Consider the following 57671-nt stretch of genomic DNA (forward strand, 5'->3'; position numbering starts at 1 on the left):
GCACGATGTGCCTTGGTGTGCCAGCGTGCGACCCCGACGTCAGCCCGTTCCATGTCGGCGGCGGTTGCGGGCACGGGCAATGGATGCCGCTGTCGCCGCGACGGTCCGATCGGCGTCGGAGGCCAGATCGTCCAGGGCCGCTCTGGCCGCGTTGCCCGGAATCTCGGCCAGCGCCTGCGTGATTCGCAGACGCGCCGCGGGGTCCGCGGTGCTGTCGAGTTCGGCCCGCATGGCCCGGACGAGATCCGCGTCGCGGGACGTGGCCTGTGCGAGTGATCCCAACACCTCGGCGGCCTCGACATCGGAACGGCCCGCGACGACCATCGCGAGCAGCACCGGAACCGCCTCGCTCACCTGCCGCGAACCCAGTGCCAGGGCGGCCCGTTCGCGGACGACCGGGTCGGCGTCGTCGAGAACTCGCCGCAGCAACGTGGTCGCCTCGGCGGTGGGCACCGCCGCGATCGCCAGCACCGCGCGGCGGCGGATCTGGGTCTGCTCCGCAGCCAAACCGGCCGACAGCTCGCCCAACCCGGCGCCGGCCGCTCGGGCCAGCGACCAGCGCAGCGCCCCGGCGACATTCGGGTCCTCCTCCGACAACGCCGCCTGCGCCACCGCGGCCATCGGCAGCGCCGCATTCGTGTGCTGGGACAGCACGGCCTGCTGGCGGTGGTTGCCGGATTCGGATTCCAGTCCGCGCAGCAGCGCGACGATGGTGGTGACCTGGTCCCACTGTGCTGGGGCCGCGGCATCGACGCGCTCGAGGTTGCGCAGCAGCTCCTGTTCGGCCGCGATCCGGGCCCGAGTGTGCTCGATCAGTTCGCCGACCAGCGCGGTCGGCGCGAAATCGGGATCGTCCAGTGCGCGCTTGGCCTCGTGCAGCGACAGTCCGAGCGTGCGCAGACATTCGACGTGGAAGAGGCGACGCAGGTCCTCGGCGGAGTATTCGCGGTAACCGCCGATGGTACGGCCGGTCGGGCTCACCAAACCCAGTGCGTCGTAATGACGCAGCATGCGCGGGCTGATGCCCGATTGCCGCGACACCTCACCGATCAACATCCCGTCACCTCCTCTCGATTGTCGAAACCCTATGTGTCCGAACCGGTTACGGCTACCCGCCTGGCCAGTTCCAGCGCGGGCTCGAATCCGCTGTCGGGATCGCGGCGCAACCGCTCGGCGGCCTGCGCGTGCGCGCGAACCCGGGGATCGGGGTGTCGTGCGGCAGTGGCCAGAACCGGAGCCGCGGCCTCCCCGAGTGCGGCAAGCGCGCGGCTCAGACCCAATTGCACCGGCTGCTCGCCCCGTCCCAGCGCCGTGGCCAGATCCGCGGCGAGCACGCCCTCGTCACCGGGCGGAACGAGAGCCACCGCCGCGCGCCATGCGCTCAGGGCGACCTCGTCGTCCGCGTCGTGCAGCCGACCCGACACCGCGGGCCAGGCGCCGCGGTCCCCGATTTTGGACAGGGTGTGCAGCGCCTGACTGCGGGCCTGAGCCGTGGCGGACTCCAGCTCCGCGATCAGTCCCGGCAGGGTGACCTCGGCCGGCAACCGGCACAATGCCCAGGTCAGCATGTCTCGGACGAAGAAATCCGATTCGATCGCGCACCGCGCGATCAGAATCTCCACCAGCCGCGGATCACCCGGCGTACCCGCGGCCAGCGCCGCGCGCAGTCGCACCGAGGACTCGGTATGGGCGAGAGCGGCGATGAGACGAGCATCCGGCTCGCCGTGAATCGTCGTAGTCACGACAACCACCTCCTTCGCCGACCATTGGAGCCCTTGTCACTGTGTGAAGGTCAAGCCGTCGAGGGTGAGATAGGCGTCGAGCTGAGCCGCACCGGCCAGCAGCGCGCGGGCACGAGAGGTCAGCCGATCCTGCCAGGAATCGAGGAATGCGCGTAGCGGCTCGGCGCCACCGGCCTCACGCAGCGAGTCCAGGAACCGGGCGACCTGCGGCAGCGGATGGCCGCCGCGGCGCAGTTCGCGTGCGATCTGCGCATCACGCACAGAATCCGAACCGTAACGCCGATACCCCGTCGCCGGATCGCGGTCGGGACGCACGATGCCGTGGGACTCCCAGGTACGCAGCGTGGCCGGGTGCAGGCCGAGTCGGCGAGCGAGTTCGCCGACGGTCAGCGGCTGTCCGCGCAGCGGAGCCGGCGCCGCGCCGGACAGGGCGGTCAGGGCCGACGCGACCTCGGTGCGGGTCTGGCGTTCGGCGACCAGCGCCGCATGCGTGGCATCGATGAGCCGGTAGGCGGATTCGAGCCGCCCCTCGTTGATCGCGCACATGATCTCCGTCGCCTGCTGATGTCCGTGACCGCGGCGCAAAGCCAGAAATGCGCGCAGCGCCTGCGCGTGTGTCGAGGTGTAGCGGCGGTGGCCCGCCGGGCTGCGTTCGGCCACCGGCAGGATGCCCGCCTCGTCGTAATTGCGGATCGCCTGTGCGGACAATCCGTGCTCACGGGCCAGATCGACGGGTCGCAGCGTGCACCTCCGATTGAAGATTTTTCTCGAAAACACCAGGTGGAATTCACTGAAGTCTCACTCGATTCTTCAACGATATCGTCACATGGGAAAGCTTCCGGAAAGGGGATTGCCATGTCCATACCCGCAGCACTGCACACGATCGGCCGCCCACTGGACGATCCGCCAAGCCTGGGCCGCGTCCTGGACGAGCTGCTCAGCGCACGAGCCGAACCGCCCGCGATATTCGCCCTGGGCGAGCCGGTACATGGCATAGCGGCGTTTCCGTTGCTGCGCAACGACATCCTCGCGCACCTGGTCGACCGCGGATACCGCTCGATCGCGCTGGAGACCGACGCGCTGGCCGCCTCGATGGTCGAGGATTACGTGAACGGCGCGAACATCGATATCGATACCGTTCTGGCGACCGGATTCAGCCACGGTTTCGGCGGCATCCCCGGTAATCGCGAACTGCTGCACTGGCTTCGAGCGCACAATGGCACTCGCGAGGCACCCGATCGGGTGCGATTCCACGGCTTCGACGCGCCGGTGGAATTCTCCGCCGCACCGAGCCCGCGCCGTGCGCTGTGCGTGGTCCGCGACCATCTGCCCGAGGCGCTGTGGCCCGTCTCGGTGCAGCGGCTCGACGAGTTGGCCGGCGAGGACGCCGACTGGTCCGATGAAGCGGCCATGTTCGATCCGGCCGCATCGGTCGGCGATTCCGTGCGGGCCCGCGCCCTTCGCGTCGTCGCGGACGACCTGGTCAGCGCCCTGCGGCGGGCCGCGCCGAGCCTGCGTGCCGCCGATCCGCGACATCACCAGCGGGTCGTGGCGCACGCCCGCGCCGCGCTGGGGCTGCTGCGTTATCACGCGGTGATGGCCACTCCCGCACCCGATCGCATCGCGAACCTGGGCAGCATGCGCGCGGAGATGATGGCCGAGAATCTCGTCGCGATCCTCGCCGAGGAGCACCGTCGCGGCCCGAGCCTGGTCTTCGCACACAATGCGCACCTGCAGCGGGCACGGTCCCTGATGTCCCCGGAGGGGGCCGGGGTGGGCTGGGGCAGCGCCGGCGCCCTGGTCGGATCGGTGCTCGGCGACCGCTACCTGGTGGTGACCACCGATGCCGCTCGCCCCGGCGAACCGGACACTCTGCAGGGCGTGCTGGCCGAGGCCGCCACCCGGCGCACCCTGTTCCCGGCACCGGCCCTGCGCGCCGCGCTCCCCGACCCGCTCGCAGCCACTGAACCCCTTGTGCCCGGCCATATTCCGCTGCGTCCGGATGATATCGAGTCCGCCGACGCAGTGCTGCTGCTCGCCGACACCGGCGAAGAACAATATCGATACTGGTAGCCCAGCGGGTCCGGATCAGGTCATGGTCAGATGCCGCAGCCGCGGCCACAACTGGGACCACGACTCGTGCGGGCCCGTGCACCACCACACTTTCTGACTCGAATCGTCTCCGATCATCGTGCGGCACTGGTCGAAACGACCACGCAGCTCGTCGATGTCCGAACCGACGTACAGCACACTGCGCGCGGAATCCGGTGGGGCGGCGAAATATCCGTACGCTCGATTACTGCTGTACGCGGGAGGAAGCCCGGCGCCGGCGTACACATCGATGTACGCGGCGTCGATGTACGACTGACCCATGACGATCGTGCCGCGACGGTCCTGCTCGGGCAGATCGTAGTAGGACTTCGCGGCTCGCTGCGCAATCGTTTGTGCCGCACCGGGGTCGGCCGCCGAGCCGGAGATCACCACGATGCCCGCGGCCGCGGCGGCGCTGAGCGCGTACGCGGGCCACACCACCCAGCCCCAGCGGCCGCCGGCCAGTCTGCGCTGCTGGAATCCGAGCGCGCCCGCCGCGCACAGCGGCGCGTAGATGCCGTCGAGGTAGTAGGGCCGCCCGACCGTGACGACGAAGAAGATGAACAGCGCGATCGCACCGACCCCCACGAAGCGATACGGACGCTGTTCCGGAGCCCGCAGCAGCCGCCACAAGCCGTACAGCGACAACGCCGTTCCGGCCACACCGCCCACCGTGATCAGCGATAACGTCACTCCCGCGCGTCCCCCGTACAGCGCCGCGGCCTCCGAGGCGACCACCGACCCCATCCGCAGCTGCGGCCACCCGTTGTGAGCCTGCCACAGCAGCGTCGGCGCGGCGAGCAGCAGGCCGATTCCCGCCCCGGCCCACAACAGCGGACGGCGGAGCAGCTCCCGCGGCCCGAACACCGCCGCCGCGGCCAGCAGCACGGCGCACAACAGCAGCACCTGGAACTTCGTCTCCGCGGCCACTCCGGCGACCACGCCGATCGCGAGCAGCAACCGATCCTGGCGAATCCGCACCCACCGCACCAGCAGCCAGACCAGCGTCAGCCACTGCACCGGTTCGAGCGTGTACGGGGTGAGCCAATGCCCGACCAGATTCGCCCATAGCGCGGTCGCCTGCGCCCCGGCGGTGAGCAGCTGCGCGCGCCGATCGCCGCCCAACTCCCGCGCGATCAAGGCCGCCAGCAGCACCGCCGCCGCGGTCGCCAACACAGCCGGAATGCGCAGCAGCACAAGCGAACCCGGGGCAAGCCAAGCCAGCGCACCCGCCAGGGCCGGAACCAGCGGCGGCTGATCGGCCGACCCCCACGCCAGATGGGACCGGCCGATCGCCACCATGTACGCCTCGTCGAACCAGTAACCGCCGCGCAGACCGCACACCAGATGAACCACACCCACAACCCCCGCGACCGCGCCCACCGCCCATCCGGCGAACGCGGGCACCGCCGGGCCACGGGTTTCCGATCGCACCGTGAGCTGCACCGCCGAACCTCCTAGCGCAAACCTGTCGGGTCCTCGATCCTGCCCGGCTCGAACATTCGGGCACATCACCCGGCACACGCATTGGTGATGCGACCGCAGGACCACGCCAGGGTGAGCGCCTCATCCTCGGGGATGAGAGGCGACACCGGTATCCGCCCCTGCTGACAGCCCGACGCCCGAACGTGGTCACCGAGACGAAGTACTGGCGATCGAGCGAGCACGTCCCGGCTGAACGCGGAACAGACTGTTACGCAAGAGTTTTCCTGCACCGGTCCGGGTGCGGTCGGTGACAGGAACGGAGTGGCGCGAGTGGGCGATCCATCGGCGGACGAGAGGTATTACGGTGCGGCACCCGGGGAAGAATGCGGTACTTCGCCTGCGCCACAACCGCCCGCACTCTCGTGCGGGATCGGTGAGCTCATGAATTATTCCGCGCGGTACCGGAGTCGCCGCAGGACCCGGCCGTGCGGTCCAGAGACGGGCAAGTCGCGCTCAGCGGCGTCCGACCTGGTCGGGGCTTGTCGGTGGCGAGTGGGCAGACTGTGGTCATGGCGGATGGGATCGAGTGGCTGTTGCTGGTGTACCGGGTGCCGACGGAGCCGACACGGCACCGAGCGGCAGTGTGGCGGCGGCTGAAAGCGCTGGGCGCGGTGTATCTGCAGAACTCGGTCGCGGCACTGCCCGCGTCGACGGAGTCGGAGCGGGCATTGCGGGTGCTGCGCAATGACATTCGCGAGATGCGCGGCACCGCGCAGCTGCTGCGCGCGGACGCCCTGGCGGGGCAGGAGGAGATCGTCGCGGCCGTGAATGCGGCCCGTGATGAGGAATACGCGGAAGTCTTCTCGCGGTGCCGGGACTTTCTGGCCGAGATCGCGAAGGAGACCGCGGCGGAGAAGTTCACCTACGCCGAGCTCGAGGAGAACGACGAGGATCTGACCAAGCTGCGGGCCTGGTTCGACAAGATCCGAGCCCGTGACCGGCTCGCTGCCGCCGGACAGGCCGGGGCCCAGAAGGCGCTCGATGAGTGCGCTACGGCACTGGAGGGGTTCGCCGAACGGGTCTACGCGGCCGAGCTGGGCCAGCCTTGACCATCAGTTTGTAACGACCGTTATGCTCCCGGAATGACGACAGATAAGCACACCGAGATGCGGTCGGGCGAACGGGCGGGACCGAATCGGTTGTCGCCGCTGCGGTTCGTGATGGCCTTCGGCGTGGTGAGCATGCTCGCCGACTTCGTCTACGAAGGCGCGCGCGCGATCGCCGGCCCGTATCTGGCGACCCTGGGAGCATCAGCGGCGCTGGTCGGGTTCGTCACCGGCGCGGGTGAAGCCGTCGCACTGATATTCCGGCTGTTCACCGGGCCGTTGTCGGACCGCACCGGCCGGCGGTGGGCGCTGTCGATCACCGGTTACGCGCTGACGGTGGTGTCGGTGCCGTTGATCGCGCTGACCACATGGCTGTGGGCTGCTGCGGGCCTGGTGATCGTCGAACGCTTCGGTAAGGCGGTACGCACCCCGGCCCGGGATACCATGCTGGCCCAGGCGAGCATGGCCGGACTGGGCCGCGGTAAGACGTTCGCGGTACACCAGTCGCTGGACCAGTCCGGAGCTCTATTGGGGCCACTGCTGGTCGCGGCTATGATCGCGATCTCCGGGTACCGGGCCGGATTCGCCGTCCTCGCCATTCCCGGCGCGCTGGCCCTGCTCACCCTGGCGTGGTTACGCCGCGCCGTCCCCCGGCCGGCCGCCTACGAACCCACCCACCACCGCAGCGCCACCGCACCGGCCGTCGATGGCCGGTTGCCGGGGCGGTTCTGGTTGTATGCGGCGTTCACCGCGGTCTCGATGGCGGGGTTCGCCACGTTCGGGGTGATCTCGTTCCACATGCACGCCCGTCACGTGCTGCCCGACGGGTTGATCCCGGTCACCTACGCCGCCGCGATGGGCGCCGCGGCGCTGGCCGCCCTCGGATCGGGTTGGCTCTACGACCGGATCGGGTTGCGGGGGCTGGTGATCGCGCTGCCGCTGTCGGCGGTGGTGCCGCTGCTGTCGTTCTCCGCTACACCGGCGTTGGTGTGGGTGGGCGCGGCCGTGTGGGGCGCGGCGATGGGCATCCACGAATCCACCCTGCGCGCCGCGGTCGCCGATCTGGTACCCGTTCACCGGCGCGGTACCGGGTACGGGGTGTTCACCGCCGTCTACGGGCTCGCATGGCTGGCCGGCTCCACCGTGATCGGCGTCCTCTACGGCCACTCGGTCACCGCGGTTGTCGTGTTCACCCTCGCTACCCAGGCGATCGCGTTGGCACTTTTCGTGCCCTTGGCGCTCGGCCGTACCCGCGGCTGACTCGAAAGACGCTGCGCGGCAACGCGCCCGAGGGGGTATTCCAAGAAGGGGTAGCGGGTGCCCGAATACCGAGCGGAGACATCGGTTCAGGCTGATGGCTCCCCGCGTGGTCCGATGCCCGCCATCAGGGTGGTGACCACCGATTCCGCTGAGCTCGGTAATGTCTCGGCGCGGGCCCGGGGCAGGAGCGCCGAGAGCGCTTCGTCGTGGCAGATCCCGACCAGGATGGCAACGGCGGCGCCGAGGTCTGCGGCGGGGTCGAGGCGGCCGAGGTCGTGTTCGGCGTGCAGGTAGTCCGAGAGCCGGTCCCGCCAGTCGAGTTCGCTGCCCGGCCATTCGGCGAACCGCGACAGCACCGCGGGCTGGGTGAGCAGGCTCGTGAAGACCGGGATGATGGCCCGGTGCAGAGCCAGTCCCTGTTCCAGGTAGGTGGCCAGGTTCGCCGCCACCGACGCGGTGCCTGGTTCGGGCAGTGGCGCGAGTGCGCCCTGCACGCTGTCCACGTGTGCGCGCAACGCCGCGCCCAGCAGCTCCTGCTTGTCGGCGAAGTGGTTGTAGAGCACGCCATCCGCGACACCCGCTGCCCGCGCGATCGCCCGCACCGTCAGACCCGCGCCGCCCTGCTCGGCGAGCAGTTGCGCGGCCGTCGCGATCAGATGCTGACGCAGGTCGCGGTCGTCACGATCGCGCAGTGCGGCTGCCTTTCTCGGGGACATACGGCATTACGGTAGCGGCCTGGTCGCGGTGACCAACCAGGCGGCTGCGCCCAGATGCACCCCGTCGGGGCGGGCGAACCCCTCCATCGCGTCGGCGATCGCGGCGCGGACCTGCTCGTCGGTGGCGAAATCGTGCACGCTTCGGTGATATCGCACCGGCCCCCAGTCCATGATGAATCGGGTGGCAGCAGCGATGTCGGGGCCCCAGATGCTGTCCGCGTCGATGCGGCGCACCTGGACACCGACCAAGCCCGCGGCGGTGAGCAGCCGTCGCACAGTGCCGGGATCGGCGAAGTCGTCGAGGCTGGGGCCGATTTCGAAGCCGGGTAGATGCGTCGCGGCCGCTGCAAACACGCGGCCGATATCGGAGTCGGTCAGCGCGGGCATGGACACGAAGGCGAGTCGCCCGCCGGGCCCTAGCGCACGGGCACGGGCGATGTTGCCGAACGCCGCCACCGGATCGGCGAAGAACATGATGCCGAAGCGGCTGAGCGCGACGTCGAACGCGGCATCCGGGACCGGATGCACCTGTGCGTCGCCCTGAATGAAAGACACATTGTCCACCCCTTCGGCCTGCGCCTGTCGCATGGCGCGGGTCAGCATCGGGCCGGACAGATCCAGGCCTGTCGCCGCAGCCGCACGCCGCGCCGCCAGCCGGGTCAATTGGCCGTTGCCACAACCGATGTCCAAGACACGGTCGCCGCTTCCCACCCGCGCGGCATCAAGCAGCGGCTCGTTGAATCCGCTGTTGACCGCGTCGTAGCGGTCGTAATTCGCGGCCCAATGCTCGCCCTCGTAGCCGTTCCAGGCTTGCGACTGGGCGAGGTTGACGATCTCGGTCATGACATCCAACTCATTTATGAACAAGCATTCATGAACATGTGTTCATAATGCTCGCGAGCGGCTCCCCGGTCAAGGGCGAGGTGTCGATTCGATCAGCTGCGACGGAATCGCCACGCGACCGCTTGCCGATCCGTCTTGCTCTCCAACCGTTTTCGGGCATAGAACTGTTCGGACTCCACGCTCCAGCGGGTGCTGCACTTTTTGTCGAATCACGCGGTACGGGAGCCACTCCCGCCGACGCGGAGAGCCGGCCCGGCGACCGACTGCGCGCGATCAGCGGCCGTGATCGCGAGGAGCTCCGCACCCAGCCTCACGCCGATCCCGGGCAGGCTCATGATCACATCGGCGCTCGGGCGGCGGTGGAGGCCTCTCGAGCGCGCAGCGCCCGGTGCGGTAGCTGTGGCGGAGAGAGACATATCCGCGCCTCGGGCCCGTCCTGTGTGTTGTCGCCCCGGGCGAACCCGATCCGGTGGAGCGCGCAGGTGCCTCGCGGATCAGTGAACGTGGGTCCCCTGCTGCATCCGAGCCGACTGCCGAACTATCTGTGCGACAACATATTCGGCAGCGGGTCGGATGGAAATCACTGCGCCGGCGGTTGCTGCTGGAACCCGGACGCGGGCGGCGGTGTGGGCGTGGAAGTCCCGGATTGCCCCGGCCCCGCCTGGGTCGGTTGCTGGTTCGTCGAGGGCGCGTCCGGGGCGCTGCCCGGCTGTGGTGCGGCGGGGGACTGGGCGGCCGAGTCCGGTTGCGGCGAGACGGTCGGTGGCGTCTCGGAGCTCGGGGGTGTGCCGAATCCACCGGGGCGCTGCAGGACCGTGGCATGACCTCCGGAATCCTGGAGCTGCCCGAATGGGTTGGGCGGCTGGGGGATCGGACTCTGGTTCTCGGCCGGGCCGGAGGGCGGTCGCAGTACGGTCGGGTCGGCACCCGAGATCTGGGGCGCTCCGAACGCGGGCTGCGGTGCGGGCGGCGAGGAGTACAGCGGCTGCTGGGGTACCGACGGCTGCTGCTTCGGTTGCGGCGCGAACCCGGGCTGAGAATAACCGGCGGGCTGGTGGTATACGGGCGGCGGGGCATATCCGGCAGGAGGCTGCGGTGCGGGAAATCCGATGGGAGGCTGCGGGTTCTGCGCCGGGGGGTGCGGCCACTGTGGTACTTGGCCCGGAGCGTGCTGTTGCTGCGGTGGCCATCCCGGCTGCGCGGGAACGGCAGGCCGGGACGGCGACTGCGCAGCCGTCGAGCGAGAAGCCAGGTACAGCAGGACGATCGCGGTCAGTGCGAACAGTGTGGCGGGGATCGCGAGCCAGAAGTGGTACGCGTCGCCGCGGTATCCGGAAGGGCCGACCGTGAGAGTGCTGAATGGACCGATGAACGCCATACCGGCCGAGAGTGCGACGGTGAGGTTCGCTGCGGCCGGATTGCGGTTGATCAGCGCCAGCACCGCACCACATACCGCCGTTGCGACGAGGACGACCCAAGTCAGTACGTACCAGTCGGTCAACCAGTCGGCGCTCTCGCCGAGGGACATGCTGATGATTCCGACGACCAGAGTCAGCATCACCAGGCCCGCGGCCACCAGCGTCAGCACATTGCGCGAGCCAGCCGGACGCTGCGCCGGAAACGGCGAATTCGGTTGCCCCACAGGCATACCCGGCTGAGCGGGCCACCCGTAACCCTGGGACGGTGGCGACGGCATCGGCGCCGGGCCGGGTTGATACGGGTTGGCCATCGCTGAAACTCCCTGCTGTCGTGCACAAATGCCGAAATCAGATGTCGATCAGCCTAGAGGTTTCGCGCACGTCCGGCAGCACTACCGAGCGTCGCGCGGCAGAGCGGCGCCCGCGGGAGAGCGCCGGGTTACTGTTCCTGCGCCCACGGCGGGGGCGCCAGGCGTTTGGGTGGTGACTGCCGATGATCGAGATACGCCGGCGGTTGTGCCTCCTGCTCGGCGTGCGGTGGCTGCGGATCGCGCGAGCCCGGGTGTTCGGAGGCCGAAACGTCGTGCAGTTGCGGACGTCCGCCGTCCGGATGCGGCTGCCCTGAACCCGGCGGCGACCACCCGGGCGCCGGCTCCGGCTCGACCGGCGGCGGGGCCAGGAAGCCGCCGGGCCGCCGCAGCACCGGCTGAGCCGGTGCGGCTCGGTTCGGGATGGCCTCGGTACCCGGCAGCCGAAGTGAGTTCTGCGGCGCGCCGCCGAGCGCGTACGGCGTGTTCTGCGGCGGTCCGAACGGCTGATGCAACGGGCCACTGCCCTGCGGTGGATTCCCCTGCTGGGGATTGCCCTGATACGGGGCAGGTGAGTCACCGAATCCATTGCGGGGCGGCCCGGACGGGACCTCGGAGCGCGGTGGTCCGGCTGGCGGTTGTGGTGTGCCCGGACGCCTCATGTTCAGCGGGGCGGTCTCGGGCGCGGGAACATTCGGCGCGATGACGTGGCCGGGCTGCTGCGGCTCGCCGCCGGGTGGCGGGAATGGCGGCGGCGTGCGGAACCCATCGTGCCGATCCGGTTCGGCGTTCGCGGACCCGGCGGGCGGCGCCCCGATGACCGGACCGGGCTGTTGCGGTTCGGCTACCGGCGGCCGCGCTTGCTGTGGATTCGCTGTGAAGTCCGGTCGGGGCAGTACCGTCGTCGGCGGATCGATGTGCGGCACAGCGGGAATGCCATCGGTCGCCGCATGGAACAACGCCGGATCAGGCTGCGCGAACGGTTCCGTCGCCGGAGTCTGCGCCGCGACGCCCGGACCCTGCTGCGGGGGCACCGGACCGCCGGCGTCGGATTCGGCGGGTCGTGATGCGAGCCGTTCGGGCACATAGGGTTCCGGCGCCGCCGGACGCGGCGCACCGGCCGGTGCGGGCTGCTGCGGGTGCGGCGCGGATCCGGCTCCGGACGCGCCGAACCCGGATTCGCGGTCCCGCGGTGGTAGTGCGGATTCGGGCGCGAACGCCTCGACCGGACCCGGCTCGGGCAGTGACATCTCCGGCAGATTCAGCGCCGAATCCGCGGTCGTCGCGCGGTCACCGGAAGCCGAAAAATCCTGCGGTGCTTCGTCTCTCGGACGTTCAGGAGCCGGGAGTGCGGATATCGCGGGCCCGATCTGCTCGGATGGTTCGAGCGACGACGCTTCGGCGGCGACCGGCTCGCGCGGCGCCGGTGGCGCGCCGATCACACCGTCGGCCTGCTCGGCTACGGGTGCGGATCGAGACGGCAGCAGCGGCCGATCCTCGGAGCGGGCTTGTGCGGTGTAGTCGTTCTGATAACGCGGCGAGTCGAACTCGTTCTCGCGCTGGCGCGCGACGAATTCCTCGCCGCGGTCCCGCGGTGAGTCGGCCGCGACGATCCGCACCTCGGGCGACCACGAGGCCCGATACAGTGCGACGATCGCGATCGCGGTGGCCACCACGATCGGAATCGCCGCCCACGTACCGTATTTGCCGATCACGTCGTCGACCGAGCCTCCGGTCAGGTTCACCGCGTTGAACAGCAGCATCGCTCCGGCACCCAGGGCGCCGGTGAGACGGCCCACGGCGGGTTTCATCCCGGTCACCAGCAGCACGCCGGCGGGAATCGCGATGATCGCGGCCAGCAGCGAACCGAAATCGCGGGCCTGGATCTCGTAACCGGGCTGCGAGAGACCCCACACCAACCTGCCCAGATAGGTCAGCGTCGCGAGCAACAACATGACCGCCGCCAGCACATCCGCGAGCGAATATCGCCGTCCCCGGGGCGCATCCGGTTCCGGCGTCCGGCCCCGACCAGGGTCCGGCGCCACCGACATGGGCCGATTTCCGGGCGGGTGCGGGTTGTCCATCGGTGAAACTCCCTCGTAGCTACGCGAACACTCGGTAGCCTATTGGATGCTGTCGCCTCTGGCATATCGCTGTATCCCCAGAACCTCGATCACCCACGCGGTGAATTCGTTCGTGTGGGTGCGTGCGCCGTTGTGCATGCCCGGGAATTCGACGACCTCGATGCCGAGCCGCTCGGCGATCCGCGCGGCCGGTCGCGAGGGCAGCAGTTGGCGCGATTGCGCGCCCACGCCGAGAACGAGTCGATCGGCCACTGCGCCGAGCGTCGCGAAATCGGGTATGTACGAAGTGAATTCACACAACTCGTACTGCATCATGACAGGCGCGTTGGCGGCCAGTCGCGCCCACATAGCGGCCTGGTTCGGCGTGAGGTCGCCCGGGTCGGGCGAGGGCGCCATCGCGCCGCCGATGCCGTCGAGGAATCGCTGCGACGCGGCGGCCGTGCCGTCGGTGCGCGCCAGGTGGGCGACTTCGGTCACGAAGGCGCGGAGTTCGGCGGCGTCGGGCAGGACCGCGAAACACGGCGGATCGTGGGCGAGGAGTCCGCGAACCACCTCGGGATGGCGAGTGACCAGATCCAACCCAACGATCGCGCCGTCGCTGCCACCGACGACATAGGCCGGTTCGTCGGTGAGGTGCCGCAACAGCAGGTACGCATCCTCGCTCTGCACCCGCACGTACTGCTGCTCGGCCCGCCCGCTGTCGAGCGTGCTCCGTGAATACCCACGCGCATCCATCGTGACGACGGTGACGTGCGGCGCGAGCAGCTCGGCCATCTCATCGGCCCCGTTGGCATCGCCCCCGCCACCGGGCAGCACCAGCAGCACCGGACCCGCACCGCGAATCTCGTGGTAGATGGTCGCGCCGGGCACGTGGAAGGTATCGGATCTCATTATGACTGTACGTCTTTCGTCAGGAATCAGCGGGTTCGTCGATCGGTGATCGGGCGCCGCCGACCGAGCGAATTACTTTTGGTCTTAGGATATCACCTAATATAATTAGGCCAACCCGGTCGCATAGGGCAGCCGCGGCGTCGGCACGCGAATTCGTCGCCGGCCATGAGTTCCGGTCCGCGTTGCGGGCCTACTGCGTCCGGCAGAGCGAAGCGGCCCGGGATATCCCGGGCCGCTGCATCGCAATTGGGAAGAACTCCGGCCGTCCAACCGTGTCGCACCGAGCCGGCCGTGTGGTTACGGCGCCGCCGAGTGGCCGCTACAAGCCGGACCGGGTGGCGCGCTCGATGAAGGGCTCGAGCATGGCCAGTGTCTTGCGCAGCTGTGGCCGGTCGCCGCGGGTGCTGGCGGTTTCCACGATGACCTCGCGGCAGTCGGCCTCGGCCAGTGCACCGATATCGGGACGACCACCCCGCCTACCTGGACGTCGACCGCAGAGAACGACGACGAATCGAGACGGCGATCAACGTCGCCCGCAAATGTTCGGACCGACCGACCCGGCTACCCGGCGCTTGCGGTCGCCGAATGAATTTGCCGATGAAGGCTGCCGCCGAACGTTCGAGTCACATTATGCCGCAGCGTATCCGGTGAATTCATGCGCGGTCACGGTGACCATGCGACCGCCCATCGCCCGCACCTGCGAGTGGACTCTGGGATCACCACTGGGCGGCAACAGCATCGACCACACGGGAGTTCCGTCGACACCATCGATCGCCTGCACGGTGACACCGTCGGTCAGGATGAGATGGGTTGCGTCGGTGATGCCGTCATAGCTTGTGAATTTCGTGGCGTGTTCGAACGGCGAGGGCCGCTTCCAGATTCGATGCCCGTCGGTGAGATCGAGCCCGGAAAGCGTTGTGCCATCGAGCGATCGGATGATCACGGTATCTCGCACCACACCCTCGATCGCGTCCTTGCGCCCGGCTGTGTCGTCGATGCCGATCTCGGGATTGGTCCACAGGACTCGGCCTGTCGTGCGCTCGTAGGCACTCTCGCCGGTCAGGATCGGCAGTGGCGACGCGGTGGCGACCGGGTACCACTCGAGCATGAAGCTCGCATTGGCGACCTCGGTGATGCGGTGTCCGTCGCGGCCGAGCAACGCGACCTTTCCCGCGGTGCCGTTGCGATCGATCACCTGCGAGGCGATCATGCCGCCGTCGAAGACATAGCCGACCGGTCCGGTGAAAAGCGGCTCGCCAGTGCGCAAATCGTAGACACGAATGTTGCCGTAGCGCCCGTACCGGAAGTAGTCCGGTGCGCTGATGACGGGTGTGACCGGCTCTCCGGGAACCACTGTCGGAAACGTCTTACGCCAGCTCGCGGCGATATCTGAGACGGTTCCTCGCGTGAAGACAGCGGTCTGCCAATCCGCGGTTCGCCCCGCCACCGTGACGACACCGTCGCGAGCATCGACCTGCTCCACCTCGAAATCGGTGATGTGGTCGGTGAGCACCGTGCCCGTCGCGCTGTCGACGATCAGGACCCGATGGGTGTCCCAACAGCTCAGCAGGCCCTGAAACACCTGTTCGGCGCAGCTGGTGATCGCGCCGACATCGATTGTCCAGTGCGGCTTTCCGGTATCGGGGTCGATACCGTGCAGTCGCACCGCGCTGACCGGCTGCCCGACCCCGCCACCCGCGCTGTCCGGCACCGCGGTGGCCGCCACGATCGTGGTCCCGGCATCCATCGGCGTGCCGTTTCCGTAGTAGACGTTCAGACTGTGCGGAGCGGACAGTAGAACCGCGCCGGGCTCGGTGGACAGATCGGCGGCGCGCACCGTCCAGCGACGAGTGGGTGCGGAGCCTAGTGTGGGCTCGATACGAAACTTGCCGCCCACCACCGGCGTTGCCTGCTGGGACTGCCGTGGTGATCGGTCCGCCCATACGACCGCAGCGACACCCACCACGACGGCCACGACCAGCACCACGATCCAACTTCGACGCCTGTTCGGACCGGTGAACCACTGTGCAGCCGTGTTCATGCGGAGAGGTCTCCTTCATACATCTATCTGGACCAGGCACTGGCCGAATGCGTCCGGGCGCGATCACTCGATTTCGTAGGCGATTTCGTGGGTCGGCTGATAGAGGCCGAGGGGCCCGGCTCCCGGGACGATGAGCGTGGTACGAAGGCCCCAGCGCTCCCGGGTGATGTCACCGGCGAATTCGACGCCCCTCGCGCGTAGTTCCTCGACGGTGGCGGCCAGGTCGTCGCACATCAGGTACAACTCGCAGCGCCCGCTGTCGGGTTCGTCGGCCGGATGAACCGCCAGTTCGGCCGGGGGCGAGCGGAAGATCAGCCAGCCGTGCCCGGCGTCCACGTGCGCCAGGCCGAGAACGTCACGGAAGAAATCGCGCGCGGCATCGGGGTCGGCCGCGTAGACGATGGTGTGCGCGCCGTTGATCATTCATGAAGGTTATCGCCGAATCCGGGAAATCACCGGACAGCGCGGCGGTGGCCGAGCTGCCGGACGACCATCGCGCCGAGCGTGCCGAGCGCGAGGGCCTCGTGGCGGTCGTCCGCGACGACGGGATGTCTTCCGGGACGCACCTCGGAACACCCGCGAGAGCACCGCTGCCCGTGACGGCGGCGCGGGTAGTTCGCACACCCTGCTGCGCGAGATCGACGAGAACTCACGTCGCAGCCGATCGCGTCCGAACCCGGCAGGAACATGACGGCCGGCCCGCCGCCGAATCCGAGCGGCGGGGCTGATCGCGTGGCCGATCCGCGCCGGCGTCGGCACGTGGGGTCCACGTTGAACGAAAACTGGCGTTACCGGGTGCTGGTCACCGAAATACCTTGCTACGTCGGTTGATTCGTGGGTTGTGTGGAGGCGTGCGCACTTCTGCGGAAATTGGCGCTGAGGAGCTGCCGCACATAGTGACTCACTGTGTGCGGTAGCTTCGGAGTCGTTTTGGCACGACATCCCTTTCGCGCGGGGGTGACTTGGGACACTATCTGCGTAGCGGTGAGAGTCGGTTGATGGGGCGGGTTCGGATGCTGTCAACGCCGGTGAGCGGTGTGCGATCGGCCGACGCGGTACGGATCTACCTGGCAACGATCACCGTGCCCAACGCCCGGAGGGCGAGTGCGGCCTTGACGATGGCGCCGATCTCCTCAGGGGCTCTCGCCAGCGGTCGGCGAGGATGGCGCAGCCGAGTCGGCCAACCACCACACGCTGGCCGGTACCGACAAATCCAGCGAATCAATGTCTACGGCAACAGTTCGGTCGTCAGCCTTCGCCGGCATCGGTTTCGGCTCAATGGACCCTCATGCCGCGGGCGCGAGGTCGGCCGCGGTTGGGCGAACGCAGCGGCTCAGTGCACGAAATCTGTTGCGCGATAAGCGATATCGAGAACGGGCTGTGGCAGGATGCCCAGCACCAGGGTTGCGGCGGCGGTGAGGGCGACCACCGTGCTGGTGATCGGTGGCGCCACGATCTGCGGGGCGTCCTCGGGTGGGTCGGTGAAGAACATCAGCACGATGACGCGGATGTAGAAGTAGGCGGCGATCGCGCTGCACACCACGCCAACGATGACCAGCCACGCATAGCCGCCGCTCGCCGCCGCCTGGAATACCGCGAACTTGCTGACGAATCCGCTGGTGAGCGGGATACCCGCGAACGAGAGCAGGAACAGCGCGAAAATCGAGGCCAGCCACGGGGATCGGCGGCCCAGCCCGGCCCACGCCGACATGGCGGTGGCCTCGTCGCCGACCTGGTCGCGCACGAGTGTCACCACGGCGAACGCGCCGGTTGTGCTGAGCCCGTAGGCGATCAGATAGAACAGCGCCGAGGACACGCCCTCGCTGTTCGCCGCGACGAGCGCGACCAGGATGAATCCGGCGTGCGCGACCGAGGAGTAGGCGAGCATGCGTTTGACGTCGGTCTGGGTGATCGCCATGACCGCGCCGACGGCCATGGTCGCCACCGCCACTGCGGCCAGGATCGGCCGCCACGTCGGGCCCAGTCCGGGTACCGCGACCATCAGCACGCGCAGCAGCGCACCGACGGCGGCGATCTTGGTGCCCGCGGCCATGAACGCGGTCACCGAGGTCGGCGCGCCCTGATACACATCGGGCACCCAGGACTGGAACGGCACCGCGCCGACCTTGAACAGCAGCCCCACCGTGAGCATCGCAAGGCCCAGCACCGCAAGGGTTTTCGAGCCGGTGTCGCGGCCCAGCGCGTCGGCGATGCCCGCGAACCGCACGGTTCCGGCGTAGCCGTACAGCAGCGCCATTCCGTACAGGAAGAAAGCGGAGGAGAACGCGCCCAGCAGGAAGTATTTCAGCGCCGCTTCCTGCGAGAGCAGCCTGCGGCGGCGGGCGAGCCCGCACAGCAGATACAGCGGCAGCGAAAGCACCTCGAGCGCAACGAAAGCGGTCAGCAGATCGTTGGACGCCGGAAACAGCATGAGCCCGCCGACGGCCAACAGTGCGAGCGGGAACACCTCGGTGGTGGTGATTCCCGCACGCGCGGCGGCGATCTCGTCCGAACTGCCCGGCGTCGCGGAAGCCTGCGGAGTGAACGCGTCGACCGGCACGCGGGCACCGGCGGCCAGGGCGGCGGTGCGGCTCCAGGTGCCCGGACCTTCGCGGCGGGCGTGGCCCAGGCGTGGTTCGATACCGCGTTCGGCCATCAGCGCCATGCCGAACAGGGCGGTCACCAGGATCGTGCCCTGCAGTACGAGAGTCACGTTGTCGATCGCCACGGCGCCGATCACCGCGGTGCTGTGCGTGCCCGCCAGCCCGATCACCAGGACCAGGGCGACCACGAGCCCGGCCGCGCCCAGCAGTAGTTGCAATCCGTAGCGCCAGGCGCGCGGCGCGAATGCCTCCACCAGCACCGCCACGACCGCGACGCCGAATACGACGAGCATCGGTGACAGGTCGCGATATTCGATCGAGGGTGCCGGAACCGATGCGGCGAGAAGGGAATTCACGGGTGTGTACCTCCGTTCGCAGGGGCCGGAGCGGTGCCGGCGTGCGCACCCTCGGGCGGTTGAGCGGTTCCGCCGGATTCGTTGTGTTCGGGTGTGGCCTGCGGCACCGCGGGCGCGGGATCGTGGGCCCCGATCGTGCTGAGCGTGCCCGCGACGGCCGGATCGATCCGGTCCAGCAGCGGTTTCGGATACGCGCCGAGAAACAGCAGCGCGGCGATGAGCGGCACCACCACGACGAGTTCGCGCGGCAGCAGATCCCGGACCCGCTCGTTGCCCGCTTTCACCGGGCCGGTCATCATCCGCTGGTACATCCACAGCACGTACAGCGCGGCGAGGACCAGCGCGCTGGTGGCGAAGATCGCCGCGACCGGGTATCGGGTGAATGTGCCCACCAGGACCAAGAATTCGCTGACGAACGGCGCCAAGCCCGGCAGCGAGAGTGTGGCCAGACCCGCGATCAGGAACGTCCCGGCCAGGATCGGCGCGACCTTCTGCACTCCGCCGAATTCGGCGATGAGGCGAGTTCCCCTGCGCGAGACCAGGAATCCGGCGATCAGGAACAGCGCCGCGGTGGAGATGCCGTGGTTGACCATATACAGCGTCGCGCCCGAACCACTCTGGTTGGTCATGGCGAAGATGCCCAGGATGATGAAACCGAAGTGCGAGATGGAGGTGTAGGCGATCAGGCGCATCACATCGCGCTGCCCGATCGCCACGATCGCGCCGTACACGATCCCGACGACGGCGAGCACACTGATCAGCGGCGCATAGGTTTTCGAGGCGTGCGGGAACAGCAGCAGGCAGTAGTGCAGCATGCCGAAGGTGCCGACCTTGTCCACCACCGCCATCATCAGTACCGCGCTGGACGGGGTGGCCGAGACCGCCGCACCGGGCAGCCAGGTGTGCAGTGGCCACAGCGGAGCCTTGACCGCGAAGGCGAACATGAATCCCAGGAACAGCGCGTTGAGTACCGCGGGCCCGGCGCCCAGGTGCCCGGTCGCCGCGGCTTCCACGACGGCCCGGAAATCGAAGGTGCCGCTGGTCCCGCCCAGATGCTGCCGGGCGGTGAGCACGTACAGCCCGATCACCGCGGCGAGCATGATCAGTCCGCCGAACAGGTTGTACAGCAGGAACTTCACCGCCGCGCGCGAGCGGGCCCGGCGCGGTTCGGCGCCCGCGCCGTGGGGGCCGAATCCGCCGATGAGGAAGTACATCGGGATCAGCATGACCTCGAAGAACACGTAGAACAGCAGGATGTCCAGCGAGACGAAGGACACCAGCACCATCGATTCGACCACCAGGGTCAGCGCCACGTAGATGTGCGCCACCCGTCGTCCGCCGCCCACCTCGTCCTCATCGCTCCACCCGGCCAGGATCAGCAGCGGCACCAGCGCCGCGGTCAGCAGCATCAGCGCCAGTGCGATCCCGTCCAGGCCGAGGGTGTATCCCGCCCCGAAAGCCGGTATCCACCGGTGTGATTCGATCATCTGGTACTGCGGACCGCCGGGGGTGAACCGCGCCGCGATCACGAGCGCGATCACCAGCGTGGCCACCGAGACCGCGAGTCCGGTCGCCCGTGCCGCGGTCCGCCAGGCGGCGGGCATCGCGACCACGATCACCGCCCCGATCAGCGGCAGCACCCACAGAGTTGTCAGCCAGGGATAGTTCACATCGACCTCACCGTGAGCAGGGCGGCGGCGACCGACGCCGCACCGGTGAACATGGACAACGCAGGCGATCGAACGAAACCCGATCGCGCACGGACGATCCGGGGCGACACCGCAGCGGGTCGACGTGGCCCTCGCGCACCGGATGCGCTGACATCGACCTCGCCGTGAGCAAGCCGGTGACCGCCGGTGGCCGTACGGCCCAATGGTGTACTCATAGGAAACTCACCACCAGCAGTGCCGCGACCACCAGGGCCGCGCCGGTGAACATGGACAGCGCGTACGAGCGCACGAATCCGGTTTGTACGCGGCGGATTCGGGTGGAGACCGCGCCGAGGACGGTGGCCGTGGAGTTGACCAGACCATCGATGCCGCGGGTGTCGAGGAAGACCAGCGAACGGGTCAGGCGTGCGCCGGGCCGCATGAAGGCGGCCTCGTTGACCGCGTCGCCGTACAGGTCGCGGCGCGCGGCGACGGTCAGGGCGGTGACCTGCGCCGGTGCGGTTTCGGGAACGGGGCGTTGTGCGTACTGGCGGTAGGCGAGCACCACACCGCCCGCGACGACCAGCAGCGCCAGCACCGTGATCACCCAAGCGGGCATGCCGCCTTCGGAATGTTTCTGTCCGACAACGGGTTCGAGCCAGTTCTGTAGTGAAGACCCGTAGAAGAAGATCCAGCCGGAGAACACCGAGCCCAGTGCGAGCACGATCATCGGGCCGGTCATCGAGACGGGGGATTCGTGCGGGTGGGTGTCCGGATGCCAGCGACGCGTCCCGAAGAAGGTCAGCAGCATCACCCGGGTCATGTAGAACGCGGTGATTCCCGCACCCAGCAGCGCCGCGGCGCCGAGCGTGACTCCGCTCGCGCCGCCATATCCGAACGCGGCCTCGATGATGCGGTCCTTGGAGAAGAATCCGGCGAACGGCGGCACCCCGATGATCGCCAGATACCCCAGCCCGAAGGTGACGAACGTGATCGGCATGAGCGCGCGCAGGCCACCGTAGCGGCGCATATCTGTTTCGTCGTTCATCGCGTGCATCACCGATCCCGCGCCCAGGAACAGTCCGGCCTTGAAGAATCCGTGGGTGAGCAGATGCATGATCGCCACCGCGTATCCGGCCGGGCCCAGCCCCGCGGCCAGCACCATGTACCCGATCTGGCTCATCGTCGAGGCGGCGAGAGCTTTCTTGATGTCGTCCTTCGCGCAGCCGATGATCGCGCCGAACAGCAACGTCACCGCGCCGACGACGAGCACGCCCGCGCGGGCGCCGGGAGCGAGGTCGAAGATCGCGTGCGAGCGGGCGATGAGATACACCCCGGCGGTGACCATGGTCGCGGCGTGGATCAGCGCCGACACCGGAGTCGGGCCCTCCATCGCGTCCCCGAGCCAGGACTGCAACGGCACCTGCGCGGATTTACCGCACGCACCCAGCAGCAGCAACAGCCCGATCGCGGTCAGCGTGCCCTGTCCCGCGTGCGGCGCACCGGCGAACACGTGGCCGAAATCCAGGGAGCCGAAGGTGGCGAACATGACGAACAACGCGATCGCCAATCCCATATCGCCGACCCGGTTGACCACGAACGCCTTCTTCGCCGCCGTCGCCGCGCTGGGCTTGTGGTACCAGAACCCGATCAGCAGGTACGAGGCCAGGCCGACGCCCTCCCAACCGAGGTACAGCACCAGGTAGTTGCCCGCCATGACCAGCACCAGCATCGCGGCCAGGAATAGATTCAGGTAGGCGAAGAATCGCCGGCGTCCCGGGTCGTGCGCCATGTACCCGACCGAATACAGGTGGATCAACGATCCGACGCCGGTGATCAACAGCGCGAAACACATCGAGAGCTGATCCAGTTGCAGGGTGAAGTTCACCTGCAATCCGGCCGCGGGCGCCCAGGTGAAGAAATCGTGCCCGATCGCGCGGTCGGCGCCGGCGCGGCCGAGCATATCGACGAAGGCCCACACCGCGATCGCGAACGAGCCGAGCGCGGCCAACACACCCAGCCAATGCCCCCACGCGTCGCTCACGCGACCGGCCAGCAGCAGGATCACCGCACCGGCCAGCGGAATCGCGGGCACCAGGCACAACATCTGCGTGGTATCCATATCAGTACTTCAGCAGGTTGGCGTCGTCGACCGAGGTCGAGCGGCGGGCGCGGAAGATGGTCATGATGATCGCCAGGCCGATGACGACCTCGGCCGCGGCCACGACCATCGTGAAGAACGCGAATACGTGCCCGTCGAGATTGCCGCGTTCGCGGGCGAAGGTGACGAAGGCCAGGTTCACCGCGTTGAGCATCAGCTCGATGCACATGAACACGACGATCGCGTTGCGCCGCACCAGGACTCCGGCCGCGCCGATAGTGAACAGCAGTGCCGAGAGATACAGGTAGTTATCGGGATTCACCGCAGAGCCTTTCTTCCTCAGCCGTTCGTGGGGTCGTCGTTGCCGGAGCCGTCGCCGGTTCCCGGGTGGCCGTTGCCGTCGGCAGCGTCGTCGCCACCGACGCCGATGGCCGCGGCTTCGGTGTGCGCGCGGTCGCGGCGGTGGCGCAGGATCGTGCTGACCGACAGTTCGGCGAACGAGCCGTCGGGCAGGCGGGCGGGGATGTCGACCGCGTTGTGCCGGGCGTAGACACCCGGGGTGGGCAGCGGGGTGACCCGATCGCCTCGGCGAACCCGGCGTTCGGACATCTCGCGCTGGTCGGTGCGCGGCCCGAACCGTTCGCGGTGCGCGAGCACCATCGCGCCGATGGTGGCGGTGATCAGCAGTGCGCCGGTGAGTTCGAACGCCCAGACGTACCGTACGAAGATCAGTTCGGCCAGTGCGCCGATGGTGTCCTGGCCGAAGCCCGGCCCGGTGCGGGCGACCGAATGGTCGTGTACGCCACGGGCGATGGCGGCGATGAGGATCAGCCCGAAGCCGATCCCTACCACCAGGACCGCGATGCGATGCCCGCGCAGGGTCTCGCGCAGCGATTCGGCGGAGTCGACGCCGACGAGCATCAGGACGAACAGGAACAGCATCATCACCGCGCCGGTGTAGACCACGATCTGCACCACCCCCAGGAACAGCGCGTTCTCGGCGATGTAGAACACCGACAGGGTGATCATGGTGCCCGCCAGGCACATCGCGGCATGGACGGCTTTGCGTGCGGTCACCATGCCGACCGCGCCGACGACCGCGACCACGGCCAGTATCCAGAACAGCACCGCCTCACCGGTGGAGGCGCGCACCGTGGTCGCGGCCAGCGGCATCTGCTGTGCGGCCGAAACCAGTTGTGTCGCAGCAATTGTCATCGCGAATCTCCTTCGACGCCGATGCTCGCAGCGGCGGCAACGCCGCGATCACCGGGATATGGCGGGAGAGCCCACGCGCCGCCAGGACGACGGTGGCGCTCACCCGCGCGACGGGGCATCCGCCTTCCGGCGCCGTAGGCGAGTGCGGTGAGGGTGCCGGACTCGGTCCGGACAGCGGGTTCCGCGTCTCGATCCGGGTACGCTGCCGGGTTCATCGCAGCGCTCCGTGCGTGCCGAGTTCGGGCGCCCGGTTCGGATCCCGGCCCGCGGCAAGGCTGCCCAGCACATCGATGGTGCCGAGGTAGTAGTCCTGTTCGGTGGTGCCCGGGACCATCGCGTGCGGCGGGAGGGTCATACCTGGCTCCAGCGGGGCCAGCAGCCGGTCCTTCTCGTAGATCAGATCGGCGCGGTTGTCGTCGGCGAGTTCGTATTCGTTGGTCATCGTCAGCGCGCGTGTGGGGCACGCCTCGATGCACAGTCCGCAGCCGATGCAGCGCAGGTAGTTGATCTGATAGACGCGGCCGTACCGTTCGCCCGGGGAGAAGCGTCCCGAGGTAGCGACGGGGCCGGAGGCGGCAGCTTGCGTAACCACGGAGGCCCCCGCGGACGAGGCATCGGGCACAGCGTCGGTGTTGTCCGCGCCCTCGACGTAGATCGCGTCCGCGGGGCACGCCCACGCGCACAGTTCGCAGCCGATACATTTCTCCAGCCCGTCGGGGTGGCGGTTGAGCTGGTGGCGGCCGTGATAGCGGGGCGCGGTGGGTTCTTTGACCTCCGGATAGAACTCGGTGTTGGGCTTCTTGAACATAGTCATGAAGGTGACCGCGAATCCGCCGAACGGTTCGAGCAGACCGGGTTTCGGCCCGCGCGGCGCGGCGGCCGCGGGCATCGGCGGGACCGGGAACCCGGCGTATTCGGCTGCGGGGAGCGCACTTTCGGTGCGGGCGGGCCGGTCGTTACCGCGCAGCCCGGCACGCACCACCGCCGCGAGCAGCAGCAGCGTCAGCACGATGCCGCCGATCACCAGTCCGGCGGTCTGCACGTGGTAGCCGTTGTCCTGCAGTACTTTCAGCACAGCGACGCACATCACCCACAGCAGCGAGGCCGGGATCAGCAGCTTCCAGCCCAGATTCATGAACTGGTCGTAGCGCAGCCGCGGCAGCGTGCCGCGCAGCCAGATGAACACGAACAGGAACACCCACACCTTCGCGGTGAACCACAGTAGCGGCCACCAGCCCGAATTCGCGCCCGCCCACAGATTCAGCGGGAACGGCGCGTGCCAGCCGCCGAAGAACAGGGTGGTGGCCAGTGCCGAGACGGTGCCCATGTTGATGTATTCGGCCATCATGAACATCGCGAATTTCAGCGAGGAGTATTCGGTGTGGAATCCGCCGACCAGTTCGCCCTCGGCCTCGGGCAGGTCGAACGGGGCGCGATTGGTCTCGCCGACCATCGATACCGCGTAGATGACGAACGAGGGCAGCAGCAGGAACACGTTCCAGGTGCCGAACTGGTGCGCGACGATACCCGAGGTCGACATGGTGCCGGTCAGCAGGAACACCGCGGCGAAGCACGCGGCCATGGCGATCTCGTAGGAGATCACCTGCGCGGTCGAGCGCAGCCCGCCCAGCAGCGGATAGGTCGAGCCCGAGGCCCATCCGGCCAGCACGATGCCGTATACCCCGATCGAGGCCATGGCCAGGATGTACAGCACCCCGACGGGCATATCGGTCAGTTGCAGCGGAGTGCGGGTGCCGAAGATCGACACCTGCGGCCCGAACGGCATCACCGCGAACGCCATCACCGCCGGAATCAGCGAAATCACCGGTGCCAGAATGAATATCGGCTTGTCCACGATGGCCGGGACGATGTCCTCCTTGAGCAGCATCTTGACCCCGTCGGCGATGGATTGCAGGGTCCCGTGCGGGCCGACCCGGTCCGGCCCGACGCGCATCTGCATGAACGCGACGATCTTGCGTTCGACGTAAACACCCAGCATCGGGATGAGCAGCAGGAAGATGAAGATCGCGACGCATTTCACGATCACCAGCCACCACGGGTCGTGCCCGAAGACGGACAGGTCCGGGGCGGAGGCGGAGGTCGCTACGAGGTCATGCACGGTGGTCCTCCCGCCGGATCCGCACCAGGTGGCCGGGGGTGACGGCGAGGTGTTCGTACACCGCCGAACCCGGCGAGTTCAGCGGCAGCCACACGACCCGGTCGGGCATGTCGGTCACCGTCAGGGGCAGGGTGATATGGCCGTGGTCGGTGCTCACGTGCACCGGATCGCCTGTGCTGGCGCCGATTTCGGCCGCGGTGCCGACCGAGAGGCGTAGCATCGGCGGGCGCGCGGTCCCGGCCAGGTTCGCCTCGCCGTCCTGCATACGGCCGCGATCGAGCAGCATGCGCCATCCGGCCAGCACGGCGGTGCCGGGTGCCGGGCCGGGGACCGGTTCGGGCGACGTGTCCGGGCCGGCGGCCGGGGGCCCGTCCCATCTGCCGAGATTCGCCAATTCCGCACGGGCCGAGGCGATATCGGGCAGGCCGAGCCGGACGCCCATTTCCTCGGCGATGGCGTGCAGGACGCGGTGGTCGGCCAGTTGGGCGGCTTGGCGGCGCACGGCGGGATCGGCGAGGGCGGCGTCGAATTCGCGGCTACGGCCCTCCCAGGTCAGGAAGGTGCCTGCCTTCTCCATGGCGGTGGCCACGGGGAATACCACATCGGCGCGGTCGGTGATCGCGCCGGCGCGCAGTTCCAGGGCCACGACGAAGCGAGCGGTGTCGATGGCCGCGAGCGCCGCGCGGGAATCGGGCAGGTCGGCGACCTCGACTCCGCCCACGACCAGCGCGCCGAGCGCAGCGGCGTCGGCGAGGATGGCGGCGGTGTCGCGGCCGGGTGTGGCGGGCAGTTCGTCGACGTCCCATCCGGTCTTGATCTGTTGGCGGGCACGGGAATCGGTGACCGGACGTCCGCCGGGCAGCAGATCGGGCAGTGCCCCGGCCTCGAGTGCACCGCGCTCGCCCGCGCGCCGGGGCACCCACGCCAGATCCGCGCCGGTGTCGTCGGCCAGGCGCGCGAGGGCGGTTAGTGCGCCGGGGACGGTGGCCAGGCGCTCCCCGGCCAGGATCACCGCGCCGGGAGCGCGCAGCAGTTCACGTGGTGCGTCGAGTTCGGCCGGTCCGGTGCCGGTGCGCAGCGCGTCGAGCAGCTGCGGTTCCGCGCCGGGCACGGTGCGGATCAGCGTTCCCGCCATGCGCTCGAGCCCGCGTGAGGCGTACGCGGCCAGCGAATAGACGTGCAGACCGCGTTTGCGTGCGGCCTTGCGCAGCCGCACGTACACCATCGGGGATTCCTCTTCGGGTTCGAATCCGGCCAGCAGCACCATCGGCGCGGCCTCGAGGGCGGCGTAGCTCACGCGCACGCCCTGTCCGGCGATGCGGGCGGCCAGGAATCGCGCCTCCTCGGCCGAATGCGCTCGGGCCCGGAAGTCGACATCGTTGGTGCCCAACGCGATTCGCGCGAATTTCGCATACGCGTAGGCATCCTCGAGAGTGCTGCGGCCGCCGACCAGCACTCCGGCGTTGCCGTGCGCGGCGGCCAAACCCTCCGCGGCGCGGGCCAGGGCCTCGGACCAGGACGCGGGAGCGAGGCTGCCATCCCAGCCGCGCACCAGCGGTGTGGTGAGCCGGTCGGGCTGGGTGGCGTAGCTGAACGCCCAGCGGCCCTTGTCACAGTTCCATTCCTCGTTGACCTGCGGATCGTCACCGGCGAGGCGGCGCAGCACGGTGCCGCGGCGGTGGTCGGTGCGTTGCGCGCAGCCCGAGGCGCAGTGTTCGCACACCGCGGGAGTGGACACCAGGTCGAAGGGCCGGGCGCGGAAGCGGTAGGTGCTGCCGGTGAGCGCGCCGACCGGGCAGATCTGCACGGTGTTGCCGGAGAAATAGGAGTCCAGCGGTTCGCCGTCGGCGATGCCGACCTGTTGCAGCGCACCGCGGTCCATCAGGTCGATGAACGGGTCACCGGCGACCTGCTGGGAGAAGCGGGTGCAGCGCGCGCACAGCACGCACCGTTCGCGGTCCAGGAGCACGGCGCTCGACAGCGGAATGGGTTTGGGATATGTGCGTTTGACGCCTTCGAAACGGGATTCGGCGCGTCCGCTGGACATGGCCTGGTTCTGCAGCGGGCACTCCCCGCCCTTGTCGCACACCGGGCAGTCCAGCGGATGGTTGATCAGCAGCAGTTCCATCACCCCCTCCTGCGATTTGCGCGCGACGTCGGAGCTGAGCTGGGTACGCACGACCATGCCCTCGGCGACCGGAATCGTGCAGGACGCCACCGGTTTTCGCTGCCCTTCGACCTCCACGAGGCATTGCCGGCACGCGCCCACCGGATCCAGCAGCGGGTGGTCGCAGAATCGGGGGATCTGGATTCCGACCAGTTCGGCGGCGCGGATCAGCAGCGTCCCGGCGGGCACGCTGACGGTGGTGTCGTCGATGGTCAGGCTCACCAGATCCGCGGGGGTGACGCCGCTGGTGTCGGTGGGGACCGTGGCGGTCATCGCGCGCCTCCTCGTTCAGCGATGGCGGCGTCGGCGGACGCCCACGCGGTGCTGCGGGCCGGGTCGAACGGGCAGCCGCCGCGCAGGTGGTGCTCGTATTCCTCGCGGAAGTACTTCAGCGAGGAGAAGATCGGGCTGGCCGCGCCGTCAGCGAGGGCGCAGAACGACTTGCCGTTGATGTTGTCGGCGATGTCGAGGAGCTTGTCCAGATCCGCGCCGGCGCCCTGCCCGGTTTCGATGCGTTCGAGCAGTTGCACCAGCCAGTAGGTGCCTTCGCGGCAGGGGGTGCACTTGCCGCAGGACTCGTGCGCGTAGAACTCGGTCCACCGCAGCACCGCGCGCACGACGCAGGTGGTGTCGTCGAAGATCTGTAATGCCTTGGTGCCCAGCATGGATCCGGCCGCGGCGACGTTCTCGTAGTCCAGTGCCACATCGAGGTGTTCGGCGGTGAACAGCGGGGTGGACGATCCGCCGGGCGTCCAGAATTTCAGGGTGTGCCCGGCGCGCACGCCGCCGGCGTGGCCGAGCAACTCGCGCAGTGTGACGCCCAGGGGCGCCTCGTACTGACCCGGCCGGGTGACGTGCCCGGACAGCGAGTACAGGGTGAATCCGGGGGAGCGTTCGGAGCCCATCGTGCGGAACCAGTCGACGCCGTGGTGGATGATCGAGGGCACACTGGCGATGGATTCGACGTTGTTGACCACGGTCGGGCAGGCGTACAGGCCCGCGACGGCCGGGAACGGCGGGCGCAGCCGGGGTTGGCCGCGCCGGCCCTCGAGCGAGTCCAGCAGTGCGGTCTCCTCACCGCAGATGTACGCGCCGGCGCCGGCGTGCACGATCAGGTCCAGGTCGTAGCCCGAGCCGAGGATGTCGTGTCCCAGGTAGCCCGCGGCATAGGCTTCGGCGACCGCGACCTGGAGTCGTCGCAGCACGGACACGACCTCGCCACGCACGTAGATGAACGCCTGGGCCGCGCGGATCGCGTACGCCGCGATGATCACCCCTTCGATCAGTGCGTGCGGGGTGGCCAGCAGCAGCGGAATGTCCTTGCACGTGCCGGGTTCGGATTCGTCGGCGTTGACGACCAGATAGTGCGGTTTGGTCGTGCCGTCGGGGCCGGGACCCTGCGGAATGAATCCCCATTTCAAACCGGTGGGAAAGCCGGCGCCACCGCGCCCGCGCAGCCCGGAGTCCTTGACCGTGGCGATGACCTCGTCCGGTTCCATGCGCAACGCCTCGGACAGTGCGCGGTAGCCGTCGTGGCGGCGGTAGGTGTCCATCGTCCAGGACCGGGGTTCGTCCCAGTAGCTGGTGAGAACGGGTACCAGGCTCACCGGTCGCTCCCGTCGGATGTGGTCGAATCATGGTGGGGCTGCGGGTGTTCGGAGGCCACGGCGTCATGCGCGACGCGCAGTCCGGCGAGGGTGGGCGCACCGGGTTCGCCGTCGGTGGCTCCGGGACGTTCGTCCGGGAATCCGGCCAGCACCCGGGCGGTTTCGCGGAACGTGCACACCGGCAGGGCGCTGCGGGTGCCGGTGACCGGTTCGCCGCGGCGCAGCGAATCGGTCAGGGCGCGTGCGGATTCGGGGGTCTGGTTGTCGAAGAACTCCCAGTTGACCATCAGCACCGGCGCGTAGTCGCAGGCGGCGTTGCATTCGATGTGTTCGAGGGTGATGCTGCCGTCGGCGGTGGTCTCGCCGGGCGCGATGCCCAGATGATCTTTCAAGGTCGCGAGGATCTCGTCGCCACCGAGCACCGCGCACAGCGTGTTGGTGCACACTCCGACGTGGTAGTCCCCGGTCGGTGTGCTGCGGTACATCGAGTAGAAGGTGGCCACCCCGGTCACCTCCGCAGCGGTCAGGCTCAATTGCTCCGCGCAGAAATCGATTCCGGTGCCCGAGACGTATCCCTCCACGCTCTGCACCAGGTGCAGCAGCGGCAGCAGCGCCGAGCGCGGCTGCGGATAGCAGTCCAAGATCTTGCGGGCATCCGCGGCGAGGCGGTCGTGCACCTCGGCCGGATACGGGATCGGCCGGGTGGTGAGTTTCAGCATGATCTCGGTCATCGGTCGACACCACCCATCACCGGGTCGATACTCGCCACCGACGCGATGACGTCGGCGACCATGCCGCCCTCGCACATCGCGGCCACGGCCTGCAGATTCGTGAACGAGGGGTCGCGGAAGTGCACCCGATAGGGACGGGTGCCGCCGTCACTGACCATGTGCACGCCGAGTTCGCCGCGCGGGGATTCCACCGCGCAGTACACCTGTCCGGGCGGCACCCGCATCCCCTCGGTGACGAGTTTGAAGTGGTGGATCAGCGCCTCCATCGAGGTGCCCATGATGTTGCCGATGTGCTCGGGGGAGTTTCCCAGGCCGTCCGGGCCCAGAGCCAGGTCCGCGGGCCAGGCGATCTTCTTGTCCTCCACCATGATCGGGCCGGGCCGGAGTTTGCCGAGGCACTGTTCGACGATCTTGAGCGATTCGCGCATCTCGTTGACGCGGATGAGGTAGCGGCCGTAGCAGTCGCTGCCGGTGTCGGTCATGACGTCGAACTCGTAGTTCTGGTATCCGCAGTACGGCTGGGATTTCCGCAGATCGTGCGGCAGGCCGGTGGCGCGCAGGATCGGGCCGGTGATACCCAGGGCCATGCATCCGGCCAGATCGAGATAGCCGACGTCGCGGGTGCGGGCCTTCCAGATGGGGTTCTGGTTGAGCAGCAGTTCCATATCGCGCAGGCGTTTGGGCATGAGCGCCAGCAGATCTCGGATCTTGGCCACCCCGTCCTCGGGCAGATCCTGGGCCAGGCCGCCGGGGCGGATGTAGGCGTGGTTCATCCGCAGGCCGGTGACGGTCTCGAAGATGTCCAGGATCAGTTCGCGCTCGCGGAATCCGAACAGCATCGGGGTCAGCGCGCCCAGTTCCATTCCGCCGGTGGCCAGCGCCACCAGATGCGAGGAGATCCGGTTGAGCTCCATGAGCATCACCCGAATGACGTTGACGCGCTCGGGGATCGCCTCGGTGATGCCGAGCAGTTTCTCCACCGCGAGGCAGTAGGCGGTCTCGTTGAAGAACGGGGCCAGGTAATCCATGCGGGTGACGAAGGTGACTCCCTGCACCCAGCTGCGGAATTCGAGATTCTTCTCGATGCCGGTGTGCAGATAGCCGATACCGCAGCGGGCCTCGGTGACGGTCTCGCCCTCGATCTCGAGGATGAGCCGCAGTACGCCGTGGGTGGAGGGGTGCTGCGGCCCCATGTTGACCACGATGCGTTCCTCGGCCGCGCCGTCGAGGGCCTCGCGCACGTCGTCCCAGTCCTGTCCGACGACGGTCACGGTGGTTTCTCCCGGACGCTGCTCGCGCCGGGTATCGATCTCGCTCATCAGCTGTACGTCCTCCGCTCGTCGGGCTTCGACGATGCAGCCGCGCGCCCGGTGTCTGTCCCGTTCATCAGCTGTACGTCCTCCGCTCGTCGGGCTTCGACGATGCAGCCGCGCGCCCGGTGTCTGTCCCGTTCATCAGCTGTACGTCCTCCGCTCGTCGGGCGGCGGGATGCGCGCGCCCTTGTATTCGACCGGGATCCCGCCGAGCGGGTAGTCCTTGCGCTGGGGGTGTCCACGCCAGTCGTCGGGCATCTCGATGCGGGTCAGCGAGGGGTGACCGTCGAACAGGATGCCGAAGAAGTCGTAGGTCTCCCGCTCGTGCCAGTCGGTGGTGGGATACACCGAATACAGCGAGGGGATGTGCGGGTCGGCGTCGGGCGCGGCCACCTCGACGCGCAGTCGCCGGTTGTGGGTGACCGACATCAGGTGATAGACCGCGTGCAGCTCGCGCCCGGAGTCGTCGGGATAGTGCGCTCCGCTCACCCCCAGGCACAGCTCGAAACGCAACGACTCGCTGTCGCGCAGGGCGCGTGCGAGGGCCGGCAGCTGTTCGCGGCGCACGTGCAGGGTCAGCTCGTCGCGGAAAACCACGATCTTCTCGATCGTGGCGGTGAATCCCTCGTCGGACAACGCCTTTCGCAGCTGGTCGACCAGGTCGTCGAAGTAGCCGCCATAGGGCGGGGGTGTACTGCCGGGCAGGCTGAGGGTGCGGACGAGGCGGCCGTAGCCGGAGGTGTCGCCGCTGCCGGTGACCCCGAACATGCCGCGCCGCACGCCGATCACCTCCTCGCCGGCGGGTTCGGGTCCAGCCGGGGCCGCCGGGGTGGCATCGGGTCGTTCTGTACTGGAACGGTTTCCGTTCGCCGTCGTCTCCGGCGGGCTCTCGCCGCCGCCGGGAGAGTCGAAGGTCATCGCAGCAACCCCCTCAGTTGGATGGTCGGGGTGACCGCCAGGGCCGCGGCCTCGGCGGCGCGCACCGCCTCCTCGCGGTTGACTCCGAGAGGCATGTGCTGGATCTTCTCGTGCAGGGTCAGGATCGCGTGCAGGAGCATCTCCGGGCGCGGCGGGCAACCGGGCAGGTAGATATCCACGGGCACCACGTGATCCACGCCCTGCACGACGGCGTAGTTGTTGAACATCCCGCCCGAGGAGGCGCATACGCCCATGGCCAGAACCCATTTGGGTTCGGTCATCTGGTCGTAGACCTGCCGCAGGACCGGCGCCATCTTCTGGCTGACCCGACCGGCGACGATCATCAGATCGGCCTGGCGGGGGGAGGCGCGGAAGACCTCCATGCCGAATCGGGCGCTGTCGAACCGGCCCGCGCCGGTGGCCATCATCTCGATCGCGCAGCAGGCCAGCCCGAACGTCGCGGGCCACAGTGAGCCCTTACGCAGATATCCGGCGAACTGCTCGACCGTGCTCAGCAGGAATCCGCTGGGCAGTTTCTCTTCCAGACCCATCTCGGACCGACTCGCTTCCGTCCTCGAAACCCTCGCTCCGGTGTGGACCGGAGGCGGGTTTGCCGTTCCGTGTGCTTTGGTGGTTTACCTCGGTGGTTGTGCTGACTCGGGTGTGGCGCGGGATCAGTCCCAGCTCAGGCCGCCGCGCCGCCATTCGTAGGCGTAGGCGATGGAGACGTTGAGGATGAACAGCGCCATCGCGGCCAGGCCGAACAGGCCCAGCGCGTCGAAGTGGACCGCCCACGGATACAGGAACACGATCTCGATGTCGAAGATGATGAACAACATCGCGGTCAGGTAGTACTTGACCGGAAAGCGTTGTCCGGCAGCGTTTCCGGGGCCTCCGCCCACGGCGTGGGGAGTCGGTTCGATACCGCACTCGTAAGGTTCGAGTTTGGCGCGGTTGCGACGTTTGGGCCCGATGAGGGCGGCCAGCAGGATCGACCCCACCGCGAACGCCGCGGCGATCGCGCCGAGAACGAGTGTGGGAACTTCGTTATTCACAACTGCACAACCCCTTCTCCATGTCCTCGGACGGCCGCAGCCGAGGCGGGGCTGACATCGTCGTCTGCCGGGCCGGTCTCGCCCCCGGGGCGCGCTCGGGCAGGAGCGCGGACATGTGCAGGGACCTGACAGGGAAGGTAGTCATACCAACGCCCGCACTCGTGTGAGCTACGGCACAGCTTACAACTGTTCCTTCTCAATGCCTGCGGATTGGCAGCCGTGTTTGATCGAATTCAGAACTGTCACTTATGACCGAAACGGCGTAATGACCCGGTTCATCCCGCGCGGGTGCCGACTCCGGCGGACATGCCGGAACGCCCGGCTCCGGCGGGAGCGCGGGCGTCGGGTGAGAACCGGATTCCGTGCCGGCGGACTCAGGCGGCTTCGGAGTTGCGCAGCAGGCCGACCACGGCCTCGGTGAGCCGGAACGGGTCGATCGGATGTGGCACCGCGGCCTCCGCGCGGGACCAGTTCGCCAGCCAGGCGTCGTCGGGGCGGCCGGTGAGCACCAGGATCGGCGGGCAGTGCTCGACCTCGTCCTTGAGCTGTTTGGCCAGGCCCAGCCCGCCGGTGGGGGCGGCCTCGCCGTCCAGGACGGCCAGATCGATACCACCGGCGTCGAGGCGGTCGACGACCACCGGCGCGGTGGCCACCTCGAGATACTCGAGCGGCGGCAGATCCGGGTGCGGATGCCGCCCCAAGGCCAGCATCACCTGGCTGCGAGTGTCGGAATCGCTGCTGTACACGAGAACCCGCAGCACCGCGGGACGGTTCGCATCGGCCACCTTCGGCATGGTACGTCCGCAGGCGACCCCGCCGTGGCAGGTTCGGCGCACTCGGTGGGTCACGGTATGAATCCGTGCTGGTCATCGACGGCCGAACGCGAGATCCTAGGAGTCGGGGGTGGTCGACGAGGCGGTGAATGCGATGCGAATTTCCGAGGTTCTGCGCAAGAAGGGCGCCGAGGTGGTCACGATCGAGCCCCGCGCCACGGTCCGCGAGCTGCTGGCGGTGCTCGCCGAGCACAACGTCGGGGCGGTGGTGGTCTCGCGCGACGGGCTGGCGCTGGACGGCATCGTCTCCGAGCGCGATGTCGTGCGGCGTCTGCACCGGATGGGTGCACAGCTGCTCGAACGGCCGGTCGAGGACATCATGACGATGGTGGTGCACACCTGCTCGCCGGAGGATCGGGTGGAGAGCCTGCGCCCGACGATGACCGAACACCGCATCCGCCATCTTCCCGTGCTGCAGCAGGGGCGGATGGTGGGGATCGTGAGCATCGGCGACGTGGTCAAGAACGCGATCTCCGAACTGCAGACCGAACGCGAGCATCTCGAACAGTATCTACAGGGGTGAGCCGCGCGAGATCTGTTGCGCGACACCGAGGCGACTCACCACCGAGCCGTTGCGTCCGCGAAGTGATCGCGGTGACCCGCGGAATTCGGGGCCGGAGTGCGCCGAACTCGGCAAATGAAATTCGACACTGCGTGCCGATTCGTAGGTCCAGGCGACTCTCGAATACGGTCGTGCGGAATTTCATCGGTTCGTAATCGCGAAATGGCTGCGCGACCGCGCAATTCGAGGCAGAATGCCGGTGGGCGATTCGCCCAAACCATGCTCGCGGTCGATGCACCGCTGATCGGGTGGGGTCCGGGATGCGCCGAAACCCTCGGACCTCACCACCCGAAACGCTGGTCACGGCGGGAATGTCACCGCGCTCGACGCGTCGGCCTCACGGCCCGGAATTTTCCGGTCGGGAAAGACAATTCGACATAATCCGACCGGTCTGCACGCGATTTCACGATCGATTTTCCGGCACCCGCGCGCGAATGCGATTGCCGCCCCGGATGTTCGCCGCTCCCGCACGCGCCCGGACCGATCGACACCGCCGCTGGGAGGCGTATTAGGGTCTGTGGCGCACGGTAGGACGGCCGGTGTGCCCGGCCCTTGTCATGAAGGAAACTCTATGCGCCGCATCACGATCACCGTGTTGACCCTGGCCGCCGCCCTCGCGTGCGGCGCATGCGGTTCCTCGGGCGGGGCCGAGGGCTCGAGCGCGGCATCGTCGCCCTCGGCGGTGAGTTCATCGGTGGCCGCACCGAGTTCCGCGCAGACCGCGGCGCAGCAGTGCGCGAGCGAGAAATGGCCGCAGCCGCTGCCCGATTTCCACGGAAAGCCCCTCGGCGACATGGTGGTCGGCGCGGCCCTGTGTTACAACATCACCGCTATCACCGCCCCGGACGGTACCGACGTCATGCACGATGCGGCCGGAATGACCAAGCCGTGGACGGTGAGCGCACAGTCTCCGGCGGCGGGCACCCCGGTCACCGCGCAGACCTCGATTACGCTGAAAGTCACTGCGGCACAGCACAATTGACCGCCCGCAGCGACTCCGCGCGGTACTACTTGCCCACGGCGCGGGACAGGCGTTCGGGGTAGCGGGCCCCGGCGACGTCCGCGGTGACGTCCTCGATGCGGGCCAGTTCCTGCGGGGTGAGGGCGATCTCGGTCGCGGCGAGGTTCTGCTCGAGGTAGGTGCGGCGTTTGGTGCCGGGAATCGGGACCACGTCCGCCCCCCGGCTCTGCACCCAGGCCAGCGCCAATTGTCCTGCGGTGCAGCCCTTCTCCTCGGCCAGGGCGCGCAGCGCGGCGACGATCGCCAGATTGCGGTCCAGGTTGCCCTCGGCGAAACGCGGCAAACCGCGGCGCATGTCGTCCTCGGGCAGCTCCTGCGTCGAGGTGATGGCGCCGGTGAGCAGGCCGCGGCCCAGCGGGGAGAACGGCACGATGCCGATGCCCAGTTCGCGGCACACCGGCACCACCTGGTCCTCGATCTCGCGGGTCCACAGCGACCATTCGCTCTGCAACGCGGTCACCGGGTGCACCGCGTGCGCGCGGCGGATGGTGTCCGGGGCGGCCTCGGAGATCCCGGCGTACCGGATCTTGCCCTCGGCGGCCAGCTCGGCCAGTGCGCCCCAGGTCTCCTCGATCGGCACGTTCGGATCGACGCGGTGCTGGTAGTACAGGTCGATGTGGTCGACCCCGAGCCGGGTCAGGGACTGCTCGCAGCACTGCTTGACGTAGGCGGCGTCGCCGCGTGCGCTCATCGTGCCGTTCTCACCCCAGATGATGCCGAATTTGGTGGCCAGCACCACCTGGTCGCGGCGGTCGGCGATGGCGCGGCCCACGAGCTTCTCGTTCGTTTCCGGGCCGTAGACGTTGGCGGTGTCCAGCAGCGTGACACCGAGCTCGAGTGCCCGGTGGATGGTGGCGATGGATTCGGCGTCGTCGTCGCGCACGCCGTAGGCCTGGCTCATGCCCATGCAGCCCAGGCCCTGGGCTCCGACGGTGAGATCTCCGAGTTTGCGGGTCGCGATCATGGATCCTCCTGGGGAACACCGGGATTGGTGAGGTGAGTCGTGCTCACCACCGACGACGCTAGATGCTGGAGCGCACTCCAGGTCAAATCGGCGTGCTCGGGCCGTGCCCGGTCACTCGTCGAGCAGGTCCACGATCTTGGTGAGGGTGGCCGCCAGGATGCGGCGTTCGTCGTCGGAGAGGTTGTCCAGGGCGACGGCGAAACGCTGGATGCGCGCGGAGGTCAGCCCGTTGACCATGTCCTGGGCCGGTGCGGTGGCCGACAGCACGTGGGCGCGGCCGTCGATCGGGTCTGGGGCGCGCTGGACGTATCCGCCCTTCTCGAGCTGGGTGACGATGCGGGACATGGTGGGCGCGGTCACGCGTTCGGCGGCGGCCAGGTCGCCCAGGCGCATCGGCCCGCACCGCACAAGGGTGCCCAGCGCCGCGGCCGAGCCGGGGCTCAGTGCGGTATCCCCGGCGCGGCGCAGCAGGCGCGTGATCCGGCCGACGGCCAGATACGCGTCGGCCGCCTCGGCGAGACGTTCGGCATTGTGCTGCTGAATCATCCGGTCCTCGCTCCTACCCGGCTCGATAACCGCGGTGCATGGCTGTGTCAGCAAGTATGCCCTTCGCGGGAGATGCCGGGACGCGTGGTGCGCGACGGGCCGATCCCGACGCGCACCACGCGTGGATCACTGTTCGGAGTCGGCCCGCACGCTCGCGGCGTGGCGGCCGTTGCCGTTCGCGGTTGCGGCGGGCTGGTCGTAGCCGAGCTGCAGGTCGTGGGTGACCTGCGAGCCGGTGACGGCCACCCGGCTGGACACCGGTGGGTAACCGCGAGTGACGACGGTGTACCGGCCCTCGGCCAGATCGGTGACGGTGTAGCGGCCCTCCTCGTCGGTGCGGGCCGAGCCGAGGATGCCTCCCGTCGCGTCCTGCATGATGACCTGGGCATCGGGCACCGCGCGCCCGCCGGACCACACCGTACCGCTCAGCACCGACATCGTGTTCAGCTCGATGTCCTGCGCCAGCACACCGCTGTCGGGGACGGTCAGCGTGATCGCGGTGGGCCGCATGTGCTCGGCGACCGCGACCAGTGTGTACACCCCGGACACCACGCCCTGGCAGGCGTAGTCGCCGCGAGCGCCGGAGACCGCGGCCCCGACGACTTCGCCGCGCATATCGGTCAGGGTGATCGTGGCCCCGGCCAGCGGCCGCAGGTCCACGGCCGAGCGCACGACGCCGGACACCTCGCCCGAGCCCTGCAGCGGCACGTCCAGACGCTGCGGGCGCCCGTCCACGCTGACGTTCACCGCGGCGGGCTGATGTCCGCTCGCGGAGACGATCAGCACGTAGCTACCCGGCGCGGGCGGCTCGATGACGTACTCGCCCTGCTGGTTGCCCGTCGCCCGGGAAACCTGGTGTCCGCGTTGGTCGATCAGGGTCAGCGCGACCCCGGCGACCGCGTACCCGTCGGTGCGCACGACCCGGCCGCTGATGGACCGCCCGTCCGCGACCAGCGGGCGGGCCGGCGGTGCGGCGGGAGCGCGGAACGTCGCGGGTGCGGTCGCGGTGAGCGGGCCGGCCACGGGGCGGCCGTTGGTGACGACTCGCACCTGCTCGGTGTCGTCGGTGATGCCCTCGCGGGCGGCCTCGGCCAGTTCGGCGGTCTCGTCGACGACGTAGTCGCCCTTGGCGAACCAGGAGGCGAGTGAGCCGAGCAGCAGCATCACCGCGGCGGCGATGAACACCGCGATAAGCCCGGAGTGGAACGGTTCGGAGATCAGGTGCGGGAAGAACTCCTGGCCGGTGATCGTGCTGCCGTTGACGCCGGGCTGGTTCAGCACGTCGGCCGGGATCATCTCCTTGAACGGGTTGTATCCCAGGAAGGTGGCGAACAGGCTGCCCACCGGCGGCGTGCCGGCGAGCTGTTCGGCGAAGTTCGCGGGGACGCCCTGCGCACGCAGTCCGGAGTTCATCGCGTTCGGCAGGGTTCCGGACAGTCCGGCGATCATCAGCGAGAAGAAGATGCCGATCGACAGCGCCATACCGCCGTTCATGATGGTGGCCCGCATACCCGAGGCCACACCGCGCTGGTTGGCCGGCACCGAGGACATGACCTCGGCGGTGTTGGGCGAGGTGAAGATGCCCATGCCGAGCCCGTTGAGCAGGATGATCAGCGCGAACAGCCAGTAGTTGAAGTTGACCGGGATGACGATGAGCAGCACGAAGGTGATCGCGGCCAGCAGCAGGCCGCCCGCGGCGAAGATCCGTCCGCCGAAGCGGTCGCTGAGCCAGCCCGAGGCCGGGCCTGCGACCAGGAAGCCGATGGTCAGCGGCAGCATGTAGATGCCCGCCCACAGCGGGGTGTCCTCGAAGCTGTAGCCGTGCTGGGGCAGCCAGATGCCCTGCAACCAGATGATGAGCATGAACTGCATGCCACCGCGGCTGACCGAGGTCATCAGGCTGGCGAAGTTGCCCAGGGCGAAGGTCTTGTTGCGGAACAGCGACATTTGGAACATCGGCTGGCGCGATTTGGCTTCGATGACGCAGAACAGCACCAGCAGTGCGAGGCCGCCGATGACTCCGGTCAGCACCCACGGGTTGGTCCAGCCGGTGTTGGAGCCGCCGTAGGGCTGGATGCCGTAGGTGATTCCGGCCAGCAGTGCGGTCAGGCCGACGGCAAAGGTGATGGTGCCGGGGATGTCCAGTGAGCCGGGGGTGCGCTGGCCGTTGTCGTGCAGCGACCGGTAGGACCAGATGGTGCCCAGCAGCCCGAAGGGCACGCTGATCCAGAACACGGCCTTCCAGTCCCATTCGGCGAGCAGACCGCCCAGCAGCAGGCCCAGGAACGAACCGGCCACGGCCGCGACCTGATTGATGCCCAGGGCGAATCCACGCTGTCTGGCGGGGAAGGCGTCGGTGAGAATGGCCGAGGAGTTGGCCATCAGCATGGCGCCGCCGACACCCTGCACCACGCGCCAGGCGATCAGCCAGAGGGCGCCGCCGCCGTGGTCGAACGGGTCGAACGAGAGCAGGATCGCCGAGACGGTGAAGACGATGAATCCGGCGTTGTAGATCTTGACCCGGCCGAACATGTCGCCGAGGCGGCCGAACATCACCACCAGGACCGCGGAGGTGAGCAGGAAGCCCATCATCAGCCACAGCAGATAGCTGACATTGCTCGACTCGAGCGGGTTGAGGTGCACACCGCGGAAGATCGCGGGCAGCGAGATGAGCACGATCGAGGAGTTGATGGTGACCATCAGCATCCCCAGCGTGGTGTTCGACAACGCTACCCACTTGTAGTGCGGGTGATCGTGGTCGACGCGCAGGCGCCGGCGAACGGTCTGGACGTCGCCGACGTCCAGGTCGGCGGAAGTTTGTGCGGAAGCCAAGAGTCCCTCTCCCCGAGGATTGCCATGAACAGTGCCTCACTCAATATAGTTGCAATATGCTAACTAACTAAATGGAGCGGATGGGGAATTCGTCACACTCGCGGTGGGAATACGCCCGTCGTGGTAGTGGTGCGCGTCGGCGGATTCCGGCCGAAAACGTGGCTCGACAGGGGTTTCGGCGGCCGGCCCGGGTGGGGTCAGTGGTTCTCAGGCCCGCCGGTCGGTGGCGTTCGCCGACGTGGGTGTACCGCCTCGAATGCTCGGTCACCGGGTGCGGCGTGGTGCAGCAGGTGATCGATGAACAGTCGAGCCGGAGGGGTCGGGGTGCGGGTGGTGACCGCGTGCCAGGGGCGATCCAGCGGGGTGCCCTCGACCGGCAGGATCTCCAGATGCCCTGCGGCCACATGTGATTCGACGGCATCACCGTGAATCAGGGTGACGCCCAGTCCTTCTCGCGCGGCGGCCAGTACCGCGCCGTGCGTGCCCAGGGTGAGCGTGGGCGGGCGGATCTGCAGCCGGTCCAGCAGGGCCAGGGTGGTTGCGCGGGTGCCCGAGCCGTGCCCGCGCAGCAACCAGGTGGCGCGCAGCGGATCCGGGCAGCGTCCGGGAGATCCGACGACGACCAATCGGCTCGTGCGGCGCGCGCGCACCACCAGTCCGGCCTCGTGCGGTGGGCGTCCGGCGATCACGAGATCGCTTTCGTGGTGCTGCAATTCGAGGAACAGCATATCGCGCGGGTGGATCGACAGACCCACCTCGATATCGGGATAACGGTCCCGGAACGCGGCCAGCGGGCGCAGCAGAACGTATTCCCCGGCGGTGGCGACCACCCCGATCCGCAATCGCCCGGTATCCGCGCGCCGCACCGCCGCCTGGGCCTCGCGCATCAATCCCAGAATGCTGCGGCAGTATTCGGCGTAGACGCGCCCGGCATCGGTCAGCACGATTCCGCGCCCGGATTTGGCGATCAGTTTCGCGCCCAGTTGTTTCTCGATATGGGCGACCGCCGCCGACGCGGCGGCCTCGGTGATGTGCAGTTGCGCGGCGGCGCGGCGAATGCTGCCGTGGCGGGCCACGGCCAGGAACGTCTCCATCCGGACCGCGCTCACCGTTCCCATCGTCAGACGGTAGCAAACACGACTTTTCGGTTGAACGAGACGAGGAACTATTGAATTGTCCGTGGCCATCTTCGCCCGCATCCTGAATCTGCAAGGCGCACAGGCTCGCTCGCACAGGAGGAGATATGGCCGAGGAATCCACTCGCGACCGCTGGGATCCGGGCGTGCAGTCCTACGCTTCGATGGGTTATTACGACCCGGACTATGAACCCGAGGACACCGACGTGCTCGCGGTGTTCCGGGTCACCCCGCAGGCGGGCGTGGACCCGATCGAGGCCGCCGCGGCGGTGGCGGGCGAATCGTCCACGGCCACATGGACGGTGGTGTGGACCGACCGGCTCACCGCGCACGACCGGTATCGCGGCAAATGCTATCGGCTCGACGAGGTGCCGGGACGTCCGGGCGAGTACTTCGCCTATGTCGCCTACGATCTGGATCTGTTCGAGGAAGGTTCGATCACCAATCTGACCTCCTCGGTCATCGGCAACGTGTTCGGATTCAAACCCCTTGCCGCACTGCGGCTCGAGGACATGCGTATTCCGGTGGCCTATGTCAAGACCTTCCCCGGTCCGCCGCACGGAATCGTCACCGAGCGGGAATATCTGAACAAGTACGGCCGCCCGCTGCTGGGCGCGACGGTCAAACCCAAACTCGGATTGTCCGCACGCAACTACGGACGCGTGGTGTACGAGGCATGCCGGGGCGGACTGGATTTCACCAAGGACGACGAGAACATCAACTCCCAGCCGTTCATGCGCTGGCGCGATCGCTATCTGTTCGCCATGGAGGGAGTCAATCGCGCGATCGCGGAAACCGGTGAGCTGAAGGGCCATTACCTCAATGTCACGGCCGCCACCATGGAGGACATGTACGAGCGCGCGGAATTCGCCAGATCGCTCGGCAGCGTGATCATCATGATGGATCTGACCGTCGGTTACACGGCGATGCAATCGATGTCGAAGTGGGCGCGGCGCAACGGCATGCTGTTACATCTGCATCGCGCGGGCCATTCCACCTTCACCCGGCAGAAGACGCACGGGGTCAGTTTCCGGGTACTGGCCAAGTGGTGCCGGCTGATCGGGGTGGATCATCTGCACGCGGGCACCGTGATCGGCAAACTCGAGGGTGATCCGAATACGGTCCGCGGGTTCTACGACACGTTGCGGGAGAACCACATTCCCGCCGACGCGGGTACCGGCATCTTCTTCGACCAGGATTGGGCGAGCCTGCCCGGAGTGCTGCCGGTGGCCTCGGGCGGTATTCACGCCGGGCAGATGCATCAGCTGCTGGATCTGTTCGGCGACGATGTGATCCTGCAGTTCGGCGGCGGCACCATCGGACATCCGATGGGGATCGCCGCGGGCGCGGAGGCCAATCGGGTGGCGCTCGAGGCGGTGGTCAAGGCCCGCAACGAAGGCCGCGATCTGCTCGGCGAGGGCCCGGCGGTGCTGCGCGAGGCCGCGCGCGGCTGCCGTTCGCTCGAGGCCGCGCTGGCGGTATGGGGCGAGGTCACCTTCGAGTACACCTCCACCGACGCTCCCGACGCCGTGCCCACGGCGACGCGGTGAAAAAGGAAGGGCTGCCATGTATCTGCGTCAAGGAACCTTCTCGCATCTGCCGGAGCTGTCCGACACCGAGATCGGCGCACAGGTGCGGTACGCGCTACTGAACAACTGGCCGGTGTCGATCGAATACACCGACGATCCGCATCCGCGCAACGTGTACTGGGAGATGTGGGGACTGCCGATGTTCGATCTGCACGAACCGGACGGGGTGCTCGCCGAGCTCGCCGCGTGCCGGGATGCGTTGCCGCGGCACTACATCCGCGTGACCGCCTACGACGCGCGGTACGGGCGGCAGACCACCGCGCTGAGCTTCCTGGTGCAACGCCCGCCCACGGAGCCCGGATTCCGGTTGGCGCGCACCGAATCCGACGATCGCAGCCAGCGGTACGGGTGGGCGGCCTATGCCACCGACCTGCCGCCCGGCGCCCGGTACGGCGACTGAGGCCGGGTGTGATGGCCGAGGCGGGCAACGGTTTTCGGATGTATCGATCCGATGCGATACCCGGTCGCCCGGTGCGGGAGGCGCCCGAGGAGCACTGCCCCGACGTACCGGAGATCCTCGATGCGGACGCCGAGCTGGATCTGTCCTCGGATCCGGCGAGCCGGGAGGTCGAACACACCCTGGCGCGGTTGGACGCGGAGCTGGTGGGTCTGTCGGCGGTCAAGGCGCGGGTGCGGGAGATCGCGGCGCTGCTGCTGATCGACCGGGCCCGCGCCCGGTTCGGGCTCGCTGCCGCGCGCCCGACGATGCACATGAGCTTCACCGGTGGGCCGGGTACCGGTAAGACCACCGTGGCGCTGCGCATGGCCGATCTGCTGCACGCGCTCGGATATATTCGTAAACCTCTGGTGCACAGTGTGACTCGGGACGATCTGGTAGGTCAGTTCATCGGTCACACCGCGCCGCGCACGAAGGAGGCCCTGGCGCGGGCGGCGGGCGGGGTGCTGTTCATCGACGAGGCGTACTACCTGTTCCGCCCGGAGAACGAACGCGATTACGGGCAGGAGGTCATCGAGATCCTGTTGCAGGAGATGGAGACCGAGCGCACCAGCCTGGTGGTGATCTTCGCCGGGTATCCGGACCGGATGGAGACGTTCTTCTCCGCCAATCCGGGATTGTCCTCGCGGGTGGCGCACCACATCGATTTCCCGGACTACAGTCACGGCGAGTTGATGGCCATCGCGGGGCTGATGGCCGAGGGAGAGCAGTTCCGCCTGGATCCGGGCGCGGTGCGCGCGCTGGCGGAATACCTCGAATTGCGGATGGCCCGGCCGCGATTCGCCAATGCGCGCAGTGTGCGCAACGCGCTCGAGCGGTGCCGGTTGCGTCAGGCCCGCCGGTTGGTGGACCTGCGCCGGCCGCTGCGTCGCACCGAGCTGAGCACGCTGACCGCCGCGGATGTGTACGGCAGCAGCGTATTCGGCGATGCCGATCCGGTACCGGTCGCCGGCGACGGGGACGATCGGTGAGGAGTTGAACAGACGCGATGCCCGAGAGACTCGAGACGCTGACCCGGTACACGATCGCGCAGGAGCACCGTCACCCCGGCTCCTCGGGGGAGTTCTCCGCCCTGCTGAACGTGCTGGCCACCGCGACGAAGATCATCGCCAACCAGGTCACCCGGGGCCGCATCGCGGACACCGCCGCGCACGGCGCCGCCTCGGGGCGGCCCACCGCTGTCCGCGCGGCGGCGCCGCGCGGCGGGCAGAGCGCCTCCGGCGTTTACCCGTCTGGCGACGAGGATGTTGCGAAGCCGGATTGCCGCGATCCTGAACCGGTACCGGAAGTCCTTCGGGCGCAACCGGAATCGCTGCTGTCGAGGTCGACAGGCACGGTAGCGGCGGGCGATCCCGACCCGGTGCGGCGTCGCCGGATCGATGCGATCGCCAACGACATCATGGTGGCCGAATCGGAGTGGACCGGCCCGCTCGCGGCGCTGCTGTCCGAGCAGATGGCCGGATTCCATCCGGTGCCCACCGAATTCCGGCGCGGGAAATACCTGCTGGCGTTCGATCCGCTGGACGGCTCGTCCAACATCGATGTGAATCTGCCCGTGGGAACGATCTTCAGTGTGCTGCGCTGCCCGGACGACACCCGCGCACCGGGCGCGCAGGATTTCCTGCAACCGGGGGTGCGGCAGGTGTGCGCGGGTTTCACCCTGTACGGTCCGGCGACGATGCTGGTGCTGACCACCGGGGACGGGGTGGACGGTTTCACCCTGGATCGGGAGATCGGCGCGTTCGTGCTCACCCATCCGCGCATGCGCATCCCCGAGCGCACCTCCGGATTCGCGATCAACGCCGCGAACGAGCGGTTCTGGGCGCGCCCGGTGCGGCGTTACGTGCACGAATGCCTGGCCGGGGTGGACGGTCCGCGCGGGCGGGATTTCAATATGCGCTGGGTGGCCTCGCTGGTGGCGGACACCTTCCACATCCTCACTCGCGGCGGGGTCTACCTGTATCCGTACGACACGCGCTGCGCGGGCCGGGTGTCGCTGCTGTACGGGGCCAATCCGATCGCGTTCGTGGTCGAACAGGCCGGTGGCGCGGCAACGACGGGGTATGCGCGAGTGCTGGAGGTGACCCCGGAGGATCTGCATCAGCGGGTGCCGTTGATCTTCGGTTCGCGCCCGGAGGTCGAGCGGGTCGAGCGTTATCACCGCGAACCCGAGGAGGGACCGCGGTTCGACGCGTCGCTGTTCGGCACGCGGTCGCTGTTCCGGCCCGTGGGCCATTGAAACGAGGCCATTGAAACGAGGTGCGATGTCGCTCAAACATCCCGTGGTCGCGATCACCGGTTCCTCCGGTGCGGGCACGACCAGTGTCACCCGGACCTTTCAGGAGATCTTCCGCCGCGAGGGGATCGATGCCGCTGTCGTGGAAGGGGATTCGTTCCATCGGTTCGATCGCGGGGAGATGGCGACGGCGATGGCCGAGGCGGAGCAGAACGCGAATCGGCACTTCTCGCATTTCGGTCCGGAAGCGAATCTGCTGGCCGAACTCGAGGCGCTGTTCCGCGATTACGGCGATACCGGAGTGGGTTCGGTGCGCCGGTATCTGCACGACGAGGCCGAGGCGAAGCCGTACGGGCAGCCGCCGGGGACGTTCACCCCGTGGCAGGAGTTGGCCCCGGGTAGTGATCTGCTGTTCTACGAGGGGTTGCACGGTGCGGCGGTGACCGAGTCGGTGAATGTGGCACGCCATGCCGATCTGCTGGTGGGCGTGGTGCCGATCATCAATCTGGAGTGGATTCAGAAGGTGATCCGGGACAAGACCGAACGCGGGTATTCCGGTGAGGCGGTGCTGGATACGATCCTGCGGCGCATGCCGGACTATGTGAACTACATCTGCCCGCAGTTCTCCCGAACCTACGTGAATTTCCAGCGGGTGCCCACGGTGGACACCTCCAACCCGTTCACCGCGCGCGCGATCCCGACCGCGGACGAGAGTTTCGTGGTGATCCGGTTCGCCGACCCGAAGGTGATCGATTTCCCGTATCTGCTCTCGATGCTGCACGATTCGTTCATGTCGCGGCCGAATTGCATCGTGGTGCCGGGCGGGAAGATGGACCTGGCGATGCAGTTGATCTTCACCCCGCTGATCCTGCGGCTGATGGACAAACGCCCGAACAGCCGAGTGTGAGCGCGATTCTCAGCAGGCCGGATACGGGCGGCCCGGCTGCACGGGTTCGGTCCGCACGGCGTGTGAGGCCCGGTCGGGGCCGTGTTCGATCGGGCACACCCGGACCACGGCGGGCACCGGTCCAGCGCGGTTGCCCGCGTTGTCGAAGTAGATCGGGCCGCCCGCGCCGGGCACATCGTGGCCGGGTGCGTTGTATCCGCTGATCACGGCGTTCACTTGTCCGCTGGTGACCGGCTCGTGCTGCGGCAGGGTCTGCACCGCGTCGGCGATGGTGGTCACCGCGTCGTAGCCGTTGACCGCCCACCCCTGGTCGAGATGGGAGCGGTCGAGGCGGGCCGCGGTGAAGGCGTTCTGGTATTCCAGGAACGCGGTGTCGTCGGCAGGGCGGTGGGTGTCGGCGATCATGCTCGACAGCAGCCGGACCCGGCCGCTGGTGAAACTGGCCGAACTCAACGCCTTGCTGCGCAGGTCCTCGAGGACCGGGTCCGGTTCGGGGGCGGACAGGCGCACCGCGTCGGAGGTCGCGATCACGGTGATCGAGGGCGCGGTGCACAGCCCGTTGCCGTACCTCTGATCGATACTGAACAGGAACCGGCTCAGGTCGCGGCCGCGGGCGAGGTAGGCGACGGTGACGTCCGTGGTTGCGGCACAGACTCGTTCGGCGGTCTGCACCACGGTGGTGGGTTCGTCGGCGTCGAACTTCACATCCGGGGCGTCGGTGTGGAAGGCGCGGTGCAGCAGCGGCAACGCGGTGCAGGTATAGGGATCGGTGGTGCCGGTGGGGACCATCACGAAGTCCGGCGCGCTCGCGGCGACCTTCGTCAGCGAATCGATCTGGACCGCCACCCGGAACGCGACCCGGTAGAAGTAGTCGCGGCCCAGACCGTTGCGGTAGTTCTGCTGTGCGTCGTCGCAGCTGTCGTAGATCGGCTGATCGGCGCGGGACCCGTCCTGATCGAATCCCTCCGCGGTGACCACATCGCCGACCATCGGAATCTTCGCCGCGGCAAGGGTTTCGACGACCTCGGTGGTGGTCTCGTAGCTGAGCCCGACACCGGCGACGGCGACCACGTCGCCGCGCGCGGCAATCGCTCGGGCCACCTCGCGGGGCCCGGGCCCGTGCTGGTCGTCGCCGAGCTGGCCGATCAGCAACCTCACCGGGTGGTGGCAGCCCGAATCGTTCGCGTGCTGCTGGGCCGCGGCCATACCCTCGAGTTCGTCGAGGGCGCGCTCGCCCACCGAGGTGTCGGTCAGGCTCAGCAGCACGCCGATGGTGACCGGGGCGCCCTGAGGGCAATTCGTCGCCGCGTTGTCGTTCTGCTGCCGGATCAACCGCATGACCGGGGCGAATCCGGGCACGCCGAAGTTGTACGGGCCCGCGCTGAGGCCGACGCACTGGTTTCCGGCGTGCCAGGTGGGTGTGCTGGTCTGCCAGCCGCGCCCGCAGGTGAACACCTGCTCGATCTGCGGCGCGTAGACCGCGGCGGGCGCCACCACAGCGATGATCACGACCGTCACACCGAGCGGCACCCATTTGCGCGGTGGCCGCGGCGGTGGCGTGATCGGCGGCCAGAACAGTTCCGCCAACCGTCGCAGCCGTTGCCGCCATCGGTTCATCACGGTCCTTTCGTTCGGAGAGCACGCGTACCCGCAACTGCGGCAATGGTTTTCATCCTCAGCGCCAGATGTGCGCCGCGGACGGGCCGATATCCGGGTCGGCCAGGAACGTCTCGGCGCGTCCGATCTGGCGGTCCAGCCGCTCTCGGGTCGCGGAGTCGGTCACGCAGGGGTTCCGGTAGGCGGGCACCGCGGCCAGCAGGGTCGCGATGTGCCAGTGGCGGGTGTCCGGGGAGAAGAGCTCGCGCAGGGAGGCGACCTCGGGCGCGCGGGGATGCGGGTCGGGCGTGGCGAGGATTTCGGCGAACAGAGCGCGCCAGTCCGGCCACGGCAATGTCGCATGCAGGTCGGCCAGTTCGCCGACGACCTGCTCGTGCCTGCGCAGCATCCGATCACAGCACAGCCGCGCGGCGATGTCGTTGTCCTCGCACTGCTCGCGCAGCAGCTCGAATACCGCGTTCCAGCCGCGTGCGGGGTCGCGCCGCACGGCCAGTGCCCGCAGCCCGAGATAGCGGGCGAGGGGATGCATCTGACGCACGGGTGCGTTGCCGGACGGTGCGGCGGTCCACAGCGTGGGTGAGGTGTAGAGCGGGTGCGCGGTGGTGCCGACGGCATCGCGGTCGTGCAGGACGAGCAGACTCTGCGCCTCGCGCAGGTTCCGGGCCGCGGAGACGGTGATCATGGCGTCGATGAGCGCGGTGGTGGGCTGGGTCGCGGGATCGAGTCCGGAGGCGAAGACGTACAGCAGGTGTTCCTCGAGCGAGGCGTCGGCGGTGGTCTGCTCGGGCGAGGCGGCCCGCAGGTCCGCCGGAGCGCGCCTGTCCAGGGTGACCCGGCTGGTCAGCAACCCCTCGATGTCCTGCCACAGACGAGGATTCGTGCTGATCTTGCGCAGCGCCAATTCGGTGGCTTCGTGGTGCCGGTGGGTCAGCCGCTCGAGGTTCGCGGCGATGGTCGGTGCGCGGAACAGGGCGATTGGGTCGGCGCGCAGGAGGATCTCGTCCCTGGTGAAGCCGGTGAGTTCGGCCCGCAGCCACGAGCGGGTCGCCAGTTCGGGCCCGGAGCGGGCCACGAGGTCGGCGATCGCGCGGGTGCCGTGGCCGGAAGTGGTGTGCGGGGCCAGGATCGTGCGCACCTCGGTTTCGGACCACCCCGGTCGGCGGCCGGTGTGGTCGTGCAGCGCCGCGGTGAGCGCGCCGGAGCTGGCGGTGATCACGGTGAGCGGATCGGCGCCTGCTTGGGCGGTGCGCGTACCAGCGGCCGCGACCAGGCCGCGCACCCGCAGCAGCGACAGGGTGAACGCTGTTGCCATCGGCAGATCGCCGTCGTCGAGCAGTAGCAGGATGTTGGGGGTCCGCGCACCGAGCCGCTGCACGCTCTCGCGCAGATCCGCCAGCAGCGCGCCGGTCAGTACGTCATCGACGCTGGCCTGTACGACCGGATCACGCAGTCGCGCATGGTTGGCCAGGTCGATCAGCACCTGTCCGGGTTTGCTGCGCATGCCCAGATCGCGGTGCGCGAACCAGCGCACAGCGTGATCGAGCCTGCGGCGCATCCCCCGGCGCACCAGCGCGGGGACCGCGTCACTGAGCCATTCGGTCTTGGCGACATCGAGCACGATGTTCAGCGGCGGTGGCGGATTGGGGATCGCGGCCGCGACGAATCGGGCCAGTCCCTCGAGCAGGCCGCGCAATTGCCGTGGGTCGCAATATCTGTCGAGTTCGGCATCGAGCAGGCGCAACTGCTCGTCCAACGCCAGGCCGCGAAAGTCGGTGCTGATCGCGATGTGCGCCACCAGCATTCGCATCCGGGTCAGGCGGAATCCGGGCAGTCGTTTGCCCAGCCACACCATGATCGCGACCATGAGCGGCCGCAGGGGATCTCGTTCGCCGGGGCCGATATCCCCTGTCCGGTCGGCGATTTCCCATTCGCGAGAAGTGAGACGCTCGGCGTATGTCCTATCCTTCCATTCATCGAGAATGTCCAGCAGTAGCCCGGTTCGGCCGGAGCCGCCGCATCCCTCCAGTACCAACACGGGCCGGGGCCGGAGCTGGTCGTGGTCGTGCGGCGACTCGGTGAGTCGTTCGACGAGTACGGGCAGGATTTCACGCAGACTGATCTCGTCGGCCATCGATTCCCCCTCCGCCGGAAGCGATCGCGTGTGTGGTGAAGACAGGCTCTGCCCGATGCGTGCTCGTGTCAAGCCCGCGAATGCGGGGGCCGAATCCCGTTGCGCGAGTCAGCTTCCGGAGGGGGACTGGGCGCGGCGGCGTACCCAGCGGATATCCGCGCGCCAGGTGTAGGCCGCGACCAGGGCCGAGCCGACGGCCGCGGCGATGAGCATCTCTTCACCGTTCACCGCCAGGCTCACCAGTCCGCCGATCGCGGCGCCGACGACGAAGGACAGCCACTGCACCGCATAGCCGAGCCATTCGCGGTGGGTGCCCCCGGCGAGGTGTCGTTCGACGCCCTGAGCGAATTTCACCAGCGTCCCGGTGACGTAGGTGACCGGGATCGAGACCTCACCCTTGCGCACGAACGAGGTATTGAGCGAACCCATGGCGAACGCGACGAGCAGGATCGGGACCAGCCCGACGTCCGTTTCCCGTCTGAATCCGTCCACCGTCGCGGCGATCACGAGCGCGAAGGTGGCCAGCATCGTCGCGCCGTGCGGGTGGTTGCGCCACCAGTGCCGACGGCAGACCGAGGCGCTGAACACACCGGCCAGGAAGCAGACGATCAGCAGGAACGCACCCCACGCGAGGCGGAAATCACCCAGGAAACCCCCGATGACCGCGCGTTCGGTGTTACCGGTCATGAAGGTGACGAAGTAACCCTGCGAATGGGTGTAGGCGGCGGCGCCGACGAATCCGGCGAGTATCAGCAGCGCTGTGGCGAGCCGGGCCTCCAAATCCCAGAACGGTTCACGTGAGTCGTTCGAGTTCGCGGTCACAGCGACAGGCTAGCAATCTATGCGGTACTGTGCATGAATTGTGTGGCGGGCCGCCCTCGGAGCCCTTGGCGCATCGGTGTGATCCGGCCGGAGCCGCCTCGTCACGGGTCTGCCCACCATTCCTGGGTTCCCGGTATCGCTCCCAGACGTTGCCACGCGGGACTGTCATCGGTCTTGTGCACTTCTATCCCGGTCTGGCCCGGCACGACCTGCTCCTTCAACCCGGCCAGAATGGTTCTCGGAGCGCCGATCGTGGTGGACACATCACCCGTGGGCGCGTACACCTCCGGACTGCCGATGCTCGTCCGCAAATTCTCGACGTGCTCGGCGGCAGAGGTCGGAAAACTCTTGTCGGGCAACAGCACTACCGGGCCGCGGTTCTTGCGAACGGCTCGGGCCAGCTGCTTGTTCGCCGCCTGCACTTTCAGCAGCGTCTCGTCGTCCACAGCGACCGTTTCGATCTTCCGCCGCCCGGTCTTGACCTGCAGCAGCCGTCGCCGCCCGGGAACCGCGGACGCGGTGCTCACCGGCTCGGTCAACGACCGGCTGCGCACGAAGGTGTTGTCCTCGGGCGGCCAGCGACGCACCCACGGTGCGGTATCCAGGTCGTAACCGTCAGGGGTGGGTTCGCCGAACTGGACGTCATCGGGCCTGATGATGTTGTACCCGTGATCTTCCCCGTCGTACACGTACTTCCCGTTCGCCCATTGCTCCATGTGGGCGGCGTCCTCGACCGGATAGTCGATGACCAGTGCGGGTTTCTTGAATCTTTGTTCCGCCCGCCGCATTCGAGTGACCACCTGGTCGGGACGGAATGTCACCTCACGATCGGGTACGAAGTCCTCGACCGGAATGGCCTCGAGACGCTGGAATCCATTCGCGGTGAATTCGTCGGTTCCGGCGAGTGTTCTGCCGGTCTCGCCGAACTTTCCCGCGGTCCCGACGTACTTTTCCGCCAGGCCACGGAGTGCCGCAAGGCGGCGATGAAATCGCGGATCAGATGCCGGTGGTCCGCGGGCAGGCACGTATCGGCGGTGGCCTGCCGCAGGATCGCGTCGAGCGGATCGGAGGGCATCGACTCGTCGGCGGGCAGATAGGCGAGGTTCGGTTCGAACGGTCCCGAACGGCCTTCGTCGTCGATCCGCCAGCCGCCGACGATCATTTCCGGTGGTGGCTGCTGCGCCTCCTCAGCGGCGTCCCAGCCCGGCGCGGTCAAGACCAGCCAGCGCGTTCGAGGGTTCGGCTGATCCGTCGTCATCTCATCCCCATTCGATCGGCCGGCACTTGTTCGAGACACGCGCCGCACCCGGACATGGGAGCCCGCTTCGAGCGCCCGATGACGATAGTTCACCCGCCGGTGGACTCGCCCCGCGACTTCCCAGGGACAGTGAGCGTGCCGATCTCATCCCGTCACGCGCGTCAACCCCGGCAGCGCGGCGAAGGTCGCCTCGCGGCCCAGATCCAGCGCACGCAGCAGTACCGCCGAATCGCGGCCGACCCGGCCGATCGCGGGCGCGTGCCGGGGCGGACGGATCTGCAGAATCGCGCGATCACCGGTGAGCACTCGTTCGTCGCGGGCGTGCTGCTCGGCGCGGGCGAGCCAGTTCGCGACCACGCCGGGAGCGTGCCGGGCCAGGTATCGCGCGACCACGCGCGTCTCGATTGCCGAAGGGACGCCAGGGGTTTCGTCGATGCGCCGGGTGCGCAGCACGAGTGCGTGAGTCGCGCCCTGGGCCAGCGCGGTGTGGATGGGCACCGATTCGGACAGGCCCGCATCGATGTAGCGGCGTCCGGCCACCTCCACCGACTGCCCGGCCAGAATGGGCAGACAGGTGGTGGCCAGCAGGGCGCGTTGCAGTGAGGCCGGATCGGTGATGTGCGGATGCAGGTCCACCGCCGCGCCGTCGGCGGTATCGGTGCCGATCGGGTGGAAGCTCACCGGGCAGTTCAGGATCGCCGCGAAATCCATCGGCACGATCCGCTCGTACACCGTATGCACGAGATACCGGGTGTCGACTACACGCCCGCCGCGCAACGCGCGCACCGGATCGATCACCCGCCGCACCACATCCGCATGCCAGGCCCGCCGCGACAAGTTCGCCCGCCCGCACAACAGCCACGCCCCGTTCAACGCACCGGCCGAGGACCCGTACACCGCATCGAAGCAGTTCAGCACCCCCAAATCCTCGAGCCCCATCGCCATCCCGTGCGAGTACGCCCCGCGCGTCGACCCACCCTCGATCACCAGCGCCAGCCGCGCCCCGTCGGTCCGCTGCCGGGGCATACTCCCGCTCGCCTGGCGCGCGGAGATCAGATCGGCGACCGAGGATCCGGATTCATCGAGCGACACGAGCGGACCTTCCAGTAATGCGACAAACCGGAACCGGTCTATCACAGTGCCCATGCCGGACCGGACCTCACGTACTCGATCCCGCCGACCGGCTTACCTGCTTGGTACGCGCCTCGCGGCTACCGTCGTTCGCACGATCCGTTTCCTCGGCCGGTTGCGGGCAGGATGACCCGCTGGCGGTGCCGAGGAGGGCCAGGGAGCCCGTCGAACCATGTTCGGCGGCGGTCTCGGCGTCCTCGGCGATGCCCATCGCGACCGGTTCGCGTCCGGATGCGCAGCCGCCGCGACAAGTTCGCGATCATGCCGGATGCAATGCAGCGCAGCGCCGAGTGAGATCTTTGCTGGGGTGATGCGACCGCTGAGGTCAGTGTCGGCCGATCCTCGACGAGCCGTATGCCGGTCGGGGGCCGGTGGCCGAGGCCCGGGGCGTATCAACGAGTCCCGGCCGCATCGGCAAATGCCCCCTCGCTCAGGAGGGGAACCACTGTGCTGCTGTCTATTTCGAGGGCGATGTCGACATCCTCGGCGAATCCCATCTCGGCGAGTTCGCGCCCGGAGGCGCAGTCGCGGATGAGGGCGGGCAGGTCGGCGATGCCGTCGTGGCAGGCCCGCGCGGCGGCCGCCTCGGGGGAAAGGGGGCCCGCGCCGAGGCGAGCCAGGGCGGATACGACCGCTCCCGCGCCCAGCCAGTCTTCGATCGCCGGACGCAGGATCTGTTGTCCGGGCCAGGATTCGCCCGCCGCGATCACCGTGACGGGCTGGTCGACGGTTCCCCAGCCCCGCACGCGAATCCAGTGCGCGACCGCCGCGGCGTTGCGCAGGCAGGCCGCGACGATCGGTGCGGCGGTCACGGCCGCGGAGATGGCCGATCCGTTGGGTGAGGGCAGGACCAGCCGTTCGGGCGCGGGCGCACGCCGCAGCGCCGCCGGAGACAGGGACCATGGTTGCCGCGCAGACACTTTCGAGCGAGCCACCGCACGTGGGGCGTGGTGGGCCGTGGCCATCCGGTCGGCGCGTTCGTCGTGCCACGGGCACGGCAGCACCCGGGTTCCGGCCTCCACGGCCACCGACACCGCGGTGCTGAACGACAGCACGTCGACGACCACCACGACGGCGCTGCCAGGCGCCAGGACCTGTGCGCCCGCGGGTCCCCAGTCCATGCGCACGGCCCACGACCCCTGCCGCGCCCAGTCCGCGTTCATCGAATCCCCTGTCCTCGTATCGGTTTGAGAGTATTCAGCAGGTCCGGATCACCACCGACCGGTTCGGCGATCCCTGTCCTCGCGCCGGGCGTTCGGTGAACCGGCGACGCGGCCGGTGGCCGTAACGCGGATGGGTCCGAGCTGTCCACCAGCGCTTGGAATCCCGCCGCCGGACGACGGCTACCGGTGAGGGGATGGCACATCGGTCGGCGCGTGGAGGCAATGATGCTGTACGGCAGATGGATTCGCCGCAGTGCGGTGATGGCCGGACATTCGCGCGGGCACCGGCCGGGTCAGGGCCTGGGGGTGCGGGCGCTGCTGGGCGGCAGGCACTGGTTGATGAGCAGGCGGACGGCTTTGGAGACGCGGGTGGCGTCGCCGGTGACCAGGCGGTCGGCCAGCAGGCCGCGGATGCCGGAGATGAGCAGGGTGGCGGTGGATTCGGGGTCGGGGAGGTCGGGGTCCAGGTCGCGCAGGGTTTCGGTGAGGGCGTCGACGAGGACGTGGACCGCGTCGTTGGCGAAGTCGCTGAAGGGGCTGCCCGGGACGGTGGACACGCCGAGGACCTGCATCAGCACGCCGGTGCTGGTGACCCAGTCGCTGGTGGTGTTCACGCAGAACGATTCGATCATGCGGCGGCGGAGCAGATCGATGTCGGTGACCCCGGCGAACAGGCCCGCGATATCGGGTCGCTGGGTTTCCAGGGCCGCGATGAGCATTTGCTCCTTGGTGCCGAAGTAGTGGATCAGCATGCGCGAGCTGGTGCCCAGATAGTCCGCGAGAGGGCGCAGGGACAGTTCGATGAGTCCGTGATCGCCGATGTAAGCGATGACTCCGGCAAGTAAAGCGGCCCGGCGGGCCTGATCCAAACGGCGTGGCACTGGTTGACTGTAGCGCCTGCTACAGGTATTCATAACCCATGGGTGTAACAACTGCTTCACATACGCGGCGCGATGTGGTCGTCACCGGCATGACCACCACGACCAGCCTGGCCCCCGATCTGGCGGGCACCTGGTCGGCCCTGCTGGCCGGTGAGAGCGGAATCGGCCCGCTCACAGACGAGTTCGTCAGCAAGTACGACCTACCCGTGCGCATCGGCGGCAAGTTGAAGCAAGGGCCGGAGGCGCATCTGACCCGGATCGAGCTGCGCCGCCACTCCTACGTGCAGCAACTGGCGCTGGTACTGGGCCGCCAGGTGTGGGAAGAGGCCGGTAAACCGGACGTGGACGGCGAGCGGCTCGCGGTCGCGATCGGCACGGGCCTGGGCGGCGGCGATGCCATCCGCACTGCCATCCACGAGATGGAGGCCGGGGGTTATCGCAAGATCCACCCGATGACCGTGCCGATGGTGATGCCCAACGGTTCCGCGGCACGCGTCGGACTCGAATTCGGTGCCAAGGCGGGCGTGTACGCGCCGACCTCGGCCTGCTCCTCGGGCGCGGAGGCGATCGCGCACGCGTGGCGGCTGATCGCCACCGGCGAGGCCGATGTCGCGATCGCCGGCGGTGTGGAGGGATATATCGAGGCCATCCCGATCGCCAGCTTCGCGATGATGCGGGCGATGAGTACCCGCAACGACGAACCCACCCGCGCCTCGCGCCCGTTCGACCGCGACCGCGACGGATTCGTCTTCGGTGAGGCCGGCGCGCTGGTGATGCTGGAGTCCGAGGAGTTCGCCCGCGCGCGCGGCGCGCAGATCCACGGCCGGGTGATGGGCGCGGGGATCACCTCCGACGGCTATCACATCACCGGCACCCAGCCCGAGGGCGAGGGCTCGGCGCGCGCGATGCGCAAGGCGATCGAATTCGCCGGGCTGACCCCGGCCGATATCGAGCACGTCAACGCGCACGCGACCTCCACCCCGGTCGGGGACGCCTCGGAGGCCAACGCGATCACCGCGGTCTCGCCCGAGGCGAGCGTGTACGCGCCCAAGGGTGCGCTGGGACATTCGATCGGCGCGGTCGGCGCGCTCGAGGCGATCCTGACGGTGTGCAGTGTCCGCGATGGAATCGTCCCGCCCACACTGAATTTCGAGAATCCCGATGAGGGTGTGGAACTGGACGTCGTGCACGGCAAGGCCCGGGAGCAGGGCATCTCGTACGCGCTGAGCAACTCCTTCGGGTTCGGCGGGCACAACGTGTCACTCGCGGTCGGCCGGGCCTGATCGCGCGGTGTGCCGGGCCGCGCACCCCGGCCCGGCACACCTAGAACCTGTTTCAGTATTGTTCCGGCATGGCCTTCGTGATCGACGACACCGTGCAGATCGACGCCCCCGCCGAGGTGGTGTGGCAGGTACTCACCGACTTTCCGCGCTACCCGGAGTGGAATCCGTTCTGCGTCACGGCCGAATCGGCGCTCGAGCCGGGCGCGCCGATCGTCATGGGGGTGCGGCTGCTGGGCCCGCGGGCGATGACCCAGCGCGAGCGGATCCGCTCGGTCACACCGGGCACCGGATTCTCCTACTCCATGATCCCGGTTCCGGGAGGCGCACTGCACAGCCTGCGCTCGCACACCCTGACCCCGCTGGATGACCGGCGTTGCCGCTACGACTCGCATTTCGAGCTCGGCGGCTGGCTGGCGCCCGTGGTCACCGGCCTGCTGGGCGGGGCGCTGCGGCGCGGATTCGGTGCGATGACCGCGGCGGTCGCCGAGCGCGCGGCCGCATCGGCCTGAGCGCGAAGGTCGCGCACTCGGCGCGATCGACCAC

The 57671-nt window shown here is 68.3% G+C and carries 49 protein-coding genes and 1 pseudogene; 12 read left to right on the forward strand and 38 right to left on the reverse strand.

Translation table 11 applies throughout. From position 1 onward, the window contains the following. Nucleotides 1-39: 39 nt before the first annotated feature. From NV1_RS20540 to NV1_RS20550, 3 genes are read right to left on the reverse strand one after another with little or no spacing between them, the layout of a single operon-like run. Nucleotides 40-1056 (reverse strand): MerR family transcriptional regulator, encoded by a 1017-nt coding sequence (locus NV1_RS20540; protein WP_067893637.1) that lies wholly within the window; start codon nucleotides 1054-1056, stop codon nucleotides 40-42. 29 nt (nucleotides 1057-1085) lie between these two features. Further along, a complete protein-coding gene (locus tag NV1_RS20545; RefSeq protein WP_174557461.1) occupies nucleotides 1086-1751 on the reverse strand; it encodes a HEAT repeat domain-containing protein in 666 nt (221 codons plus the stop codon). Nucleotides 1752-1778: 27 nt separating this feature from the next. Further along, nucleotides 1779-2483 carry a MerR family transcriptional regulator gene (locus tag NV1_RS20550; RefSeq protein ID WP_067893889.1) on the reverse strand — a complete coding sequence of 235 codons (705 nt, stop codon included), beginning with the start codon at nucleotides 2481-2483 and terminating at the stop codon, nucleotides 1779-1781. 114 nt (nucleotides 2484-2597) lie between these two features. On the opposite strand from NV1_RS20550, the gene NV1_RS20555 reads away from it, so the two are divergent. Further along, nucleotides 2598-3815, forward strand: coding sequence for an erythromycin esterase family protein (locus NV1_RS20555; RefSeq protein WP_067893641.1), 1218 nt, complete (start codon nucleotides 2598-2600; stop codon nucleotides 3813-3815). A gap of 15 nt (nucleotides 3816-3830) precedes the next feature. Here NV1_RS20555 and NV1_RS20560 read toward each other — a convergent pair whose 3' ends face one another. Beyond that, entirely contained in the window at nucleotides 3831-5279 is a 1449-nt protein-coding gene (locus NV1_RS20560; protein WP_245713822.1) for a glycosyltransferase family 39 protein, read from the reverse strand. A gap of 548 nt (nucleotides 5280-5827) precedes the next feature. Here NV1_RS20560 and NV1_RS20565 point away from each other — a divergent pair. Then, nucleotides 5828-6367 carry a Chromate resistance protein ChrB gene (locus NV1_RS20565; RefSeq protein ID WP_067893644.1) on the forward strand — a complete coding sequence of 180 codons (540 nt, stop codon included), beginning with the start codon at nucleotides 5828-5830 and terminating at the stop codon, nucleotides 6365-6367. 33 nt (nucleotides 6368-6400) lie between these two features. After that, nucleotides 6401-7624, forward strand: coding sequence for an MFS transporter (locus NV1_RS20570; protein WP_084525563.1), 1224 nt, complete (start codon nucleotides 6401-6403; stop codon nucleotides 7622-7624). Between the two features lie 86 nt (nucleotides 7625-7710). Here the strand turns inward: NV1_RS20570 and NV1_RS20575 are convergent, their stop codons facing one another. From NV1_RS20575 to NV1_RS20680, 21 genes are all read right to left on the reverse strand, one after another. Then, a complete protein-coding gene (locus NV1_RS20575; RefSeq protein ID WP_067893645.1) occupies nucleotides 7711-8340 on the reverse strand; it encodes a TetR/AcrR family transcriptional regulator in 630 nt (209 codons plus the stop codon). A 6-nt stretch (nucleotides 8341-8346) separates the two neighbouring features. Further along, complete coding sequence (locus NV1_RS20580) at nucleotides 8347-9183, reverse strand: class I SAM-dependent methyltransferase (RefSeq protein WP_067893647.1); 837 nt, start codon at nucleotides 9181-9183, stop codon at nucleotides 8347-8349. Between the two features lie 580 nt (nucleotides 9184-9763). Then, nucleotides 9764-10912 carry an ABC transporter permease gene (locus NV1_RS20585; RefSeq protein WP_157117178.1) on the reverse strand — a complete coding sequence of 383 codons (1149 nt, stop codon included), beginning with the start codon at nucleotides 10910-10912 and terminating at the stop codon, nucleotides 9764-9766. Between the two features lie 128 nt (nucleotides 10913-11040). Then, nucleotides 11041-12993, reverse strand: coding sequence for a hypothetical protein (locus tag NV1_RS20590; protein ID WP_157117179.1), 1953 nt, complete (start codon nucleotides 12991-12993; stop codon nucleotides 11041-11043). 39 nt (nucleotides 12994-13032) lie between these two features. After that, the gene (locus NV1_RS20595) at nucleotides 13033-13884 is read right to left on the reverse strand and encodes an alpha/beta fold hydrolase (protein WP_067893653.1); all 852 of its coding nucleotides are present in this window, start codon (nucleotides 13882-13884) and stop codon (nucleotides 13033-13035) included. Nucleotides 13885-14512: 628 nt separating this feature from the next. Continuing rightward, nucleotides 14513-15925, reverse strand: a complete 1413-nt coding sequence (locus NV1_RS20600) for an outer membrane protein assembly factor BamB family protein (RefSeq protein WP_084525564.1) — start codon at nucleotides 15923-15925, stop codon at nucleotides 14513-14515. 63 nt (nucleotides 15926-15988) lie between these two features. After that, nucleotides 15989-16348, reverse strand: a complete 360-nt coding sequence (locus NV1_RS20605; RefSeq protein WP_067893658.1) for a VOC family protein — start codon at nucleotides 16346-16348, stop codon at nucleotides 15989-15991. A 910-nt stretch (nucleotides 16349-17258) separates the two neighbouring features. Then, nucleotides 17259-18884, reverse strand: coding sequence for an NADH-quinone oxidoreductase subunit NuoN (gene nuoN, locus NV1_RS20615; protein ID WP_067893661.1), 1626 nt, complete (start codon nucleotides 18882-18884; stop codon nucleotides 17259-17261). After that, nucleotides 18881-20554, reverse strand: a complete 1674-nt coding sequence (locus NV1_RS20620) for an NADH-quinone oxidoreductase subunit M (protein WP_084525565.1) — start codon at nucleotides 20552-20554, stop codon at nucleotides 18881-18883. The genes nuoN and NV1_RS20620 overlap by 4 nt, the downstream gene beginning before the upstream one ends. A 211-nt stretch (nucleotides 20555-20765) precedes the next feature. After that, nucleotides 20766-22655, reverse strand: a complete 1890-nt coding sequence (gene nuoL, locus NV1_RS20625; protein WP_067893663.1) for an NADH-quinone oxidoreductase subunit L — start codon at nucleotides 22653-22655, stop codon at nucleotides 20766-20768. Between the two features lies 1 nt (nucleotide 22656). Then, nucleotides 22657-22956 carry an NADH-quinone oxidoreductase subunit NuoK gene (nuoK, locus tag NV1_RS20630; protein WP_067683270.1) on the reverse strand — a complete coding sequence of 100 codons (300 nt, stop codon included), beginning with the start codon at nucleotides 22954-22956 and terminating at the stop codon, nucleotides 22657-22659. Between the two features lie 17 nt (nucleotides 22957-22973). Further along, nucleotides 22974-23807 (reverse strand): NADH-quinone oxidoreductase subunit J, encoded by an 834-nt coding sequence (locus NV1_RS20635; protein WP_067893898.1) that lies wholly within the window; start codon nucleotides 23805-23807, stop codon nucleotides 22974-22976. Nucleotides 23808-24060: 253 nt separating this feature from the next. Beyond that, the gene (gene nuoH, locus NV1_RS20640; protein WP_084525566.1) at nucleotides 24061-25968 is read right to left on the reverse strand and encodes an NADH-quinone oxidoreductase subunit NuoH; all 1908 of its coding nucleotides are present in this window, start codon (nucleotides 25966-25968) and stop codon (nucleotides 24061-24063) included. Next, nucleotides 25961-28408 (reverse strand): NADH-quinone oxidoreductase subunit G, encoded by a 2448-nt coding sequence (locus tag NV1_RS20645; RefSeq protein WP_067893665.1) that lies wholly within the window; start codon nucleotides 28406-28408, stop codon nucleotides 25961-25963. The genes nuoH and NV1_RS20645 overlap by 8 nt, the downstream gene beginning before the upstream one ends. Next, nucleotides 28405-29742, reverse strand: coding sequence for an NADH-quinone oxidoreductase subunit NuoF (nuoF, locus tag NV1_RS20650; protein ID WP_067893668.1), 1338 nt, complete (start codon nucleotides 29740-29742; stop codon nucleotides 28405-28407). Before nuoF ends, NV1_RS20645 begins: the two co-directional genes overlap by 4 nt. Beyond that, nucleotides 29739-30473 carry an NADH-quinone oxidoreductase subunit NuoE gene (gene nuoE, locus NV1_RS20655; protein ID WP_067893669.1) on the reverse strand — a complete coding sequence of 245 codons (735 nt, stop codon included), beginning with the start codon at nucleotides 30471-30473 and terminating at the stop codon, nucleotides 29739-29741. Before nuoE ends, nuoF begins: the two co-directional genes overlap by 4 nt. Continuing rightward, nucleotides 30470-31792 carry an NADH dehydrogenase (quinone) subunit D gene (gene nuoD, locus NV1_RS20660; RefSeq protein WP_067893671.1) on the reverse strand — a complete coding sequence of 441 codons (1323 nt, stop codon included), beginning with the start codon at nucleotides 31790-31792 and terminating at the stop codon, nucleotides 30470-30472. The genes nuoE and nuoD overlap by 4 nt, the downstream gene beginning before the upstream one ends. A gap of 135 nt (nucleotides 31793-31927) precedes the next feature. After that, the gene (locus NV1_RS20665; protein ID WP_067893672.1) at nucleotides 31928-32704 is read right to left on the reverse strand and encodes an NADH-quinone oxidoreductase subunit C; all 777 of its coding nucleotides are present in this window, start codon (nucleotides 32702-32704) and stop codon (nucleotides 31928-31930) included. Next, nucleotides 32701-33255, reverse strand: a complete 555-nt coding sequence (locus tag NV1_RS20670) for a NuoB/complex I 20 kDa subunit family protein (protein WP_067893674.1) — start codon at nucleotides 33253-33255, stop codon at nucleotides 32701-32703. Before NV1_RS20670 ends, NV1_RS20665 begins: the two co-directional genes overlap by 4 nt. Before the next feature lie 123 nt (nucleotides 33256-33378). After that, nucleotides 33379-33759 (reverse strand): NADH-quinone oxidoreductase subunit A, encoded by a 381-nt coding sequence (locus NV1_RS20675; RefSeq protein WP_067893676.1) that lies wholly within the window; start codon nucleotides 33757-33759, stop codon nucleotides 33379-33381. Between the two features lie 374 nt (nucleotides 33760-34133). Then, nucleotides 34134-34553, reverse strand: a complete 420-nt coding sequence (locus NV1_RS20680) for an Rv3143 family two-component system response regulator (RefSeq protein ID WP_067893678.1) — start codon at nucleotides 34551-34553, stop codon at nucleotides 34134-34136. Nucleotides 34554-34686: 133 nt separating this feature from the next. Here NV1_RS20680 and NV1_RS20685 point away from each other — a divergent pair, with 133 nt between their 5' ends. Together NV1_RS20685 and NV1_RS20690 are read left to right on the forward strand one after the other, a co-directional pair. Next, nucleotides 34687-35115, forward strand: a complete 429-nt coding sequence (locus NV1_RS20685; protein ID WP_067893901.1) for a CBS domain-containing protein — start codon at nucleotides 34687-34689, stop codon at nucleotides 35113-35115. Between the two features lie 610 nt (nucleotides 35116-35725). Next, the gene (locus tag NV1_RS20690) at nucleotides 35726-36136 is read left to right on the forward strand and encodes a hypothetical protein (protein ID WP_067893679.1); all 411 of its coding nucleotides are present in this window, start codon (nucleotides 35726-35728) and stop codon (nucleotides 36134-36136) included. 25 nt (nucleotides 36137-36161) lie between these two features. On the opposite strand, the gene NV1_RS20695 is transcribed toward NV1_RS20690, so the two are convergent. The 5 genes and pseudogenes from NV1_RS20695 to NV1_RS20710 all read right to left on the reverse strand — a co-directional run bounded on the left by NV1_RS20695 (nucleotide 36162) and on the right by NV1_RS20710 (nucleotide 41635). Continuing rightward, entirely contained in the window at nucleotides 36162-37139 is a 978-nt protein-coding gene (locus tag NV1_RS20695; RefSeq protein ID WP_067893682.1) for an aldo/keto reductase, read from the reverse strand. 111 nt (nucleotides 37140-37250) lie between these two features. After that, complete coding sequence (locus NV1_RS20700; RefSeq protein WP_067893684.1) at nucleotides 37251-37685, reverse strand: MarR family winged helix-turn-helix transcriptional regulator; 435 nt, start codon at nucleotides 37683-37685, stop codon at nucleotides 37251-37253. 126 nt (nucleotides 37686-37811) lie between these two features. Then, a complete protein-coding gene (locus NV1_RS45810) occupies nucleotides 37812-38735 on the reverse strand; it encodes an MSCRAMM family protein (protein WP_373864636.1) in 924 nt (307 codons plus the stop codon). A 66-nt stretch (nucleotides 38736-38801) separates the two neighbouring features. Then, a pseudogene (locus tag NV1_RS45815) lies at nucleotides 38802-40517 on the reverse strand (MFS transporter); the annotation flags it as partial. 197 nt (nucleotides 40518-40714) lie between these two features. After that, the gene (locus NV1_RS20710) at nucleotides 40715-41635 is read right to left on the reverse strand and encodes a LysR family transcriptional regulator (protein WP_245713823.1); all 921 of its coding nucleotides are present in this window, start codon (nucleotides 41633-41635) and stop codon (nucleotides 40715-40717) included. 125 nt (nucleotides 41636-41760) lie between these two features. Here NV1_RS20710 and NV1_RS20715 point away from each other — a divergent pair, with 125 nt between their 5' ends. The 5 genes from NV1_RS20715 to NV1_RS20735 are packed head-to-tail and all read left to right on the forward strand — an operon-like array spanning nucleotide 41761 to nucleotide 46842. After that, entirely contained in the window at nucleotides 41761-43203 is a 1443-nt protein-coding gene (locus tag NV1_RS20715; protein ID WP_067893687.1) for a form I ribulose bisphosphate carboxylase large subunit, read from the forward strand. 16 nt (nucleotides 43204-43219) lie between these two features. Next, nucleotides 43220-43642 (forward strand): ribulose bisphosphate carboxylase small subunit, encoded by a 423-nt coding sequence (locus NV1_RS20720; RefSeq protein WP_067893689.1) that lies wholly within the window; start codon nucleotides 43220-43222, stop codon nucleotides 43640-43642. A gap of 38 nt (nucleotides 43643-43680) precedes the next feature. Then, nucleotides 43681-44670, forward strand: a complete 990-nt coding sequence (locus NV1_RS20725; protein ID WP_245713824.1) for an AAA family ATPase — start codon at nucleotides 43681-43683, stop codon at nucleotides 44668-44670. A gap of 17 nt (nucleotides 44671-44687) precedes the next feature. After that, nucleotides 44688-45938, forward strand: coding sequence for a class 1 fructose-bisphosphatase (locus NV1_RS20730; protein WP_245713825.1), 1251 nt, complete (start codon nucleotides 44688-44690; stop codon nucleotides 45936-45938). Nucleotides 45939-45963: 25 nt separating this feature from the next. Continuing rightward, complete coding sequence (locus NV1_RS20735; protein ID WP_067893691.1) at nucleotides 45964-46842, forward strand: phosphoribulokinase; 879 nt, start codon at nucleotides 45964-45966, stop codon at nucleotides 46840-46842. Nucleotides 46843-46851: 9 nt separating this feature from the next. Here the strand turns inward: NV1_RS20735 and NV1_RS20740 are convergent, their stop codons facing one another. The 8 genes from NV1_RS20740 to NV1_RS20780 form a co-directional block, all read right to left on the reverse strand. Then, complete coding sequence (locus tag NV1_RS20740; protein ID WP_067893692.1) at nucleotides 46852-48459, reverse strand: ABC transporter substrate-binding protein; 1608 nt, start codon at nucleotides 48457-48459, stop codon at nucleotides 46852-46854. Nucleotides 48460-48517: 58 nt separating this feature from the next. Then, nucleotides 48518-50590, reverse strand: coding sequence for a hypothetical protein (locus tag NV1_RS20745; RefSeq protein WP_067893694.1), 2073 nt, complete (start codon nucleotides 50588-50590; stop codon nucleotides 48518-48520). A gap of 108 nt (nucleotides 50591-50698) precedes the next feature. After that, entirely contained in the window at nucleotides 50699-51412 is a 714-nt protein-coding gene (locus tag NV1_RS20750; RefSeq protein WP_067893695.1) for a YoaK family protein, read from the reverse strand. Nucleotides 51413-51513: 101 nt separating this feature from the next. Then, on the reverse strand, nucleotides 51514-52233 hold the full coding sequence (locus NV1_RS20755; RefSeq protein WP_067893697.1) for a hypothetical protein: 720 nt from the start codon (nucleotides 52231-52233) through the stop codon (nucleotides 51514-51516). Then, nucleotides 52230-52670, reverse strand: coding sequence for a hypothetical protein (locus NV1_RS20760; protein WP_067893700.1), 441 nt, complete (start codon nucleotides 52668-52670; stop codon nucleotides 52230-52232). Before NV1_RS20760 ends, NV1_RS20755 begins: the two co-directional genes overlap by 4 nt. Nucleotides 52671-52814: 144 nt before the next feature. Continuing rightward, nucleotides 52815-53762 carry a patatin-like phospholipase family protein gene (locus NV1_RS20765; RefSeq protein ID WP_245713826.1) on the reverse strand — a complete coding sequence of 316 codons (948 nt, stop codon included), beginning with the start codon at nucleotides 53760-53762 and terminating at the stop codon, nucleotides 52815-52817. A 431-nt stretch (nucleotides 53763-54193) separates the two neighbouring features. Then, nucleotides 54194-54964: a 2-phosphosulfolactate phosphatase gene (locus NV1_RS20775; RefSeq protein ID WP_067893704.1), complete on the reverse strand. Its 771-nt coding sequence runs from the start codon at nucleotides 54962-54964 to the stop codon at nucleotides 54194-54196. A gap of 293 nt (nucleotides 54965-55257) precedes the next feature. Beyond that, on the reverse strand, nucleotides 55258-55845 hold the full coding sequence (locus NV1_RS20780; RefSeq protein WP_067893706.1) for a TetR family transcriptional regulator: 588 nt from the start codon (nucleotides 55843-55845) through the stop codon (nucleotides 55258-55260). Between the two features lie 38 nt (nucleotides 55846-55883). On the opposite strand from NV1_RS20780, the gene NV1_RS20785 reads away from it, so the two are divergent. Together NV1_RS20785 and NV1_RS20790 are read left to right on the forward strand one after the other, a co-directional pair. Next, the gene (locus tag NV1_RS20785) at nucleotides 55884-57128 is read left to right on the forward strand and encodes a KasA/KasB family beta-ketoacyl-ACP synthase (RefSeq protein WP_067893708.1); all 1245 of its coding nucleotides are present in this window, start codon (nucleotides 55884-55886) and stop codon (nucleotides 57126-57128) included. A gap of 68 nt (nucleotides 57129-57196) precedes the next feature. Beyond that, complete coding sequence (locus NV1_RS20790; RefSeq protein WP_067893710.1) at nucleotides 57197-57637, forward strand: SRPBCC domain-containing protein; 441 nt, start codon at nucleotides 57197-57199, stop codon at nucleotides 57635-57637. Nucleotides 57638-57671: the final 34 nt, after the last annotated feature.

The organism is Nocardia vaccinii NBRC 15922, assembly GCF_001613305.1.
Lineage (GTDB): Bacteria > Actinomycetota > Actinomycetes > Mycobacteriales > Mycobacteriaceae > Nocardia > Nocardia vaccinii.

Coding starts and splice junctions, on each gene's coding strand:
- NV1_RS20700 (WP_067893684.1), bottom strand. CDS start 37,685: ATGATTCAGCAGCACAATGCCGAACGTCTCGCCGAGGCGGCCGACGCG.
- NV1_RS20735 (WP_067893691.1), top strand. CDS start 45,964: ATGTCGCTCAAACATCCCGTGGTCGCGATCACCGGTTCCTCCGGTGCG.
- NV1_RS20575 (WP_067893645.1), bottom strand. CDS start 8,340: ATGTCCCCGAGAAAGGCAGCCGCACTGCGCGATCGTGACGACCGCGAC.
- NV1_RS20665 (WP_067893672.1), bottom strand. CDS start 32,704: ATGACCTTCGACTCTCCCGGCGGCGGCGAGAGCCCGCCGGAGACGACG.
- NV1_RS20600 (WP_084525564.1), bottom strand. CDS start 15,925: ATGAACACGGCTGCACAGTGGTTCACCGGTCCGAACAGGCGTCGAAGT.
- NV1_RS20790 (WP_067893710.1), top strand. CDS start 57,197: ATGGCCTTCGTGATCGACGACACCGTGCAGATCGACGCCCCCGCCGAG.
- NV1_RS20605 (WP_067893658.1), bottom strand. CDS start 16,348: ATGATCAACGGCGCGCACACCATCGTCTACGCGGCCGACCCCGATGCC.
- NV1_RS20730 (WP_245713825.1), top strand. CDS start 44,688: ATGCCCGAGAGACTCGAGACGCTGACCCGGTACACGATCGCGCAGGAG.
- NV1_RS20745 (WP_067893694.1), bottom strand. CDS start 50,590: ATGGCCGACGAGATCAGTCTGCGTGAAATCCTGCCCGTACTCGTCGAA.
- NV1_RS20685 (WP_067893901.1), top strand. CDS start 34,687: ATGCGAATTTCCGAGGTTCTGCGCAAGAAGGGCGCCGAGGTGGTCACG.
- NV1_RS20775 (WP_067893704.1), bottom strand. CDS start 54,964: ATGAACGCGGACTGGGCGCGGCAGGGGTCGTGGGCCGTGCGCATGGAC.
- nuoE (WP_067893669.1), bottom strand. CDS start 30,473: ATGACCGAGATCATGCTGAAACTCACCACCCGGCCGATCCCGTATCCG.
- NV1_RS20635 (WP_067893898.1), bottom strand. CDS start 23,807: ATGCCGCTGGCCGCGACCACGGTGCGCGCCTCCACCGGTGAGGCGGTG.
- NV1_RS20645 (WP_067893665.1), bottom strand. CDS start 28,408: ATGACCGCCACGGTCCCCACCGACACCAGCGGCGTCACCCCCGCGGAT.
- NV1_RS20570 (WP_084525563.1), top strand. CDS start 6,401: ATGACGACAGATAAGCACACCGAGATGCGGTCGGGCGAACGGGCGGGA.
- NV1_RS20585 (WP_157117178.1), bottom strand. CDS start 10,912: ATGGCCAACCCGTATCAACCCGGCCCGGCGCCGATGCCGTCGCCACCG.
- NV1_RS20565 (WP_067893644.1), top strand. CDS start 5,828: ATGGCGGATGGGATCGAGTGGCTGTTGCTGGTGTACCGGGTGCCGACG.
- NV1_RS20690 (WP_067893679.1), top strand. CDS start 35,726: ATGCGCCGCATCACGATCACCGTGTTGACCCTGGCCGCCGCCCTCGCG.
- NV1_RS20590 (WP_157117179.1), bottom strand. CDS start 12,993: ATGGACAACCCGCACCCGCCCGGAAATCGGCCCATGTCGGTGGCGCCG.
- NV1_RS20680 (WP_067893678.1), bottom strand. CDS start 34,553: ATGCCGAAGGTGGCCGATGCGAACCGTCCCGCGGTGCTGCGGGTTCTC.
- NV1_RS20540 (WP_067893637.1), bottom strand. CDS start 1,056: ATGTTGATCGGTGAGGTGTCGCGGCAATCGGGCATCAGCCCGCGCATG.
- NV1_RS20580 (WP_067893647.1), bottom strand. CDS start 9,183: ATGACCGAGATCGTCAACCTCGCCCAGTCGCAAGCCTGGAACGGCTAC.
- NV1_RS20785 (WP_067893708.1), top strand. CDS start 55,884: ATGGGTGTAACAACTGCTTCACATACGCGGCGCGATGTGGTCGTCACC.
- NV1_RS20695 (WP_067893682.1), bottom strand. CDS start 37,139: ATGATCGCGACCCGCAAACTCGGAGATCTCACCGTCGGAGCCCAGGGC.
- NV1_RS20715 (WP_067893687.1), top strand. CDS start 41,761: ATGGCCGAGGAATCCACTCGCGACCGCTGGGATCCGGGCGTGCAGTCC.
- NV1_RS20720 (WP_067893689.1), top strand. CDS start 43,220: ATGTATCTGCGTCAAGGAACCTTCTCGCATCTGCCGGAGCTGTCCGAC.
- NV1_RS20555 (WP_067893641.1), top strand. CDS start 2,598: ATGTCCATACCCGCAGCACTGCACACGATCGGCCGCCCACTGGACGAT.
- NV1_RS20670 (WP_067893674.1), bottom strand. CDS start 33,255: ATGGGTCTGGAAGAGAAACTGCCCAGCGGATTCCTGCTGAGCACGGTC.
- nuoD (WP_067893671.1), bottom strand. CDS start 31,792: ATGAGCGAGATCGATACCCGGCGCGAGCAGCGTCCGGGAGAAACCACC.
- nuoL (WP_067893663.1), bottom strand. CDS start 22,655: ATGGATACCACGCAGATGTTGTGCCTGGTGCCCGCGATTCCGCTGGCC.
- NV1_RS20740 (WP_067893692.1), bottom strand. CDS start 48,459: ATGAACCGATGGCGGCAACGGCTGCGACGGTTGGCGGAACTGTTCTGG.
- NV1_RS20725 (WP_245713824.1), top strand. CDS start 43,681: ATGTATCGATCCGATGCGATACCCGGTCGCCCGGTGCGGGAGGCGCCC.
- NV1_RS20710 (WP_245713823.1), bottom strand. CDS start 41,635: ATGGGAACGGTGAGCGCGGTCCGGATGGAGACGTTCCTGGCCGTGGCC.
- NV1_RS20760 (WP_067893700.1), bottom strand. CDS start 52,670: ATGACGACGGATCAGCCGAACCCTCGAACGCGCTGGCTGGTCTTGACC.
- NV1_RS20595 (WP_067893653.1), bottom strand. CDS start 13,884: ATGAGATCCGATACCTTCCACGTGCCCGGCGCGACCATCTACCACGAG.